Origin of the sequence: Providencia sp. 2023EL-00965 (assembly GCF_033550225.1) — a bacterium.
GTDB lineage: Bacteria > Pseudomonadota > Gammaproteobacteria > Enterobacterales > Enterobacteriaceae > Providencia > Providencia manganoxydans.
Window position 1 is genome coordinate 288,358 of record NZ_JAWUEH010000004.1, and the last position, 52,253, is coordinate 340,610.

Here is a 52,253-nt window from a genome sequence, read left to right on the forward strand (position 1 = left end):
ATGATTGCCGGCAGCATTGGCGAGAAGAGCACATTCCAACAGCCCAGTTCTTCAATCAAGACGAAGTCGCTGACACAAGTATTGATTTACCGCATATGCTGCCTGATGCAGACACCTTTAACCATGCTGTCAGCAATATGGGCATTGGCAACGATAGCCAAGTCATCATCTATGCTCAAAACAATTTATTTTCTGCACCGCGAGCATGGTGGACATTTACCACTATGGGTCATAAAAATGTGAAAATTCTTGCAGGTGGTATTGAGGCATGGAAGGCTGCTGGTTTTGCCACTGAATCAGGGGAAGTTACACCTCCACCAGCACAAAATTATACAGCTAACCGCCACGATGCAAATGTATTGAATCAAACCCAAGTACTTGAGTTAATTAAACAAGGACAAGTGCAAATTATTGATGCACGCGCTGCCGCACGTTTCTTGGCACAAGCACCTGAACCACGTCCAGGCTTACGAATGGGACATATCCCAAACAGTAAAAACATGCCTTGGGATCTCTTAGTTGAAAATGGCGAATTTAAATCCCCTGAGCAACTGAAAGCCCTATTTACTGAACAAGGTATTGATATTCATGCCCCTTCAGTCACAACATGTGGTTCTGGAATGACAGCGGCGGTCGTTCTTATGGCATTAACATTACTTGGTAATACACATGTTAGGTTATATGACGGTTCATGGGCTGAATGGGGTCAAGATAACGGGTTGCCTATCGAAGCGTAAGCAAAATAATTAATCATCCCTTTATATATTCAGGATGCAGCTAAGCGACAAGCGAGGCTAGACGAGGAGCATAGATAAACTCTGTAGTTCGCTAAGCGTAGTCAATAACCCTGCATCTTCAAATATAACGTGTATAACAGGTTCAACAAAAGGGATGATATTAATAGAGCAAGTTATTTCAGATTCAGTTTCGATTTGAAATAAAAACTAATGATATCGCTATTTAATTTGCATAAGCACTGCGGCAATGTTTTTTAATATTATTAAAACCGACTTAATAGATAGAGATACAAAAGATACCGTCATTAATACAACATCATTCACTTTGAACAATATTACAGCCTTGTATATAAGAACATATTAAATTCTCCTAAAAATAAACCACAGCATAACTGTGGTTTATAAGAGAATTTATTTTGTCTGACAATGACAACTCTATTATTTAGCAAAAATACCAGCTAAAAATAACACTACAATGGCACCGATTACTGCAACAACAAAACTACCAAAGTTGAAGCCATCTACCCTACCTTTACCAAAGAATGTACTGATGTAACCACCTACAACAGCACCGACAATCCCAAGGACAGTTGTCATCACAAAACCGATCTGGTAGGTTCCGGGCATGATCCATTTAGCCAATATACCTGCAATAAGACCAAATATAATCCAAGAAATAACCCCCATCATAGACCTCCATACGTAATTGAATCAGGTAAAATAGAGCTTAACTCAATTAAATTGCCATACGATGACATTCGACTTAAACCCAATTTTAATCACTTAAAAGTAAATTAACAGTTTAAGTAAAGATCTAATACGCTATTTTGGCAACTAAAAATCCATTGTTTGCCTAAAAAACAATCATCTTACTTAATTATTTACTTCTTTTTCGATGATCTCAGCTATCTCACTGGCACGCTTTAAAGCGCGAATATGCGAAAATAGCTCATCAGCCTGTCTATATTCTTTACGTAAATAACCTAACCACTGCTTAATACGTGCAGCATGGTAGTGCCCTGTATCACCTAGTTTTTCAAGCTCTGTATATTTTAAAAGCAACTGACCAACTTGCTCCCAAGCCATTTTAGGCTGATTTTCTTTTACGACATAGCTAAGGTTTGGTGTATTGAGAGCGCCACGTCCGATCATAATTGCATCACAGCCAGTGATATCTAGACAACGTTGTGCACTTTCGTGATCCCAAATTTCACCATTAGCGATCACAGGGATTGAAAGGCGGCGACGAATATCACCAATCGCCTGCCAGTTAATTCTTTCTGCTCGATAACCATCTTCTTTAGTTCGCCCATGTACCGTCAACTCGCTAGCGCCTGCTTGCTGTACGGCATCGGCAATCTCATGGCAAAATTGGCTATCATCCCAACCTAACCTAATTTTCACCGAAACCGGTAACTCTTTTGGGACAGCTTCTCGCATAGCTTTTGCTGCTCGATAGATAAGGTCGGGCTGCTTTAAGAGGGTCGCACCACCACCATGGCCATTCACTGTTTTAGAAGGGCACCCACAATTGAGATCAACGCCCCAAGAGCCTAACTCAACCGCACGGTTGGCATTTTCAGCCAACCATTGCGGATGCTGCCCTAGCAGCTGTACCCGTACTAAAGTACCTGATGGCGTCCTGCTACCATGGCGCAATTCAGGGCAAAGTCGATAGAACGTTTTAGTTGGTAGTAACGTATCAACAACCCGTACAAACTCCGTAATACAGAGGTCATAGTTATTGACCTCACTGAGTAGAGTTCGAACTAATGAATCAAGAACCCCTTCCATGGGGGCAAGCAAAACACGCATTAACCTTCACCGTGACTCTGACGCACTTTCTTTTGTGCGCTTTTCCATGGAGACGCCGCGGCTGGTTTGCCTTTTGCTGCATTAGCTCGTTCACGGCGTGGCTTTCCTGTACCTTTTTCTTGATTTGAGCGGGAACTACGTTTCTCCCCACTACCACGTCGATCATTATTTCGTTGAGGCCCTTTTTGAATTGGCTCAGGCTTAATTGATGGGTCAGGTTCATAACCATCAATTGCCATAACGGAAATTGATTTCTTCAATAACTTTTCAATATCTTTTAACAGCTTAAGTTCATCCACACAAACCAGAGAAATCGCTTTACCTGTCGCCTCTGCTCGCCCGGTACGGCCGATACGATGAACATAATCTTCTGCCACATTGGGTAGCTCAAAATTGACGACATAAGGTAATTGTTCAATATCCAGACCGCGAGCGGCAATATCCGTTGCAACTAACACACGAATATCACCTGATTTGAAATCAGCTAATGCACGAGTTCGCGCACCTTGGCTTTTATTACCATGAATAGCTGCTGCTTTGACGCCATCTTTATTTAAGTGTTCTGCAAGGCGATTCGCGCCATGTTTGGTTCTGGTAAAGACGAGCACTTGCTGCCAGTTTTCACGACCAATCATATGCGACAATAATTCAGCTTTACGTTTTTTATCAACATGATGTACATATTGAGTCACTTGCTCAGAGGCTGAATTACGTGGAGCAACTTCAATCGTTACTGGGTTATTCAATAATTTGTTAGCCAACTGTTTAATATCATCTGAAAAAGTGGCAGAAAACAGTAAATTTTGACGTTTTTTTGGTAATTTATTAATCACTCGACGAATATCATGAATAAAACCCATATCCAACATACGGTCTGCTTCATCAAGGACAAACACTTCAACTTGCGATAAATTCACCGCATTTTGATGTTCTAAATCGAGTAAACGGCCCGGTGTTGCGATCAAGATATCTACGCCACCGCGTAGTTTCATCATTTGCGGGTTAATACTCACACCACCAAATACCACAAATGAACGTACTCTTAAGTGGCGGCTATATTCTTTAACATTTTCAGCAACCTGTGCAGCAAGTTCACGGGTTGGTGTTAAAATTAATGCGCGAATGGGTTTTCTGTCTTTCCCTACTCGTGGAGTAGAAATTAATTTTTGTAAAATAGGTAAAGTAAAACCCGCTGTTTTACCCGTTCCTGTTTGTGCACTCGCTAAAAGGTCATTACCTGCAAGCACGGCAGGGATTGCCTGCTGCTGAATTGGCGTAGGGGCTTCATAACCTAGCTCGTTTATTGCAAGCAGGATTTCCTCGTTTAACGCGAGGTCAGAAAAAGTAGTCAAATTAAATTGCTCCAGACTTCACCCCTCTGAATAATCAGAGGCAGTTCGAGGGGAAGGATCATATCAGAGAAGAAAAAGTGCAAACTGCCGTGCTATTGCTAAAAATTCTAACATTATTTAAGCCTAATAAGTATATTAATTTAGTTTAGAAAATAAATTAATATAAAATCACCTCAATATAGTATATATAACTATTAGACGCTAGAAGCTATCGTTTTCTGTCACCGATTTACGTTAAAAGCCGTGTAGAGCTAGTTAAGGTGACATTTAATTTTGACTGTTAAGGAACCTGCATGATCATAAACACACCATCAACAAATCGAGGAGAACACGCCAGAGAGCAGTTGTTATACGCAGCTGCTGATGTCTATGGTGAATTAGGTTTAGACGGAGCAACCACCAGAAAAATTGCTCAAGTATCGGGTCAAAACATCGCTGCCATTTCCTATTACTTTGGGTCAAAAGAAGGGCTGTATTTAGCGGTAGCCCAATTAATTGCTGACACGGTAAAAGAGAATTTTTGCCAAACATTAACGGAGATTGATGCCTATCTTGAACTGACCTCCCCTGATCCCGATGAAGCAATCAAGCTGCTACAAAAAACCCTAGTCGGATATAACTATTTTCAACTGGAGAAAAAAAATCTGAGTTTCACACGGATCCTTTCAAGGGAACAACTCAATCCTACTGAAGCTTATACCATTATTCATGAACAAGCCCTTGGCCCTATTTATACAAAACTCAATAGGCTTATCGCTATTTATATAGGGTCTGATCCTAATAACTTAACCACATTAATACAAACTCATGCTATTTTGGGGGAAACCCTATCTTTTCGCATTGCGAGAGAAACCCTTCTACGACAAACTGGTTGGAAACACATTAATGAGGATGAATACAAAATCATTAATCAAGTACTTATCGAGCACACCAATATTTTATTAGAAGGATTGCGTCATCGCAAAGAAGCTGAAAAGTGATATGATTAATCTATAAAAAATGATTATAGATTATGGTCGCAGTATTGATAGCAGACAAATGTCACTATCAATATTGCGACTGAAGTAGGTATCACTGACTCGTATAAGGCTAATTATGAACAATAAACGTCGTTCTATTTTTATCATTTTTATTGTCATAGTCATCGGTCTCATTATAGGTGGTTATTATTGGTATCAATCACAACAAGATAAAACATTAACCTTATATGGCAATGTTGATGTTCGAACAGTAAACCTTGGCTTTCGAGTTGGAGGGAAACTTACGGCTTTAGCCGTTGATGAAGGTGCTAAAATTAGCCAAGGGCAATCATTAGGGCAACTTGATGATACACCATATATTAATGCCTTAAATAAAGCCAAAGGAGTTAGAGATAGCGCTAAAGCCCAACTAACGATGAAAGAAAAAGGCTATCGAACTCAAGAAGTTGCTCAAGTAGAATCCGAAGTTGCACAAAAACAAGCTGCATGGCAATACGCAGAAAGCTTTTATAAACGTCAACAAGGGTTAGCGGCTTCACGCGTGATTTCAGCAAATGAATTAGATAATGCCAAAACAAATCGTAACCAAGCGCTTGCTGCCTTAAAAGCAGCACAAGACAAACTCAATCAGTATCAAAGCGGGTTTCGCCAAGAAGAAATAGCGGCAGCACGAGGCGAATGGCTGCAAGCGGAAGCCGCTGTTGCACAAGCTGAATTAGATTTAGCTGATACACAGTTAATCGCCCCTTCTGATGGCACAATCCTCACACGAGCAATCGAACCAGGTACCATTATTGGCGCAGGGAATACCGTATTCAGTGTCACATTAACGGATCCAGTCTGGGTGCGGGCTTATGTCAATGAACCTAATTTAGGCTTAGCGGTACCCGGTAAAGAGGTTTTACTGTATACCGATAGCCGCCCAAATACGCCTTATCACGGGACAATTGGTTTTGTCTCACCAACCGCTGAATTTACGCCTAAAAGTGTCCAAACACCTGAACTCCGTACCGATTTAGTTTATCGATTACGCATTATCGTTAACGACCCAGATGATGCATTGCGTCAAGGTATGCCAGTCACTGTCCGCTTTACTCATACTGAGTAATAGAGTTCATCATGGATGCATTTGATTATCGTATTCACCTACAAGGTGTTGAAAAAACATTTAGCGGCTTAGACACCCCTGCCGTCGAAAGCTTAACCACAGAGATCTGCGGTGGCTCTGTGACAGGCCTAGTTGGACCCGATGGCGCCGGTAAAACCACGTTAATGCGTATGTTGGCAGGTCTATTAAAACCCAATTCGGGCACAATCAGTTTAATGGGGTTAGACCCGATCAAAGACAGTGTTCAGGTGCATGCTAATTTAGGCTATATGCCGCAAAAATTTGGTTTATATGAAGATTTGACCGTTCAAGAAAACCTCGACCTGTATGCTGATTTGCGCGGCGTTGTGGGTGAAGACAGAAAAAAAACCTACCAACAACTGCTCACATTTACCGATCTAACACATTTCACACAACGGTTGGCGGGTAAATTATCAGGTGGTATGAAACAAAAATTAGGGTTGGCCTGTACCCTGCTTGGAAAACCCAAAGTCTTACTTTTAGATGAACCCGGAGTGGGTGTTGACCCTATTGCGCGTCGTGAATTGTGGCAAATGGTGCATACTTTGGCTGATGAAGGCATGCTGATCCTTTGGAGTACTTCTTATCTGGATGAAGCTCAGCAATGCAAAGAGGTATTATTACTCAATCAAGGAAAACTGCTCTACTCAGGACAGCCACAAGATCTCACAAAAAAAATGGTAGGACGCTCATTTTTATTGGAAGTTCCTGCTGCCCATAAACGCACTACACTACAAAATGCCTTGGTACTACCTGAAACAACAGACGGTGTCATACAGGGCCGCTATGTACGGCTTATTTTAAAGCCTAATGCATCCCAAGATTCACTATTACGTGGCTTAAATATGCCAGATGGAAAACTGATAGAGGCAGAGCCTCGTTTTGAAGATGCTTTCATCGACCTACTCGGTGGAGGGCCTTCGCATCGCTCTGAGCTCGCGGCCATTATGCCGCAGATCCCTGCCAATCCCAGCGAAACAGTTATTGAAGCACGTAACCTAACCAAAAAATTTGGGGATTTTGCAGCAACTGATACCGTCAATTTCCAAGTAAAACGCGGTGAAATTTTTGGTTTACTTGGGCCAAATGGCGCGGGTAAATCCACCACCTTTAAAATGATGTGTGGTTTAATGAAACCTACAGAAGGACAAGCCTTAGTACTAGGAATGGATTTAAAAACTAGCTCAGACAAGGCTCGACAACACCTTGGTTATATGGCGCAAAAGTTTTCGCTATATAGTAATTTGAAAGTTGGGCAAAATCTCAAGTTCTTCTCCGGCGTCTATGGTCTTCACGGTAAACATCAAAACCAAAAAATTGCTGAAATGGTAGAAGCCTTTAATTTTACGCCAATCATTCATCAAGAAACAGAATCGCTGCCACTGGGTTTCAAACAGCGTCTTGCTCTCGCCTGCTCATTGATGCACGAACCTGATATTTTATTTCTAGATGAACCCACATCCGGCGTTGATCCCTTAACTCGTCGTGAGTTTTGGTTGCATATAAATGGAATGGTGGATAGAGGGGTAACCGTTATGGTCACCACCCATTTTATGGATGAAGCCGAGTATTGCGATAGGATCGGGCTGGTGTATCACGGTAAGATCATTGCTGCTGGCACACCGGATGATCTCAAACAGCAAATCGCGACTGAACATAACCCTAACCCATCAATGGAAGATGCTTTCATCGAGTTGATCCTTAACTACGATAAGCAGCAGGAGGAACAATGAGCACCTCTACCGCATCTCACTTTTCTTGGCGTAGGTTGAAAGCCCTGTGTATTAAAGAGAGTAAACAAATTGTACGTGATCCAAGTAGTGCCCTCATTGCGGTAGTGATCCCATTAATGCTGTTATTTATTTTTGGTTACGGGATCAATCTAGACTCCAGTCAATTGCGCGTTGGCATACTTATGGATCAACAAAGCCATGAGGCCAGAGAACTAGTCGATACTTTTACAGGCTCTCCATTTATTGATGCAACCGTTAGTGATAACCGTCAAGAATTGATTGATAAAATGCAGGCTGGTGAGCTGCGAGGTATTGTCGTCATCCCTGTTAATTTTTCAGAACAACTGTTGCGCCCCGAAGGTCATGCAGCTATACAAGTGATCACTGATGGCAGCGAACCAAATACCGCTAATTTCGTACAGGCCTATACCAAAGGTGTTTGGCATACTTGGCTGATACAACAAGGGGAAAATAAAGGTTATCCAACCGCTCCTTTAATTGAATTGAACATGCGCTATTGGTTCAATGAGGCTGCAATTAGTCAGCATTTTATTATTCCAGGTGCAATAAGTATCATTATGACGGTTGTTGGTGCCATTTTGACATCGCTGGTGGTTGCCCGCGAATGGGAGCGTGGCACAATGGAAGCGCTACTCTCTACACAAATTACCAGAACTGAATTATTACTATCTAAACTACTGCCCTATCAAATACTGGGGACTTTTGTGATGATCTTATGTATGGCGGTTACCACTGGTGTGCTAGGTGTGCCTTACAGAGGTTCACTATTAGTACTTTTTTTGATCACCAGCCTCTATTTAGCAACCGCTCTTGGAATGGGATTATTAATTTCAACTATTACACGTAACCAATTTAATGCGGCGATGGTGGCACTGAATGCGGCATTCTTACCTGCTATCATGCTTTCAGGATTTATTTTTGAAATATCTAGCATGCCCATTTTTATTCAAATAGTGACTTATTTTATTCCAGCACGCTATTTTGTTAGCAGCTTGCAAACGCTCTTTCTAGCTGGTGATATCTATGTTGTTCTACTGACCGACCTATTGTTACTCATTGCATCAGCCATACTGTTTATTGGTTTAACGGCATGGAAAACCCGTCGTCGGCTCGATTGATAAGGACTCGATATGTTTTATCGCTTATACACCTTGATCATGAAAGAGTTGCAGTCCTTACTGCAAGAGAAGCAAACGCGGATCATTTTAATCATGCCTGTTATTTTCCAAATGATCTTATTTCCTCTAGCTGCAACACTTGAAGTGACAAATACCACTATCGCGATTTTTGATCAAGATGGCGGGCAGCACTCGATTGAATTAACGCAACGACTTGCTAAAGCAGAAGCCTTCTCTACCGTCTTATTGCTTAACAATGAACATGAAATTCGTGAGACGCTGGATAACCGAAAAAGCTTACTGGTGGTAAGATTTGGACAAAATTTTAGCGCCAATATTGATAGTCAGCACACCGCTAACATGATGTTGCTATTGGATGGACGTAATTCTAATAGTGCGCAAATTGCAGCTAATTATATTGAGCAGATCGTTTTACAATATCAAAGCGAGCTTACCGCAGGTAAACCATTGGCAAATAATAGCGAATTGGTGGTACGCAATTGGTACAACCCAAACCTCGATTATAAATGGTTTATCGTGCCATCACTGGTCGCGTTGATTACTACTATTGGTGTGTTGATTGTAACCTCTCTTTCCATTGCTCGTGAGGCTGAGCAAGGCACTTTAGACCAATTACTGGTATCACCATTAACCACTTGGCAAATTTTTATTGGTAAAGCGGTTCCTGCTTTGATCATTGCAACGGCTCAAGCAACCTTAGTGCTTGTGATAGGCATCTTCTGTTATCAAATTCCTTTTGCGGGCTCCTTGTTACTATTTTATGCCACTATGCTTTTTTATGGCTTATCACTGGTTGGATTTGGTTTATTAATTTCAGCCTTGTGCTCTACTCAGCAACAAGCTTTTATTGGTGTATTTGTCTTTATGATGCCAGCCGTTTTATTATCTGGTTATATTTCACCCGTTGAAAATATGCCAGTTTGGTTGCAAGACATAACATGGATAAACCCTATCCGCCACTTTACTGAAATAACTAAACAGATTTACTTGAAAGATGCTCATTTTGATGTTGTGTGGCATAGTTTATGGCCACTGTTAGTCATCGCCATCATAACGAGTTCATTTGCTTATTATCTATTTCGCAAAAAAACCGCATAAAAAAACCCTTGCTAATCACTAGCAAGGGTCTGTATTCGTTTTACTGATATTGACTATTTATTAGCGACGATCGCCAAAAATACGCAGCAACATCAGGAACAGGTTGATAAAGTCCAGATATAAGGTTAATGCGCCTAAAATAGACGTTTTACGCATAGTTTCTTTATCATTTTCATCAACATTAGCACCTATTTCTTTTAGTTTCTGAGTGTCGTATGCAGTTAGACCTGCAAAAATCAGAACGCCTGCATAAGTGATCACCCAATATAGTGCGGAGCTTTTCATGAAAATATTGACAATAGAGGCGATAATTAAGCCAATAAGTGCCATAAACAAGAAGTTACCCATACCACTTAAGCTACGTTTTGTGGTGTAACCGTAAACACTTAGAGCACCAAACATTGCCGCGGTAATAAAAAATGTACTTGCTACCGACACCATTGTATAAGCTGCTAAAACCACAGAAATGGTTAGCCCAGTCAGTACTGAATAGAGCATAAACATTCCTGTTGCCATCATGCCACTCATTTTTGGCAGCAAAAATGACAACCCCATAACCAGTCCAAGCTCAACAATAATTAAGCCAAAGAATAAAATGTTATTAGTTGCTATGGTATAAAATAAGCTACTTTCCAGCGAATACCACGCAACAAAAGCAGTCAGCAACAGACCAACGGTCATCCAACCATAAACCTGCGACATAAATGTCTGAATGCCGGCACTGCTGCGCTGAACAAGAGAATCATTACGTTGATCGAATCGATCCATGATGGTTACCCTTCATACATTAATAGGAAACGACCACAGCAATGTAAATGTGCCGTAGCCAGACAATATCCTATAAAGTTTATCACAATTTATTGACATTAACATGCAACAAAATCAAAACTAAATGGAGAATTCAGAGGATTACCAACGCTCTGCGGAAGCCTCATCACTGTCTTTTGCTTCAACCCAACGTTCATTATCAGGTAGCGTTTCTTTCTTCCAAAAAGGAGCTTTAGTCTTTAAATAATCCATTATGAATTCAGCTGCTTGAAACGCAGCGCCGCGGTGAGCACTGGTTACCCCAACAAAAACAATTTCTTCGCCGGGTTGCAAGGTACCGATTCTATGGATCACACTGACTCGCTGTAATGCCCAGCGTTGACGCGCTTCTGTCACAATATTAGATAACGCTTTTTCAGTCATTCCTGGATAATGTTCAAGAGTTAATGCGGCAACATTATCCCCCAAATTGTGATTTCTCACTTTACCTGTAAATGTCACTACCGCGCCGTCACTATCACATTGTGCTAACCAATGGTATTGCTCACCTACACTAAAATTTTCTGTTTGAACCGCAATATGGGTATTTTCCATCACTAGCCTCCTGTAACAGGAGGGAAAAAAGCCACTTCATCACCATCAGATAATGGATGATCTGTAGCGACGAAAGATTGGTTCACTGCGGCTAATAACTTGCCATCCTCTAAGGCCAGTGCCCAACGTTCCCCTTTAGCAGCCAGAGCTTGACGTAATGTTTCCACTGTTGGATAGTGCTCTGAGACGTCTAAACGCTCGGTCCCCACCAACTCACGCACTTGCGCAAAAAACAGAACTGTGATCATGCATCCACCTTAAAATGACCTGATTTACCGCCCGTCTTTTCAAGTAAACGAACCGGTCCAATCACCATATCTTTTTGAACAGCTTTACACATATCATAAATTGTCAGTGCGGCCACGGATGCGGCAGTCAACGCTTCCATTTCCACACCTGTTTTACCGGTTAAACGGCAGCAAGATTCAATACGTACCTGATTTTGTTCTGGCAGTGCTTGTAAGGTTACTTCGACCTTTGTCAGCAATAATGGATGGCAAAGCGGGATCAGCTCCCATGTTTTTTTCGCCGCTTGGATCCCCGCGATACGGGCAGTTGCAAACACATCACCTTTATGATGGCTCCCTTCAACGATCATCGCTAAGGTTTCTTGGTTCATGGTGATAAAGGCTTCAGCTCTTGCTTCGCGGACGGTTTCTGCTTTTGAAGACACATCCACCATATGCGCTTCACCCGACGCATTGATGTGAGTCAGCTGTGACATAGTTTCTCCTGAAAAATCAAAATCAGTTAGCCGCCGATAACGGATAAATTCGGGGTAATACCGCTGTCACCCATGTGTAAGAAATGGGTTTCACGTTTAAATTTCAATCCACCTTGAATACGCGCTTTTAAGGCTTCGTTTTGGTTATCGTCACCAAGTAAATCGCGTAACGGGATGCCATTTTCACCAAATAGGCATAAATGAAGATTTCCAAGGGAGGAAACACGTAGGCGGTTGCAGCTTTGGCAAAAATCTTTCTCATAAGGCATGATCAAGCCAATTTCCCCTTGATAGTCAGGGTGACTAAACACTTGTGCGGGGCCATCACTGCGAGCGCGAGGCACACTGTACCAGCCTTCTTGAACAAGGCGCTCACGGATGGTTTCACCCGATACATGGTAGCGGTTAAAGAGCTCGCTTCCTTCCCCTGTTTCCATTAACTCGATAAAACGTAATTGAATAGGACGATGTTTAATCCAATTTAAAAAAGATTTAAGCGCAATATCATTAACATTTTTCATCAGCACGGCATTGACTTTAACTTTATCAAATCCTGCTTCAAAGGCGGCATCGATCCCTTTCATGACTTGATAGAACTTGTCTTGACCTGTGATTGCGGCGAATTGACGTGGATCTAAACTATCAACACTCACATTAATCGCACCAAGTCCCGCATCTTTCCATTGCTGTACATCACGTGCCATACGGTAACCATTAGTGGTAACGGCAATTTTATTGATTGATTGGTTTTCGTTTATTGCAGCAATGATATCGGTAAAATCTTTACGCATGGTGGGTTCACCACCGGTAATGCGCACTTTTTCGGTACCTAATTCGGCAAAAGCACGGCTAACACGCTGAATTTCACTCAGCGATAAAAATTCGTGGCGGCCACTCGGTTTATAGCCATTAGGGAGACAATATGTGCAACGAAAGTTGCATACGTCAGTGATAGATAGACGGAGATAGTAAAATTTCCGAGCAAATTGATCGACAAGCTGCTGCATAATGACACCTTTCCAAATACGGGAGATGCGGACATTTCTATCTTGCACCCTGGTGGCTCAAAGGCCACGGCCAGAGGATCATATTCGCCATAACGAACTTAGACACAAAGGCTAGGAGTTATACTTATTTTATGTAGGGATTTTAGCGTAAAAAAAAGGAAAAAGCGAATTTGAATATCGATATATAATATATTATACAACGACTTACCAACAAGTTACCCCTTTGTTAATCCAACATAAATTCAATGTATTCGATATTATACATGTGCCATATATATTAGCTTTGCGATGAATCAATAGAATGAAAATAGTATAGTAAGTTTCGCCAAATAAAATGATGTAACTAATTAAGAATAATCTTAGCGGATATTTACATTAATTTTTGATCGCCTTTAAATAGTCAAAAAAAGAAAGCACAGATAATTAATTTATTCTAAGTAATAATTTTCAATTTTATCGCTAATTATGACGATGAATACTCCAAATAATGTGAGTTGTAAGTGGGTAACAAGTGAAGATAGATAAGGGGTATGGCGTGGTCAACACCTCGGCAGCTTGAAGTATGACGAGTATATACGTTTAATGAAATATTTTATGATAGATTAGCGCGACTTTATCGTTAACGTGGTTAATAGCACGAATTTTCGCTTAGATTAGACCGAATAATGTAATAACACGGTATAATGACCGTGGCTTTGGAAAAATAACGAATATAGGAACACTATGCCAAATAGCAGTCTGACGGATTTTAGGCATGTTGTCGCTCTTGGGGGCGGACATGGGCTTGGTCGTGTAATGTCTTCTCTCTCCTCTTTAGGTTCTCGATTAACAGGTATTGTAACCACTACAGATAATGGCGGCTCAACGGGTCGTATCCGCCGAGCAGAGGGGGGAATTGCGTGGGGAGATATGCGCAATTGTCTAAATCAATTGATAACGGAACCGTCTATCGCCTCAGCAATGTTTGAATACCGTTTTAGTGGTAATGGTGAGCTCTCAGGCCACAACTTAGGTAACCTAATGTTAAAATCATTAGATCACCTAAGTGTACGACCTCTTGAAGCCATTAATTTGATCCGCAATATGCTAAAAGTGGAAGCAAAACTGATCCCAATGTCAGAATCCCCTGTTGATTTAATGGCTATTGATGATATGGGTAATGAAGTCTATGGCGAAGTGAATGTCGATGCTCTCGTTGAATTACCTCAAGAACTGCGTTTATACCCTAGAGTCAAAGCCACCGCAGAAGCGATTGAGGCAATCCATCAATCTGATTTAATTTTAATTGGTCCTGGAAGCTTCTTTACTAGTCTGATGCCATTACTGTTACTTGATGAGATCACCAATGCATTACGTGAATGTAAAGCCCCAATGATTTATATCGGCAACCTTGGTAAAGAACTCAGTACATCAGCCGCCAGCCTAACCTTAAAAGAAAAATTGGTAATGATGGAACAACATATTGGCTGCAAAAAAATTAATGCGGTGATCGTGGGTCCAAGAACGAATATTGAACCTATTCGCCATGATCGATTAGTAACTCAACGAGTACTTGAAGCCGATGATATTCCTTATCGCCATGATCGTAAATTACTTTTGCAGGCTATAGAAGAAACTGTACGCTTGTTTTAACTCATTAGTAAAAAGGCTAATTGCTACAAGCCGCCCAATTAGCCTCTAACATCGTTATAACTTTACGGCAAAACAGGTTGATCATGAATTTGCAATAAAGCGTTCTCTTAGTTCCTGCAACTGATCCCTAACATTCGCTGCGGCCTCAAACTCCAAATCTTGTGCATGTTTATACATTTGTGCTTCAAGTTGTGAAATGCGTTGCTCCAGCTCTTTGGTGGATAGTAATTGAATATCATCACGTTTATCTGTTTTGACACTTTCTTTACCACGGCCTTTGGATTTGCCACCTACTTTATGGCCAATCTGTAAGATATCCCCAATTTTCTTATTCAAACCTTGTGGAACAATGCCATGTTCCTCATTAAAGGCCATTTGCTTTGCACGGCGACGCTCAGTTTCTTTAATCGCTTTATCCATTGAATTCGTGATTTTGTCTCCATACAAAATCGCTTTACCATTCAAGTTACGTGCAGCACGACCGATTGTCTGGATGAGTGAACGTTCTGAGCGCAAGAAACCTTCTTTATCAGCGTCCAAAATCGCTACTAGTGATACTTCTGGCATATCAAGCCCTTCTCTGAGTAGGTTGATACCCACCAGCACATCAAACTCTCCCAAGCGCAAATCACGAATGATTTCGACCCTCTCAACCGTATCAATATCAGAATGGAGATAACGCACACGCTCACCATGCTCTTCAAGGTATTCTGTTAAATCTTCTGCCATGCGTTTTGTCAGTGTTGTGACCAATACCCGTTCATTTTTTTGCGCTCGAATACGGATTTCTGACAGCAAGTCATCAACTTGAGTCGTAACAGGGCGAACCTCAATAACCGGATCTAATAGACCTGTCGGCCTTACCACTTGCTCTATAACTTCAGAACCTGATTTCTCAATTTCATAGTTACCCGGCGTTGCCGATACATAAATCGTTTGTGGCGCAAGGGCTTCAAACTCTTCAAAACGCATTGGGCGGTTATCCAGAGCAGAAGGCAGGCGGAACCCATACTCAACTAGAGTTTCTTTACGTGAGCGGTCGCCTTTATACATAGCACCAATTTGTGGGATGGTAACGTGAGATTCATCCACAACCAATAAACCATCAGCAGGTAGGTAATCAAATAATGTTGGTGGCGGCTCGCCCGGCGCACGGCCAGATAGATAACGTGAATAGTTTTCAATACCAGAGCAATAACCTAACTCATTCATCATTTCCAGATCGAACTGAGTCCGTTGCGTTATCCGCTGTTCTTCAAGTAGCTTATGATTCTCTAGCAACACTTTGCGCCTATCAGCCAGCTCAACTTTGATCTGCTCCATCGCCTCAAGGATCCGCTCTCTTGGTGTCACATAGTGTGTTTTCGGGTAAACCGTAAAGCGTGGTACACGATGCTGAATTTGCCCTGTTAGCGGATCAAACAGCGACAGGCGCTCCACTTCTTCATCAAATAACTCGACACGAAGTGCATATTCATCAGACTCTGCGGGGAAAATATCAATCACTTCACCACGGACACGAAAAGTACCACGCGTGAACGCTTGGTCATTACGCGTGTATTGTAAATCAGCTAAACGGCGTAAAATGGAGCGCTGATCGATAATCATCCCATCAGTTAAGTGCAGCATCATTTTTAAATAGCTGTCAGGATCACCAAGACCATAAATAGCAGAAACTGAAGCGACCACAATCACGTCACGGCGTTCCAGTAAGGCTTTTGTTGCTGACAAACGCATCTGCTCGATATGTTCGTTGACAGACGCATCTTTTTCGATAAAGGTATCAGAACTAGGCACGTATGCTTCAGGCTGATAATAATCATAGTAGGAAACAAAATACTCCACTGCATTATCAGGGAAAAAAGCTTTCATTTCACTATACAGCTGCGCAGCCAACGTTTTGTTATGTGCCATTAACATCGTTGGTCGATTTTCTTTAGCAATTACATTAGCAATAGTAAAGGTTTTACCTGAACCCGTTACACCAAGTAAGGTTTGATGTGCGAGGCCATCTTCCAACCCTTCAGAAAGCCGACGAATAGCTTCGGGTTGATCCCCTCCGGGTTGGAAATCAGAATACAACTTGAATTCTTTACTCATCAATAATGCCTCTTAGCCGATTACCCTTCCTATAATACTGGATAAAAAACCAGCTTCAAGCCCCTATTTTAAATATTCTCTCCTAATATATTTATCTCACGACAAAGTGAGGTTATCCCCAAAATTTTACTTGACCTGAATTGATTTATATATTTTATGCTGAGGCCATTTTTGATCCTATCTCAAATCTCGATTTCTGTATTGCTTTTATATAACTAATTGTATTTGATGATTATTATTTATAAGCCTGAAATCACAGCAAATAAAGGCGAAGCCGCTTGTCACCTTGGATACGGTTACTTTTTTAGATCTAATTCACAAGGTTATCCACAGAAATAGTGGATAACTCTGCAATCCCTTTAGCCTAGAGCGTTCCCGCTCCATTACAAAAGTGACAATTAGCGACTATATGACATAAAAATGATGTTTTAATGAAAATATTTTTACGTAGCATTTATGCCAAAAACAATATTTACTCTGTTTTAATCGATCCGAGTTGACAAGAATGACGGGATAACGATCCAAAATTGCCTTTTACACAGAATAAACATGAACATAACAAATTAACCAATAAGATCCACTAGATAGCTACACTTATCCTACTTCAATAGCAAAACCTAACATTAAAGCATTTTTGAGTGGGCGCTCATCCTAGTCAGTCTATCTGTAATGACACTTTTGCTTGTTACCTAGCGACTTCTTAAGCGCTGCTATATCTGAATACAAACTTAATTGTTTTTTAGACTTAAAACGTTAATTATTTAATTAAATAATTAACCAATAAATAAAATTGAACATAAAAACAGAAGAGTTACAATCATTTATTATTAACAAAAAGGCCAATTAAAAGCATAAAAGAAGTTTCAAATAGAATTAGAAATTTTATTATCACCCTCTAAATCATTCATATTCAAAATAGTTTAAGAAGCATAAATAAATTCGATAACTCTGCAAGCAGAGTGCTATCAGCAAGCCTGCAACTTAGGTATAACGAGTATATAAACAGGATTAATTCCCCCGATAATTAGTCAATTAATTATTGGGGAGTACTTCAATTCTCAATATATAAAGAAACTACAACATTATCATAATAAATTATTATTTTAATAATAAAGTTTAGCATTTAAATAAAGCCCACTCATTGAATAATTGTATAACTATCTTGATATTTACTTAGTGAGATTTACATCGATAACCTGATAAAAAGCATTTGTAGTATCATATACATCCCATACAGCTAAAATAACATGATAGCCTGTACGATCAGCAGGTATAGTACATTGGAAATCAATCGGAGTTGCCAATGGAGGCGCCGCTCCATTGTCATCACGTTGACAGAATGGTGTTAAATCAAAAGATGCTCTAGTTAAAGGGCTTGACTGATCCCATCCTGTTTTAGTTATAAAGTATCTCCAGTTAGTCGTTTTATGTGCCGCGGTTAAAAACCATGTAAACTTATTTGATCCTGTTTTTAACTCAGTTTTCTTCCAACGATCAGGGGTTTGCTCGTCAAGAGGGGCGAATATCATATTACCTACACTGGCAATATTTCCATCAACAGGGCCTGATTCAGGGAAGTTTTTCAACGCTTCCAGACCTTGTGGATAGTAAGTAGGCCCATCTCCACAATTCAAATTGTCTGGTGTTTTCTGATTTACATTGTAATCACGAACAAAGCACATATATGAACGACTTGGTGGAGTAATAACATAACCATGAGCACTTGATCGGAATGATATGGAGCAAAGTACAGTGCTTAATAAACTAAACAATATTAACGGCAATATTAATTTACTCATAACAACCTCCTGAAAAATAAATATAAGCTATATTTTATATATCTGAAAGCAGCTGAGCACTATTCATTAATGATATTCAATTGCTTCATTAATACTGTTTTATCATTTAAATAGAAGTCGTAAATTGAAAATTTCAGTATCTTTCGCTAGATTTATTTCATTATAAAATATGTATATTTGATAAATAGAAATGACTCATCATAATACTCCTTGGTGAGTATAATTTGTCATTGATAAAATACATATTCTAATATGAAAGAGGTGATAATATTAATCAAACCTATTTAGTCCCCTAAAATAACCATATTATTGTTAAAAATAATGATAATAGTTATCACAACACTACATTAGATTGTAAAATACCTGATAAAGTAAAAATGAAGTTCGCCCTGAAATGTAAAAATACAGTAAGGCCTATGCAAAAAAAAATCAATAAAAATCAATACCATCACAAACTTTTGGCAGTCGATTCTTATATCCTATTTTTTATTTGGCCTTCACTTTAATTTCATCACTAGACTGTTAGCAAACACCTCACATCAATATACGACCCAACATTTGCTAACAATTCGATATTTTTATGAGGAATAATACCAAGACAAGGTGCATTGAGTGAACGGTGTAATGTCGCTAAATATTCGGCCTGATAGGCTCCTGCTGGCTCGACTTCATTCGCCACCCACCCCACCAATTTTAGCCCTGATTGTTTAATTGCTTGTGCGGTTAATAATGCATGATTAATACAACCCAGTTTGATGCCAACCACCATAATTACTGGTAATTGTTGCTCAACCACCCAATCTGCATAACTTTCTTGCGCAGATAATGGCGTGTACCAACCACCAGCTCCCTCAACCAACACCCACTGAGCCTTTGACTGCAAATGTATTAATCCATCGGTCATAACCGAAAAATCAATCGGCTGGCCAACTTTTTCGCTAATAATATGTGGCGATGTCGGAGCTTCAAATACAATCGGGTTCACTTCTTGGTAAGTTAATGGCAATGTGCTGTTCGCTTGTAAAAATAGTGCGTCACTATTGCGTAGTCCCTGCCCTGTTTGTTCACTGCCTGATGCAACAGGTTTATAACCCGCAGTTCGATAACCCAATTGTTTAGCCGCTTGCAATAATGCACAACTAACCACGGTTTTACCGACCTCAGTATCAGTGCCGGTCACAAAATAAGTTTTAGTCACGATAAATTATTCCAAATACAGTTTGATAAGTAAGCTCAAGACCCTTTTCAGACATGGGATAAGCGCTCTCAAGTCGATGTAATCGCTGCCTTGTCATCAATCCACCACGCCGCCCTGCGGTGAGATGGGTCGCGCCAATACCTTTCAATGAATTCAATAATCGAGCTAAATCCGGAAAATGCAGTTTATCGGTCTGAAGCAACAATTGATGCTGCCATGGTTGGCAACTCGCGGTGATCTGTTCAAAACTTAAAAACGCATTTACATGCGAATAGCCATCTAACCTAGCCCAAGCTTGCGATAGCTCCGATAGAGAGCCTTCAGCAAGCGTGGTAAACACAATCACACCACCACTTTTAGTCACTCGATGCAATTCAGTCAGCGCCAGTGATAAGTCAGAGCACCATTGGATCGCTAAATTAGAAAAAACCACATTAAAAGTTTGGTCGGCAAAAGGCAGTGCTTCCATATCCGCACAGATATACTGCTTCGCCGCATTTTTTTGACGTGCAACATCCAACATGCCGGACGATAAATCTAATGCGGTCACTTCAGCCCCTTGTGCTTTGATTATTTGGCTGAAAAAACCAGTACCACAGCCAACATCAATCACTTTTTTAGCCGCTAAATTCACCTGTGCTGAGGCTAATAAATCCAGCAGTTGATGACCGCTATTTTGTTGATAATACGCTATTGAATCATAGCGTTTTGCTGCTTTACCAAAGGCCGAAGCGATTTTTTGTTTTTCATCACTTACTGGTAAAACCATTTAACGCCTCCAACAGTTGATCAATATCTTGTTGGTAATGAGCGGCACTCAAGGTGATGCGTAGTCGTGCACTTCCGGGTGGAACAGTCGGTGGCCGTATCGCTTGTACCCATAGCTCTTTTTTTCTTAGATAATCAGAAAGTTGTAAACTGATCTCATTATCTCCCACGATGACAGGCTGAATTGCCATCTGTGAGTCCGCTAATTGCATACCACGAAATTGACTATTTTTTCTAAAATACTCGATATATTGCTTGAGCTGTTCCCTCGACTCATCCGCTGTGCGAATTTGTTGTAATGCCGCAGACAACGCAACTGCCTGAGCTGGTGGCATTGAAGTGCTATAAATAAGGTGACGAGCGGCTTGAATAAAATAATCAGCGGTTGCTTCATCACACAAAACAGCTGCGCCACTCAAACCAAATGCTTTACCAAAGGTCACAATCAATAATTCAGGTTTGATACCATGTACATCACAGCTACCACGCCCTTCTCGCCCTCGTACACCAATGCCGTGAGCATCATCAACCATCAACCATGCATTATGTTGTCCAGCAAGTTGCTGTAATTCAGTCAGTGGAGCGCAATCGCCATCCATACTAAAAACGCCTTCAGTAATAATCAGCGTTTTTCCTTCTATTGGATGAGCTAGCAACTTTTCTAATGATGATGGGCTATTGTGGGTGAAGCGTCGCAAGTTAGCATTCGATAACATTGATGCTTCGAGGATCGAAGCATGACTGAGCTTGTCGGCTAAAATACGATCCCCTTGACTCATCAAGGCAGTGATCACCGCTTGATTTGCCGCAAAACCCGAAATAAACAGTAGCGCTCTAGGGTAACCTAACCACTCCGACAGGGTATTTTCTAGCTGTTGATGAGCAAGCGAAAAACCGGTTACATGCCCAGATCCCCCACTACCTGTACCATATTGTGCTGCACCTTGCTGCCAAGCTTCAATCACCTTTGGATGACGACTTAACCCTAGATAATCATTGCCTGAAAAGTTTAGATAATGTTGCCCATCAACCTGTAATTTACGTCCTGAGTTATGTTCAACACAGATCCGCTGGCGCCAAACAGAATTTTGTCGCCGCTGTGCTAGTTGCGCCTGAATAAAAGATTGCCAGCTCATTAGATAGCCGCGTTATAGAACTGTTGATTATCGGCAGTCAGTATTTTTTCAGCTAAATGGGCTGCTTGCTGGTTATCACCATCACTCACCTCAATACGTTCAGGATTTATATTGAGTTTTTTGAATAATGCCAGATCTTTGTTTTCATCTGGGTTTGGTGTTGTCAGCAGTTTACAGCCATAAAATACAGAGTTAGCACCCGCCATAAAACACAGCGCTTGGGTTTGCTCATTCATATATTCGCGCCCCGCCGATAAACGTACATAAGAGGTTGGCATCATGATCCGTGCAACCGCGATAGTACGAATAAAATCAAATGCATCAACGTCTTCATTATCTGCCATTGGCGTTCCCTCAACCTTCATCAACATGTTGATTGGCACACTTTCAGGTGGCTTGGGTAAATTAGCGAGTTGGACCAATAATGCAGCACGATCACTCACTTTTTCGCCTAAACCTAAAATGCCTCCTGAACACACTTTGATCCCCGCGTTACGCACATTATCTAACGTATCGAGACGGTCTTGATAAGTTCGAGTAGTAATAATATTGCCGTAGTACTCAGGTGAGGTATCAAGATTATGGTTGTAGTAATCAAGCCCTGCCTCTGCAAGACGCTGCGCCTGATTATCATCGATCATACCCAGTGTCATACAGGTTTCCATGCCAAGGGATTTGACTTCTTTCACCATCATTTCAAGGTAAGGCATATCCCGCTCACGTGGATTACGCCACGCAGCTCCCATGCAGAAACGCGTTGAGCCTGCCTGCTTTGCCTTTTTCGCAGATTCTAATACTTGCTGAACTTCCATGAGTCGTTCAGTTTCTAACCCTGTTTTGTAACGAGCGCTCTGCGCACAGTATTTACAGTCTTCAGGGCAAGCCCCTGTTTTGATCGATAACAAAGTACTGACTTGTACTTGCTGTGGGTCAAAATGCTGTCGGTGAATTTGCTGAGCTTGGAATAGCAGTTCAAAGAAAGGCATTGAAAACAATTCATTAGCCTGTTTAGTTGTCCACTTTTTTAATTCGCTCACGGCAGGTCTCCATCGTAAAAAGTCGTTGCCAGTTTAAATATTGTGGTTATCATGTCAACCAAATTTAATAAAATAAGTTGACGGTAAAACAAATGGACAGTTCAGATATTGCTTTCGATGCTAAACATATTTGGCATCCCTACACTTCGATGAGCCACCCGATACCTGCGTATCCCATCGTCGCGGCAGAAGGCACAGAGCTGATAATGGCGAATGGTGAGCGACTCATTGACGGTATGTCTTCATGGTGGGCTGCAATTCATGGCTATAATCACCCAGTGCTCAACCAAGCAGCGATTGAGCAACTACAAAAAATGTCACATGTGATGTTTGGCGGGATCACTCATCCCTCTGCGGTGAATTTATGCCGTCAACTTATTGAAATTACCCCCAAGCCTCTTGAATGTGTTTTTCTCGCTGATTCAGGCTCGGTTGCCGTTGAAGTGTCTTTGAAAATGGCATTGCAATATTGGCAAGCAAAAGGCGAAAAACGCCAACGTATTTTGACGCTACGCCATGGTTATCATGGTGATACTTTCGGTGCAATGGCTGTGTGTGATCCTGATAATTCAATGCATGGGCTGTACAAAGGCTATCTCCCCCCACATATTTTTGTTGATGCTCCTCAATATGGTTTTTATGACGAGTGGGATCCTCTCGATTTACAGCCGATCACACAACAACTTGAAGCTAATCATCAAGAAATTGCGGCGATCATCCTTGAACCTATCGTTCAAGGAGCAGGTGGAATGCGCATCTATCACCCTCAATACTTAAAAGGGGTGCGTGAGCTTTGTGATCGTTATGGCATATTATTGATTGCCGATGAGATAGCGACAGGTTTTGGGCGAACAGGAAAATTGTTTGCCTGTGATCATGCCAATATTTCTCCTGATATTATGTGCTTAGGAAAAGCCCTGACTGGGGGATATATGACGCTTTCAGCGACGTTAACCACCCGACATGTTGCAGAAACTATTAGCAATGGTGAAGCTGGCTGTTTTATGCATGGTCCAACCTTTATGGGTAATCCACTAGCTTGTGCTGTTGCCAATGCAAGCCTGCAATTATTGCGCGAAAGCCCATGGCAGCAAACCGTCGCTCATATCGAGCAACAACTGATCCGAGAACTCACTCCTCTTGAGGATCATGCAAATGTGCAGCAAGTCCGTGTACTGGGTGCTATTGGTGTCGTTGAGATGAAAGAGCCCGTAAACACAGCGCAATTACAGAAAAAATTTGTCGCCAAAGGTGTATGGGTCAGGCCTTTTGGACGATTAATTTATGTGATGCCGCCTTATATCATTTTACCTGAGCAGCTCAGTAAAGTGACGAATGCGATTAGAGAAGTGATCGAGCAATAAATTCCCTTTAAATAACAAAGGGAGCTAAATAATTTAAAGCGCAGCTACATAGCCGTAAATACAGTCGAGTCACCTAGGTAAACTCAGTGACTCGACTAGCAGGGTTCGATCGCCATATCTTAACAAACATGACAAGCGCAACGTAATTAGCGCGCCAACACCGTTACCCACATAGGCCCTTTACCGACTGGGTAACGACCAATTTGCGATAATTTACCGGTAATTGGATCGATTTCTGAAACTGAAATGCTATTTGATTTTTGCCCACTTGAAATCAAGAAACGCCCTGTTGCATCAATATTGAAACCACGCGGTTGTTCCTCGGTCGGATAAGTGCCCGCAAACGTGAGTTCACGCCCCTCATCGGAAACGAGGAAATGGCTAATATAGCTGTCTGAGCGCTCACTGGCATATAAGTGACGACCATCAGGAGTGATGTGGATATCTGCCGCCCAACGTTGGCTCTCGCTGCCTTCTGGATAAACATTAACATGCTGTATTTGGCGATAACGGGTGAATTTATGGTAAACATTAATAGTGGAATCTAATTCATTTACACAGTAAATCACTTTATGCTGCGGGTGGAATGCCAGATGACGTGGACCAGCACCTTGAGCTGAACTAATTTGATCAGCAGATGCTTCAGTTAAATAACCATTATCATGCAAATCAAATAGGCGGATATGATCTTCACCTAAACAAGGTACCCATAGCTGTTGATTATCGACGTCAACATGGGATGAATGAGGATTACGAAGCCCTTCTATTACTTGGATAGCGCTTTGTGGCACACCTTCTTCGTCAATCGGTAAGACCGCCAAATTATGTTGATGGTATGAAGGAACAAACAAATACTTTCCGGTGTTATCTAATGATAAATGTACCGGCGTACTTGGAATGACCGTCTCAGCTTTTAAGCTAAGTGTTCCCTTATCTTCAATTTGATAAGTGATCACTCGAAAATTGGGCCGGACACCAATATAAAGGTGTTTTTTATCATGGCTTAATACCATTGGCTGCACTTGGCCTGGTGTTGTCACCGTTTGTAGTAACGTGAGCTCACCAGCTTCGTTCATAGACCAAACGTGGATTTGATGGCTTTCGGGGCTAGCAATATAGACAACCTGATTCATCCTGTCTCCTTATGATTCATGATAAAATAGCTTTTTTCATTATACTCTAAATAATTCGAGATGCAGGTAGGCGACAAGCGAAGATAGACGGGGAGCATAGATAAACTATGTGACTCGGCTAGCTGAGTGTAGTCAACACCCCTGCAATTTGAAGTATAACGAGTATATGACGGTTAATTTCAGGATACACTAGCGAGTAACAAGCAATCCCCTCTTTTTCAACACATCTTCCACTAAATTATCTCAAAATGATCAAAACAGCAGATTACCAATAACTTGACTCGATTCATTCTGCGCCACTTTAGTTAATCGGCAATATCCGCTAAGATGATAAAATTATTTTAGTATTGGATTATTTTCAGGCTAACAGATCCCTTTCTGTTTAGCCAACAACGACAAAAACTATCATATAGCCACTCATTAAGGCATATGCAACCTCAAATCACGTGGAGCCGTTTATGTCATACCGCGTTATTGCGCTCGATCTTGATGGAACATTGCTTGATCCTCAAAAGAAAATTTTACCCGAATCCCTAGCAGCCTTAAATGAAGCCCGCAGACAAGGTGTTAAAGTTCTCATCGTAACTGGCCGCCACCATGTTGCTATCCATCCTTTCTATCAAGAACTGGATCTTGATACACCAGCAATATGCTGTAACGGAACTTACCTTTATGATTATTTAGGTAAAAAGGTACTCGCATCCGATCCAATGACCACCGAATCAGCCATCCAAATGATTGATAGATTACAAGGAACGGATATTCAGCATTTAATGTATGTTGATAATGCGATGCTGTATAACGCGCCAACAGAAGGGATCAAACGTACACTGAGCTGGGCTCAAACCCTGCCAGAAGCACAGCGCCCAAATATTCAGTTTGTTGAAAACTATGCCGACGTTATGCACGACTATCAATCTATTTGGAAATTTGCTGTCAGTTCCGAAGATGTTGATCAGCTGAAAGAAGTTGTGCGTGGTATTGAAAACGATTTCGGCTTGGAATGTGAATGGTCATGGGCCGATCAAGTCGACGTAGGTCGTAAAGGTAACAGCAAAGGCCAGCGCCTAAAACAATGGGTTGAATCACAGGGGATGACCATGAATGATGTGGTTGCTTTTGGTGATAACTTTAACGATTTAAGCATGCTAACCACCGCTGGACTCGGTGTTGCTATGGGCCAAGCGGTCGATGAAATCAAACAACAAGCAAAACTGGTCACTAAAGATAATACCCAGCCGGGAATTGCGGAAGTGATCCGCAAATACGTTTTGTAACCGCGTATTTATACGCTCAATGATTTAAGTTGTCGTTAGGCTCACAAGTGAACAAATCGCTAAGTGTATAAGATCACGCTGATAAGTGTGAGAGCGACAACTTGAAGCATGGTGATCATAGAGGGCTAACCATTAGCCCTCTAATTACATAGATAACTATGATGAAAAGTTTCGGCTAAGGGATACACTCTTCACTTGCGCATACACACGACGCCCTTTACGGATCGACAGCTCATCGCGCGCCCAGCGAGTAATACGTGCCCATAAATAGTGCTGTTCGCCTAAATCCAATTTAACATCCACTTGCTCGCCATCTTCCATCCACTCCACGACTTCAGCGGATAAAATATTGCGAATGCTGCTCACCTGTGGCTTCTCTAATACTAATGACACATCGGATGCATCAATACGTAAACGTAATTCAGCTCCTTTTTCAGTATCAACACGCGGGATCCACAGCTTTTGATTGCCGACAGTCACTGCTGTCATATTATAGTCAGGGTGATTACTATGGCATGTCACATTTAGTACACTACTCAGTGTATCTTGCTGTAACCAAGGACGTAACGCACTACTGGCCCATACCTCTTCTAATGCACCGAACGCTTTTACTTTCCCTTGAGCCATGACGATCACTTTATCAGCCAAACGTAAAATCTCATCAAGACTATGGCTAACATATAAAATAGGAATTTTAACGTCTTGAGAAAGCTTTTCGAGATAAGGTAATAATTCACGTTTACGCGGTAAGTCCAATGAAGCTAATGGCTCATCCATCAGCAATATTTCAGGTGCCGTCAGTAAAGCGCGGCCAATTGCTACACGTTGCTTTTCCCCCCCTGAGAGCGTAATCGGAAAGCGATTCAGTAATTTTTCAATTCCTAATAACTCAACGATTTCATCAAAGCGCTCTTTCATTTCAGGCGCCATACCGTAGCGTAAATTACTTTTCACTCGATAATGTGGAAAAAGGCGTGCATCTTGAAATACATACCCAATATGACGTTTTTCTGGCGGTAAACAAATACGTTTTTCGACGTCAACCAAGGTACGCCCATTCAGTACAATACGACCTCGATTTGGTTTGGTTAACCCGCCAATCACATTGATCAATGAGGTTTTCCCAGCGCCAGAAAGGCCAAATACCGCGGTAATACTTTCAGTAGGAAGCGCTGTTTTGACCTCAAGTTGCAAGTCACCCAACTGTTGTGAAAAATCCAGCTCTAACATATTAGGCTACCCCCAGTCGTTTTTTACCCCAGCGGGTCAGCCATTCTGAAATTAACAACGAAATGAGCGCCAATACAATGGCGATAATACACAGACGAGCGGCATCCACTTCAGCCCCTGGCGTTTCAATCAACGTATACATTGCCAATGGGATCGTTTGTGTTTCACCGGGTATATTAGAGACAAAGGTAATTGTGGCACCAAACTCACCTAATGAGCGAGCAAAGGCCAGCACAGTGCCAACGATAATACCGGGAAGTGACAATGGGATGGTGATCGTAAAAAATACCCGTAATGGTGTTGCACCTAATGTTCTAGCCGCTTGTTCCAATTTACGATCAACCGCTTCGAGCGCTAATCGAATCGCTCGTACCATTAAAGGGAAAGCCACCACAGCAGAGGCTAAAGCCGCACCTCGCCAACTAAAAGTGAAACTGAAACCAAACCAATTATATAACCATTCACCAATAAAACCGCGACGTCCCATACTAATCAATAATAAATAGCCAACTACCACAGGCGGCAAAACCAGTGGTAGATGAATAATACTATCAAGCAGTGTTTTACCGGGGAAATTACAGCGAACCAGAACCCAAGCCATTAATATCCCTAATGGTAGGCTAAACATTACTGCCACACTCGATACCTTTAAACTTAGGTAGATGGCTTCCCATTCATAAGCACTTAACATCGGCAATACTATAATCCCTTAACGTGGGGTGAAACCGTAACGTTTGAATACCTCAGAAGCCGCTGGGGTTTTCAGATACTCATAAAAGTCACGAGTGGCTTTATTGTCTTGATCTTTGACGATAGCCATTGGATATTCAACGGGTTTATGCGAATCAGCAGGGAAAACACCCACTACTTTTACTTTTTTGCTGGCAACAGCATCAGAGCCATACACAATGCCTAACGGTGCTTCATCACGCTCAACCAAAGCCATGCCGCTACGAACGTTATTCGTACGCGCTAACAATGGGTTCACCGTATCCCATGCACCTAAATTGCCTAACGCTTCTTTTGCATAAATACCAACCGGCACATGATCCGGATCACCAACCGCTAAACGACCACCATCAAGCAACTTTTTCCAATCAGTTTGTTGGTTGATTTCCACTTTTTCAATTTTAGAATCTTTTGGTGCGATCAAGACTAATTCATTACCTAACAAGGTATAACGTGTGTTATCCACCATCAAGTGTTTATCAATGGCATAATCCATCCACTGTTGGTCAGCAGAAATAAACAGATTCGCAGGTGCACCTTGTTCGATTTGGCGCGCTAACGTTGAAGAAGATGCATAAGAAGAAACAACATCCACTTTATGCTCTTTCTGATACTGCTCAGAAATTTCATTCATTGCGTTAGTCAGTGATGCCGCAGCAAAAACAGTTATTTTCTCTGCCGCACTACTATAACTTGCCATAGATAAAGTTATCGTCGCGCCAGCTAAAAACTTGATCAAACTTTTTTTCATTTCATTCCCCATCCTAATATTAATAGTTACGCTATATATACCAAGATATAACGTTAACTTAAAGGCATAGGCTACATAAAAGTGTGCTAGCGCAACAATTTGACCAATATTTTAAGGATTGTCACCAGTAATAAATTTGCCCATCATTCTTTTTTAAAGTTCAGGAAGATGCGAGTCAGGTGTGTTACTAAAAGCCTACTTATAATTATGGTGCAAGATAGCTCAGTTAAATGGGGAGTAAAACACCAAAATACGCCTGAAATAATTTGAGTTAATTTACTTAAAGATCAAGGTGAAAAGATGGTAAAATTTGCAGCTATCTACTAAAAAACAAAAATAACGATACTGGCCAAGCTTATGACGGACAAAATCTCGCTCTCCAATAAAAAGCTTGTGTATCTCCATATTTACTGAAATTCCCTAAGAGATTGCTATGAACGTACTGATTCTCGGTGCACGTGCACCTGCCTGCTTAGAATGGGCGCGAGCCTTTGAAGAGGCAGGATGGGCTGTCAGCGTCGGCGATTCGTTGAGCCAGCCACTAAGCCGTTTCAGTCGCTCAGTGCAGCACTATATCCGCTTACCTGAACCACGAAAGGATCCAGCAGCTTGGATCGAAGCACTGGCAGCGGCGATCAAAACTCAACGTATTGACCTGCTATTGCCAACGTGTGAGGAAGTGTTTTATTTGGCTCATGGCCTCGAACGTCTATTACCATTGTGTCGGGTGTTAACCAGTGACTTTTCGTTGTTGCACCGTTTACATCATAAAGGGCATTTTGCGGCCATGGTGGATGGTTGGTCCGTGACTGCGCCCGAAACACATCTACTGACAGACCGCCAATCATTACTCACATTCGCTGATGAAGCAACGAGATGGGTGTTCAAACCCGCGTATTCACGCTTTGCCTCACAAACTTTGATCCGCCCGTCAGCCCAACAGTTAAACAACGTGCAGCCTACTCAGGCCGAGCCATGGATAGCACAGCGATTTATCGAAGGACAGGAGTTTTGCAGTTTTAGTATTTTGATTGATGGTGAACTACGAGCCCATAGCTGTTATCACCCACGCTATCGAGTTGGTCGTGGCTCAGGGATCTATTTCCAGCCGAGCACACCGGAACCAGTACGCCAGTTCCTTGAACATTTTGGTCAAGAAACCGCTTACAACGGGCAAGTGGGATTCGATTTTATTAAGGATAGAAACGGTCGTTTTCATGTACTGGAGTGCAATCCAAGGGCAACCAGTGGTGTGCACTTATTCGATAATCAGCGACAATTATTAGTAAATAGCTTGAGTCATTCATGCGAGCAGATACTTGAACCGACATTAGAACCTCGAATGATCGCATTGGCTATGCTGCTATTTGCAGCCCCACGACGGCTTTTTAGCCCTCAGTACTGGCGTGATTACACCACAGCTCGCGATGTCATTGTTCAAAAAGGTGACTGGTGGCCGCTGATAGCACAAACATGTAGCCTCACAGAAATCATTACTCGAGCTGTATCTCGACGCTGTGGGCTATTAGCTGCGTCTACGGCTGATATCGAATGGAACGGCCAGCCGTTAAGCGAACACACTCCATGAAATTATTGTTTAAAAAACAATTTCTCAGCGAGAACACTAGCCCTAATGATAGCCTTGCTTTACGCTATGTGCGCGCATGTGCCAATGACCGTTTAATCGGTAATGTTAGCGCTAGAATGGTGCTACTCGATACGGGAACACAGCAATTGCCTGTCAGTATCACGGAAGGTAACGAACCTGATGACAACTGCTATGTGGTATCCCCACAAACAGCCTACAGCGGTTATGCGCTTGAAGAGCTCAAACGCCTCGACAGACCATACCTAACTTGGCCCTTGAAACTGCTGATTCAAGCTGTCGCTTGTCTACTACGTGCGGGAAAAATCAACAAATTAGTGCAAGTGAATAACTGGTTGCTATCGACAAATCTTTATCCCACAGATTGGAATATCTCTGAGCTACCAGCAGTTACGGCGCTGCTACAAAGAGAATTCCCTGAGCACGCACTCGGCTTTCGTTCAATCAATAATTTCAGCAATCATGCATTGCGCCAGAAACTGAAAACCCTCGGTTATCTGAGTGTCCCTAGCCGTCAAGTCTATTTGTTTGACGGACGGGCTGGGGAGCAAGCGCCGTTTCTCAAGCATCATAACACCCAATTGGATGCCACCTTATTACGACGTAGCCCGTATACCGTAGTACTTGGTAATGATTTAAATGATGTCGATTTCAAGAGAATCGAACATCTTTATAATCAGCTTTACTTAGATAAATACAGTACTCTGAACCCCCACTACAATGCACGATGGATGCAGCAAGGACAACGCGAAGGATGGCTAGAATTTCGCGCCTTACGTAACGCTGAAGGGCGTATTGACGGCGCGTTGGGCTGGTTCTCTTCTTCTACCCTACTTAGCGCCCCAATCGTCGGTTACGACACCACGTTGCCCCAAAAGATTGGATTATATCGACAATTAACCCGCCTGTGCCTACAAGAAGCCGTTGAGCGTCGTCAAGTGCTAAACTTTAGCTCTGGCGCAGCCAAGTTCAAACGCCTGCGGGGAGGACAGCCGCAAATCGAATATAGCCTGATCTACACCGCCCATCTGTCTTGGGGGCGACGCCTTGTATGGACGGTGCTTAGCTATTTATTGCATCGTATTGGCGTACCTATAATGAAGAGGTTCAAACTGTGAATTCGATTTTTCACCAATGGTGGCCTGTCGCTCTCAGCGCCCAATTGCGAAACAAACCTGTGGCGAGCCAATTACATGACACGCCGCTGGTGCTATTTCGTACCCGTGAGGGGCGTGCCGCCGCGCTACCAGATCGTTGTCCGCACCGTTTTGCACCATTGAGCGCTGGCAAAGTCTGTGATGGGCAGATTGAATGTCCTTATCATGGTTGGCGGTTTTCCGCCGACGGACGTTGCACTCGAATTCCCGGTAGTGATCAAGCCTCGGGAAGCAAGCCTCTGCTCGATAGTTTGGCTTGTTGTGAAGCTTATGGGCTGGTGTGGGTAAGCTTGAGTACGGAACCCCCATTAACTCCACCTGTTGCTCCTGCTCATCAGCATCAAATATTAGATACGTTCTGGATCACTGATCGAGTGCAATGTTCATTGCAGGATGCGGCAGAGAACTTTCTCGATGGATTTCATACTCATTTCGTTCACTCAGGTTGGATCCGTCATGATAAACAACGACAAAAAATCAGTGCTCAAGTTCACCCACTCGCAGATGGCGTCGAAGCCGTGTACAGCGAAGAGGGTAAACAGTCAGGGATTATTTCTCGGCTGTTTGAACGCGAGCGCGGCGTCAGTATGGGGCGTTTCCGTATGCCATGTCTGGCAGAAATAGAGTACCGCGATGGCAATGATGCACTTAATCTACTGGTCAGTGTTTGGTTGGTACCATGTGGAAACGGTCAGCTACAACTGTTTGCTCGAATAGCCACCAAGCGTGGCTGGCTTCCTACAATCATCAAACGTTACATATTAAGCAAGCTATTTCGCGTGATCCTGCGCCAAGATCGCCTGATGCTAGAGAAGGTTACTCACAATAAATTGCGTTTTCCAGCCCCCTTGCTTACTCCTCTGGATGGAGAGCAGGACTTACTTGGCCCGAGTATACGTAAATTACTCGAAGATGGACAACCACTTATATTTGAGGAACGCCAGTTCTCTTTTTGGCTCTAAATAGGAGGTTTGTTGTAACTAATAAGATACTTATAAGATTTTACTGAGGTATATACTCTAAATAATTCGAGATGCAGGTAGGCGACTAGCTAAGTGTAGTCAACAACCCTGCAACTTGAAGGACGACGGGTATACTCGATAAATCCCTACCGTTTCATTAGGTCTTACAACCTTCAATATAGCGATTTGTTCGAAGTGAATTGTTGAGTTTACAAACTCTTTTTACACTTATTCGGGAAAGCACAAGTCAACCAAATATAAAAGAGCATCAATAAAAGAAAAGAGCAGCCTGTTCTCTAACAAAAACAGGCGAGCTTAAATGGAGGAAGAACTATTTATTGTTCTCGGTATGATGATGCGGAACGTGCGCTTTAGATAACAGGTTAAAGAAAGCGCCGAGGCCATAAATCAAACCCATGATCAAAAACATCACGACTGGAACCATCAACAGGGCGAAGCCCATGCTTTTTAAAATATCAAACATTAATAGCCTCTTAAGTTATTACTAGCCTACTAGCCGAACTATCTCAGCTAGGGAAAATAACGTCATGGTTAAATAATAACGTATATAATAGACAAATTACATTTCAAACGACACACTAAACGTGCTTTTTTGTCACATCTCGTTGATGATAACGTCGTTCTCAACATGAAATAGGAAAGGTTATATTTATGCAGGCAGAAATCTTACTAACATTAAAACTACAAGGAAATTTATTTGCTGATCCTCGCCGAATTTCATTACTAAAGCAAATCCAAGCGACTGGTTCGATTAGCCAAGGAGCAAAACTTGCTGGGATCAGCTATAAAAGTGCATGGGATGCTATCAACGAAATGAATCAACTTGCTGACGATATTTTAGTAGATAGAGCGACCGGAGGTAAAGGTGGTGGTGGTACAACACTCACCCACTATGGTGAAAGGCTACTGCAACTTTATGACCTACTTGCCCAAATTCAACAAAAAGCGTTTGATGTGCTGAAAGACGACAGTTTACCTCTCGATAGCCTATTGGCTGCAATTTCACGTTTTTCATTACAAACGAGTGCCCGTAACCAATTTTTTGGTCGTTTAATTGCGCGTGATCATAACCAAGTCCAGCAGCATGTCAGCGTGTTATTGGCGGATAATAAAACCGTAATCAACGCCGCGTTAACCGAGCAAAGTGCCAACCGTTTAGGGTTGACTGAAGGTAAGGAAGTACTCGCTTTAATTAAAGCCCCTTGGGTGAAACTGAGCAAACAGCCGACTCTCGCTAATGAATTCGATAATGCCTTAAACGGTAAAATAACGACTCTTGAACGTGGTAAAGAAAATAGTGAGGTACTTATTACGCTCTCAGGAGGAGAAACACTGTGCTCAACGCTCAACAACCAAGAAGTCGATAACCAACAACTTAAGCTTAATGATAGCGTGACAGCTCTATTTAATGCCGATCAAGTGATCATCGCCACGCTGTGTTAATCCTTTCACACTTACTTATTTACTTTAAATAGGTAAGTGCTTGCTTCTTTTTTGTGCCTTTCCTCCCTTGAGTTATTGACTTTATCGGCAATCCTGATTATTTGTGGAGAAGACAGATAGGTAAATAACGAATGATAAAAAGAGAATAAAGGAAGTAATATGGCATCAATCACCCTGCATCATAGTAGCTTTAGGCTAAGTGACTCACAAACTCTCGACATTCCAGATTTGCTCATTAATCAACATGAAAGTTGGGCTTTTATTGGTGCCAATGGCAGTGGAAAATCTTCACTGGCGAAAGCATTAACGGGTGAACTCAATCCCTTATCTGGTATTGTGGAAAACAGTTTTCTATCGCCTATACGCCTATCTTTCGAGCAACTGCAAAAAATTATTAATGATGAGTGGCAACGTAATAACACCGATTTGTTCAGTGAAAACGAAGAAGATACCGGATATACCGCAGCTGAAATTATTCAACTAAACCATAAAGACAATGAATATTGTTTAGAGCTCGCCAGTAAATTTGGCATCAGCGACCTGCTTTCACGACGCTTTAAATACCTATCCACAGGAGAAACGCGTAAAGTTTTACTGTGCCAGACACTAATGGGGCAACCTGATTTATTGATCCTTGATGAGCCTTTTGATGGCCTTGATGTTTTTTCCAGAAATAACCTCAGTGAGCTATTGTCCAGTTTGTCTGAAAAAGGGCTCACGATTGTACTTATACTCAATCGATTCGATGAGTTACCTGACTTTATTGAAAATATGGGTGTGGTAGCTGACTGTAAACTTACATTATCTGGAGCCCGTGAGTCAGTACTTGCTAACACACTAATTAGCCAGCTACAGCATAGTGAAAACCTTAAACATTTAACTATTCCAGAAGTGGAAGATCCCACCGCGCAAGTTACTTTATCTGATGATATTCCCCGCGTGATCTTAAATAATGGTGTAGTCAGTTATAATGATAAGCCCATCTTGCATGGCTTGAACTGGCAAGTTAACCCTCATGAGCACTGGCAAATTATTGGTGAAAATGGAGCAGGAAAATCAACGCTACTCAGTTTAATTACAGGGGACCATCCTCAAGGTTACAGCAATGATTTGACGTTATTTGGCCGTCGCCGAGGAACCGGAGAAACCATTTGGGATATCAAACGCCACATTGGCTATGTCAGCAACAGTATTCATCAAGAGTACCGTGTCGCAACCAGTGTATTAAATGTGATTATTTCAGGATTCCATGATTCTATTGGCTTATATCAAACCCCGTCAGATAGACAAGTACAATTAGCTTATCAATGGCTCGCTCTGCTCGGTTTTAGCAAACAAACGGCTCAACTGCCTTTTCATAGCTTATCATGGGGACAACAGCGATTAGTATTGATTGCGCGTGCACTGGTTAAACACCCTGCTGTGCTGATTTTAGATGAACCACTACAAGGGCTTGATGGTTTAAATCGCCTGTTGGTATTACGCTTTATTGATATCATGCTCAGTCAAGGCACTACGCAACTATTATTCGTCACCCATCACCAAGAAGATGCGCCAGCTTGCATTACTCATCGTTTAAAATTTGTTCCTGATAACGGTCAATATCGTTACGAAATAGAAGAAACCCGATGACCCCACCAGCTATGGCCGCAGACAGTTCGGCCATAGTTAATCTATTGATTATCTATCGATACAATATATAACTGTATAATATTATTATCTTATTTTTATATAATAACTATTTTCTCTATTTTTATCTCGGAAAATGTAACTAAATCATTAGAATGTGCCACCTTCAATAATTCAAATAGATTTTAAAATTTTTTGAGGTTCACTATGACCTGCTGGTTTGTTTTAGCAGCTTCGCTTGCTACACTCGCAACTCATCGATTAACAGCAATATTTTTACTGTTATTGGCTACTGGTATTGCACTGTATACCCATGTTTTAGGTTGGCAAGCCATGTGGCTATTAGTCGCCATTAGTGCAGTTGGCCTGATACGTTGGCGCTTTCAACATCATTTAGCCATCAAAATTGTCAGTGAAATTATCCTTATCGCTTGCGCAATTGGCCTGTTTATTCATGCTTTTTCTGGTTTCAATAATTTAAAATACCTTGATAGGGTCACCGTAGGTGAGCAAAGCTTACCATTTACCATGTATTTTAATTTTGATAAGGCATTGGTGCCGTTTATTCTGTTACTTTGCCTACCAAGTCTTTTCACCACAAAAGCCGTCAAAACAGCACAACCATGGCAATGGTGGTTATTAATCGCAGCAGTGCCTGTGTTACTCGTTATTGCCACCCTTGCTGGTGGGCTAGGTTTTGAAAGACATTTTCCTAATTGGCTCCCCATTTTTATCATCTGTAACCTGTTATTTGTGTCACTTGCTGAAGAAGCGCTTTTCCGTGGTTATTTACAGCAAAGACTCACCCAATGGCTCAACTCCCCTTACCTTGCACTTATGATTAGTGCCTTGTTATTTGGTGGCGCACATTTTGCCGGTGGTCCTTTACTGATGCTGTTTGCTACCCTAGCAGGTATCATTTATGGGTTGGCATGGATGTGGAGTGGAAAATTATGGCTTGCTGTATCGTTTCACTTCGGGTTAAATCTAGTACATCTGTTATTTTTCACTTACCCAGTAAAAATGTTTACTGGATAAAAAACAAGCAAATTAGATGGTGATTTTCCACTTCATAAGCGAAATTTTTATCCAGTTAGCTCACTTATCATCACTTTTTTGATTTGGTTTGGGTAAAACATCAGTTGTGACTAGCGTTCGGATTCACTATCCCTATAATGTAAGTCAGCAATGATTCATTTTAATTTGAATGTACTGATAGGAGTTTAAGCTATGGCTGTAACTAAACTGGTTTTGGTAAGACACGGTGAAAGTGAGTGGAACAAAGAGAACCGTTTCACTGGCTGGACTGATGTTGAGCTGTCAGACAAAGGCCGCGAAGAAGCAAAAATTGCAGGTCAGCTGCTGAAAGATGAAGGCTTTGTCTTTGATTTCGCATATACCTCAGTGCTAAAGCGTGCGATCCATACCTTATGGAACATCCTTGATCAGGTCGATCAGCAATGGCTGCCTGTTGAAAAAAGCTGGAAACTGAATGAACGTCACTACGGTGCACTACAGGGCCTAGACAAATCAGAAACAGCAGCAAAATATGGTGATGAGCAAGTTAAACTGTGGCGTCGTGGTTTTGCTATCACCCCACCAGAGCTGACTAAAGATGATGAACGCTTCCCAGGCCATGATCCACGCTATGCAAAACTGTCTAGCGAAGAACTGCCAGTGACTGAAAGCTTAGCAACCACTATCGAGCGTGTTGTTCCTTATTGGGAACAAGAAATCAAGCCACGTGTTGAAGCTGGCGAGAAAATCATTATCGCAGCTCACGGTAACTCACTGCGTGCTTTGGTTAAATATTTGGATAACATGGGCGAAGAAGAAATTCTTAACCTGAATATCCCAACCGCAGTGCCATTGGTTTATGAGTTCGACGAAAACATGAAACCAATCAAACACTACTATTTGGGTAACCAAGACGAAATCGCAGCAAAACAAGCGGCGGTAGCGAACCAAGGTAAAGCTAAATAATTTTAGCCCAGACTGCTGGCAAACGTATTCTGTTTGGCGGCAGTCGTTAAGGTTTTTGAAATAAACAGTCAATCAGCCTCTTTTAAAGAGAGGGTTACAGACTGATAGCAAAAAGCCTGACACAGATACGTATCAGGCTGAATAACAAAGTGTTCTTAAATTCATTTATCTGAAAAATAATTAACTGCATTATTAAAGCAGATATCTTGCACAAGCTGACCTAACATCCCTTCATCATTAGGCACTTCACCATTTACTGCCCATGTACCTAACATATTGCATAAAATACGACGGAAATATTCATGGCGAGTATAAGACAGGAAGCTGCGTGAGTCAGTCAACATACCAATAAATTGACTTAATAAACCCAGCTGTGAAAGCTGTTCAAGCTGACCTAACATGCCATCTTTTTGATCGTTGAACCACCAGCCCGACCCAAACTGGATCTTGCCTGCGATACCGCCACCTTGGAAATTACCGATCATCGTGGCTAATACCGCGTTATCACGTGGATTTAAACAATATAGGATCGTTCTTGGTAACTCATTACTTTTATCCATTTCATCGAGTAAACGAGAGAGCGGGTAAGCAATAGGGTTATCACCAATTGAGTCAAAGCCACTGTCTGCGCCTAATAATGCAAACATGCGACTATTATTATTTCGTAGTGCACCAATATGTAATTGCATTGCCCAATTTCTTTTTGCGTATTGTTTACCTAACCAAACAAGTACAGCGGTGGAAAATTGAGCAATAGATAACTCATCAAGAGGTTTTCCATTAAGCCTATTTTGTAGAATTGTGTCTAAGACCTTTTCCTCTGGAATTGGTGCATAACGTAGCACTTCTATGCCGTGATCAGAGGCGATACAACCATGCTTATCAAAGTGGTTTAGGCGTGCACCTAAAGCTGCTAATAAATCACTAAAACGACTAATTTCAATATCTGCTGTTTGTCCTAATTTATTGATATAATCCACAAAACCATCAAGCTCAATTTTAAACGCTCTATCTGGGCGCCAACTTGGTCGAACTTTAATATTGAAAGTATCATCTTGCGCAATTTGTTGATGATATTCTAATGAATCGATTGGATCATCGGTTGTACCTACCATATGAACATTCATTTGCTGCATAATTCCACGAGCCGACCATTGGGGTTGAGCCAATTTTTCGTTCGCCATATGCCAAATAGCTTCCGAGGTATCAGGGGAAAAAAGCGTGCCAGTAATGCCAAACGGGCGGCGCAGCTCCAAATGCGTCCAATGGTATAACGGATTGCCTAACGTCATAGGAACCGTTTTTGCCCAAGCTTGATATTTTTCGTAATCGCTTGTTTCACGACCGGTAATGAGAGACTCAGGGATCCCTGCTGAACGCATGCCACGCCATTTATAATGATCGCCTTCTAACCAAATCTGCCCGAGATTCTCAAACTGGCGGTTTTCTGCAATCTCACGAGGGTTCAAGTGGCAGTGATAATCATAAATTGGCATTGCCGCAGCATAATCATGATAGAGACGACGGGCAACTTCATTATTGAGCAAAAAATCTTCACAAAGAAATGTTTTCATATCAGTATCCAATTTAAAGCTGCGCAACGGCTTGGCGCACGCCAAGATCGAGTATTTGTTGATAGGCTAATTTAATCGTCGCCACAAAATGTGGATTTTGAGGAAGCTCAGTACCGAAAATGGCATCGATAGCAAGCAAATCATCGACAACAGAAACTGCTAAACCATGCTTTGCATAAATTGTGGCAAACATATCAACAAGAGGGTCACGTACATCAATTTTTTTCCCCTGCTCATCTACACCCGCGACATAACGCATCCAACCTGCAATACCCAATGCTAAATGGCGATAACTCGATTGGTTTTCGATATGCCACGCTATGGGATCTAATAAACGCTGTGGAAGTTTTTGACTACCGTCCATCGCAATTTGCCATGTTTGATGTTTCAACGACGGATTCGTAAAGCGATCAATTAAACTATTAGCATAAGCTTTTAAGTTAACCTCTTCAGGCATAATGAGGGTCGGTGCTTGCTCATCCAACATTAATGCCTGAGCAGCGCGGCGATAATCGGGGTTAGCCATAGTATCAGCAATATGTGCATATCCACCTAAGTAACCAAGGTAGGCTAAGAAAGAGTGACTACCATTTAGCATTCTTAATTTCATCAATTCGAATGGAACAACATCTTCAACAAATTGCGCACCTGCACAATTCCATTCAGGCCGACCATTCACAAAGTTATCTTCAATCACCCATTGACGAAAAGGTTCGCACGCAATAGCGCAATCATCCTTAACGCCTAAAAGCTCCGCGATTTCAGCCAAAGTTTCTGCTGTTGCAGCAGGAGCGATGCGGTCAACCATTGTGCAGGGAAATGTCACATTAGCTTCTATCCACTCAGCCAATTCAGCATGTTGTAATTTCGCTAACCCTAAAACCGCTTCCCGCGCTACATGGCCGTTTTCACGAACGTTATCACAAGAAAGAACGGTAAATGGCGGCAACTTGCGTTCCGCTCTTCGTTTTAATGCCGCAGTAATATACCCAATTGCCGATGTAGGCTGATTTGGTGTTGCTAAATCTTGTTGAATGAGTGGATTATTTTTATCTAATTTTCCTGTTGCAGGATCGACACAATAACCTTTTTCAGTGATAGTCAGAGAAACAATGCTAACAGAAGGCGAAGCCATTTTTTCAATAATGGCATCAACACCATCAATAAGTGAGTGCATGGCTTCTTTCATCGAGCCAATAATTTTTAATTCTGTATGCGTTTCAGCCTTTTCCGCTACCGTATACAACATGGATTGTTGTTTTAGCTTTTTTATCAAATCAGCACCATGTTTAGACATTAAATTGACTTCACAGTAGCCCCAATCACTGTCTGTTTTTTCTAATACGTGATGAGTATAGAGAGCTTGGTGAGCACGATGAAAAGCGCCACAACCAATATGTACGATGCGGGTGGTGAGACGATCTGTTGTCCAGTTTGGGCGGCGTGCATTAATTGTTGCAGTAACGATATTTTTGTCCATGATGATCCCCTGTTGACAGGCAGTTAATAGTCTTTGACCGCCTGTCAAAGCCAACGGTAAGAGATTATTTTTTTGGATAGAATGCGCGATGAATCCCTAATTCTAATCCTCTTAGTTCTGCAAGTCCTTTTAAACGACCGATCGCAGAGTAACCCGGATTTGTTTTTTTCTTTAAATCATCAAGAATTTGGTGCCCATGATCTGGACGCATCGGAATTAATTCGCCTGAATCGTTTTGCAAGCGGCGATGTTCTTCTTCTGCAACTGCACAAATGACGTTATACATATCAACATCGCCGGCTAAATGCGCGGCTTCATGAAATGTATTTGGATTTTCTTCTCGTAATGTTGAACGCAAATGCAGAAAATAAATACGCGAGCCAAATGCACGGATCATATTCACTAAATCGTTATCAGCTCTTACCCCATATGAACCTGTACACATTGTGTAGCCGTTCGCATCACTGTCCACAGTGTCTGCTATCCACTGCATATCTTCAATCGTTGAAACGATACGAGGTAAACCTAAAATTGGACGAGGTGGATCATCAGGGTGAACGGCCATTTTCATGCCTATCTCTTCTGCAACTGGAATGATTTTCTTTAAGAAATAAGCAAAATGTTCACGTAATTTATTTCTATCAATATTTGCGTAACGTTTTAAGTGCTGACGAAATTGTTCAAGGGTATATTTTTCTTCTGCACCGGGTAAACCAGCGATAATATTATTAACGAGCTTTTGCTTCTCTTCATTGCTCATTAATTCAAAACGTTGTTTTGCCTGAATTTGTTCTTCAGCAGAATAATCTTGTTGTGCGTTTTCTCGCTGTAATAAATAAATATCAAATACAGCAAAAGCAATTTGATCAAAACGCAACGCTTTTGAACCATCTGGAAGCTCATATTCTAAATCAGTACGAGTCCAATCAAGTATTGGCATAAAATTATAACAAACAGTACGGATCCCACAGCTAGCAAGGTTACGCATCGATTGTTGGTAATTTGCTATCAATCTATCATAGTCGCCTGTTTGTGTTTTGATATCTTCATGAATAGGGATACTTTCCACAACTGCCCACTCTAATTGATTAGCTTCAATTAAATCTTTGCGTTTTTGTATTTCGTCAACACTCCAGACTTCTCCGTTTGGAATATGATGAAGCGCCGTGACAACCCCTGTTGCACCAGCCTGACGAATATCAGATAGAGAAACCGAATCATCTGGTCCGTACCAACGCCAAGTTTGTTTCATACTTAACCTCGTTTATATGTCACTAATGCTGCCTAATCGACTAATAAGTTCTTTTTACCGATTTGCTATGCCGTATTTTAGAACTGGTCGTCATTTAACTTATTTAATAAAAATTGTGTCACGATGTTGGCTCAAGGTCTATAAAGGTTAGTTATTTTGGTTAACCAAATCACAAATACATACTAATTTTGGTCGCCCAATACAAAAGTAAGAGACAACTCACAAAATAAAGCCTTTATTTTATGCAGAATCCAGAACAGCAAAATAGAAGATTTACCGATTTTAAACTATTTTCCTCATTGGTTGACCAATATTGTTTTTAACAGGATTAACCATTTATTCATTCAGGATTACTAGAAAAATATAAAACGTAAAAGGCTGATTATGAAAAAGTTAAAACATTATCGATGGTACATCATTCTTTTGGTTTGCTTTATTACCATAATTAACTACTTAGATAGAACAGCACTTGGTGTTGCCGCTCCTACTATCATGGAAACAACAGGGATCACAAAAGAACAATACTCATGGATTGTGAGTGCATTCCAGTTCGCCTACACAATTGGTCAACCGATTATGGGTTTCTTTATTGATACTATCGGTTTGAAATTAGGGTTCTTTATTTGTGCATTAATTTGGGGCTTAGCCACCATGGGACACGCATTGACAGGTTCATGGCAAGGTTTAGCTTTTATGCGCGGGATCATGGGATTCAGTGAAGCGTCCGTCATTCCTGCTGGTGTAAAAACAGCATCGACTTGGTTTCCAGCTAAAGAACGAGGCATTGCTACGGGTGTCTTTAATATGGGAACGTCGTTTGGTGCGATGTTAGCACCACCATTAATTGCTTGGGCTATCTTATTTCATAGCTGGGAATTTGCATTCATCATCGCGGGCATATTAGCAATTATTGCCGCATTTTTTTGGTTTTTCTTATATAAAGATCCGAAAGACGCCAAAAGATTATCAGATGAAGAACGCGCTTATATCGAAGATGGACAAGAAAAACACCTTCAATCATCTAAAAAAGAATCTACTTCTATCAAAAATATTTTGAAACAACGTAATTTCTGGGGAATTGGTATCTCTCGTTTTCTTGCTGATCCAGCTTGGGGAACAATCAACTTCTGGGTACCTATTTTCTTTGTGGAAACCCTAAATTTTAGCCTTAAAGAAATCGCTATGTTTGTTTGGTTACCGTTCTTAATGGCAGATTTAGGTTGCTTAGCAAGCGGCTTTGTTGCCAAGTTCTTAAATGATCGTGGTATTTCATTAATCAATTCACGTCGTATTACTTTCACCATTGGCGCTATTTTAATGACGACAATTGGCTTAGTCAGTATTGTTGAAAACCCTTATATCGCCGTTTTACTGATTAGTATTGGTGGATTCTCCCACCAGTTATTATCAACAGTTGCAGCCACATTAAGCGCTGATTTATTTAAAAAGAATGAAGTTGCAACAGCCGTTGGTATGGCAGGCGCATGTGCTTGGACGGGTCAGTTAATCTTTAATTTATTTATCGGTGCTTTTGTCGGCATCATCGGTTTTGGTCCCTTCTTTGTCGCTTTAGCGGTCTTTGATTTGATTGGCGCAGCGATTTTGTGGATCCTCATCAAAGAGAACAAAGAACCCGAAGAGACTAAGCATGATGAAGATAGTTTATTAGCAACATCATAATTAGCTCAAATTATTTGAAAAGACGCCAAATTTCGCTTCTCGCGTCTTTTCATTTATTTTTTTTTACTATTATTTGATATGAGCTATTTTTGGTCGACCAATATCTGTTAAACTAAAAGCAATAAAAGTTAAGTATTAATTGATGATTAATCTAATGACACAGTTTACTGAATATAAACGCCCCTATCAGCAAGTCGGCCATGCTTTACGCCAAATGATCGCCAATATGAGCTACGCAATTGGTGACAAACTTCCACCAGAACGAGAAATTGCTGAAATGCTAGATGTTTCTCGAGCTGTTGTACGCGAAGCATTAATTATGTTGGAAATTGAAAATCTTATTGAGGTACGAAAAGGCTCAGGGGTTTATGTCATCGCACTGCCTCAATGCAAGGGAACAGCTGATGAGGAGGATAGAGCCGATGATTCTGCATTGAACGCCGCAGGACCTTTTGAATTACTTCAAGCGAGACAGCTATTAGAAAGTAATATTGCAGAGTTTGCAGCAACACAGGTTACACCCATAGATATTGCGAATATGAGAAAAGCACTGCAAAGAGAAAAAAATGAGCTAAAAACGGGAGAAGATGAAACGGGTGATCGTGAGTTTCACCTCGCTATAGCACAAGCAACACACAACAGTATGTTAGTCGAACTTCTGAAGCAATCATGGGAATGGCGCGAAAACAACCCTATGTGGCTTAAATTGCATTCGCGGATCATCGATAAAGACTACAGAAAAGAGTGGATGTCGGATCATGAAGTCATTCTAGCGGCAATGATTAAAAAGGATCCCGTTGCTGCAAAATCAGCAATGTGGCAACACCTTGAAAATGTGAAACAGAGATTGTTAGAACTTTCTGATGTCGACGATCCTAATTTTGATGGATATCTATTTAACTCTTATCCTGTTGACTTTATTCGTAACTAAATGGAAAAATCGCGATCTGATTAATCTATTTCAAATAGATATAAGGGGTAAACCATTTGGCTTCCCCTTTTTTACGACATAACCAATGAATCAGACTAAAACTTAAAACAAATATCTCACCCCGAGCACTAGCTCTTGTGATTTAAGATGTGCTTTCATTTGCTCATCTTGCAACCCTCTCGCATTACCAAATCGATTCATACCACTCTCAATCTTACCTAAATCGACATAGCGGTAACCTAAATCAAAATTCAGTTTATCAATAGGCTCATAACTGACACCTGCACCAAGAGAGTACGCCAAATTAGTATCCGTATTGCTTGCATATTGGCGAGAGCGATTTCCTTGCCATCCTGATGATTTCACTTTTGCAATACCAATACCTACAGTACCATAAACGGAAATACCTTGGTAAATTTCATAATCGCGATAAGCATTTAACATCAGGCGCTGTGCTTCCGTTTTGTGATGATTAAAGCTGGTTGGAAAAGCTGTTGAACCACTAGTATATTCTGCTTTCTTATTAAAAGTATATTCAGCCTCAGTTCGCCATCCGTTACCATACTGATAACCAGCCGCAAGGGATGCATTATAGAAATCATCCTTATCATCACCTGAGACAAATTGGCCAATACCTGGGCGGCTACTGGTATCCATGCTATCTGCTTTTTGCCAAACTTTAGCAACGCGAGCAGAGCCATAATATCCTTCATTACTCGTTGATGCAGAAGCAGTTCCTAATGTAGCCAATAAGGCCAGTGACAGAGATGCAAGTTGTAATTTCTTCATCATATAATCCCATTTAGTTATAGTAACGAAACGCAATTATTTGACTTAAAGCAAATTAAAGAAAGCACTTATTTTTGAATGATTCGTTCATTTTTATTGAATAAGTAGAACTAAAACTCTAGGTAAAAAGGGCAAACAAACCAAAAATTCGAGTAAATGCAGAATATAAACAACTAAGATAAATCTGAATTTATTTTATGTTCAATAAACAACCCAAATCGAATAGCATTCCCCCACTTTTATATTTTGTTAACTAGAAACATTTTAATTTGTCATGATAGCACTCGACAGCCTATATTTTTGTGGCACAATTCGTTGTAATAACGGACTAATCGAGAAATATATGAGTAAATTCAATCTTTATGTTTGGGTGGGCTTAGTACTTAATACCGCCCTACTCGGAACATTATTGTATATGATACAAACGGGCGAATTAATTATTGATGGCTCTAATGGCGCACAAAATGCGCAACTGATGAAGGTGCTAATGATCATCGCCTGCGTGAGTTTCCCTATTCAGTTGATCAGCATGATGATCATGAGCTATAAACCAAGGGTCGCGATCGCTGTCGCGTTAATGAGTAGCTTGGCATTAATGCCTATCACGATCGTCTTTTTATGCGGAATGATTTTTTCTGCAATTCGCTGGCGTTTCCATCAACTTGAAACCTTTGATCCCACTATCAATGTCGATTTCGAAACCAAACTAACCTTTAATAATCGCCATAACAGTATCAGAGCGATTGCTCTTGGCTTAATCAGCGTGATATTTATCGTGTTGAGTCAAAGCTTGGGAATGTTTTTATTAGTGTTGGCGATCATTTTATTTGTTTTAGGAAAACGCATTAATGGTACTCCTTATTTAGCCATCAAAGGAGAACATGTTTATATCAGGCCAAGTCTGTTTGCTTTTTGCTATCGCATCCCATTAAAAGATGTGACGTATTTAAGAAATGAAAAAAATAATGTGCTATTCCAAGCAAGAATTGAAAACGTGCCAGTAAATCAGCAGCTGATCCCCCTCTCAATATCACTACAGAATTTAGCTGAAGAGGATAAAACTAAACTAGCCGCTGTACTAGAAAGAGTCCCTCATTAAGATAAAAAGCCAGTATGGCCTATCATACTGGCTTCATTCAAATACCCGTTATTTTTGACGACGAGCAATCACGGCATCAGATAACTGACGCAATACTTTTTCGGTGTCGTCCCAACCAATGCATGCATCAGTCACACTCTTTCCGTACACCAAAGGCTCACCAGATTCTAAACTTTGATTGCCCTCAACAAGATGACTTTCAATCATCACGCCTGTGATAGAACGATCACCTTGGCGTAACTGCTCACTCACATCATCTGCAACGATCATTTGCTTTTCAAACTTTTTGCTGCTGTTTGCGTGGCTGAAGTCGATCATAATACTTGGAGTCAGCCCTGCATTTACTAAGCCTTCACGCACCGCTTTAACATGTTCGGCACTGTAGTTTGGTTCCTTACCACCACGTAAAATAATGTGACAATCAGGGTTACCGCCAGTATTCACTATTGCGGAATGCCCCCATTTAGTCACCGATAAAAAACAGTGTGGCGAACGAGCTGAATTAATTGCATCGATTGCAATCTTGATGGTGCCATCCGTACCATTTTTGAAGCCAACAGGGCAAGATAAACCTGATGCAAGCTCACGGTGAACCTGAGATTCTGTGGTACGCGCCCCTATCGCTCCCCAACTCATTAAATCGGCAACATATTGAGGGCTGATCATATCAAGGAATTCACCTGCTGTTGGCAAACCTTGATCATTGATGGTCACGAGTAGCTCGCGAGCAATACGTAAACCATCATTGATATTGAAACTATTATCCATATGCGGATCGTTAATTAACCCTTTCCAACCGACTGTGGTACGTGGTTTTTCAAAATAAACACGCATCACAATTTCAAGTGAACCTTTTAGCTCTTCACGCAGTTTATTTAGGCGCTGAGCATATTCTAATGCCGCTTTAGTATCATGGATAGAACAGGGGCCAATTACCACCACTAGGCGATCATCTTCACCTGACAAGATATTGTGGATGGCAAGACGTGCTTCATGAACGGTAAACGCCGCTTTGTCTGTCGCAGGAAATTTTTCTAATAATGCGATAGGTGGCAATAATTCTTTTATTTGTTTAATTCTGACGTCATCGTTCTGATAGTTCATACTCTTTTAATCCAGTGGTTATTTTGTTTTCTATATTGATGATTTACATACCTTATAAACAGCCGATGGTAAGCACTTACATTGAAGTGAAGAGCGAGTTGAAATGATCTTCTTACCACTGACAATACTGCGATTTGAAAGACAGCAGGTATCGAAATTTTAATCTAACCGTTCAGCTCTCTTCTGTAAACAGCTAAACGAGCTAGTAAATTATCACTTTTAGGCGCTAGAATTATAAAATGAGGCTAAAGGCGATTAAGCTGCGCAATAGCCCCATATTAGAGAGAAATTTCAGAGTAAAAATAAACAAAAATGGCAAAACTACGACAATGTTACTTTCACCATTTTATGATTAATTTTTGTCACAACGCACTCGATAGTGGTGAAGAGCCGTTTTGTTTGGCTGATTTGATCCATAATCTTGAGCCATTTAATGCAATACCCAGCAAAATTAAATATTCTAACGACATTGCATAGACCCCCTGCTTATAGAACACCACAATGCTAATGACATTAATCACGACCCATAGCAGCCAATTTTCAACGTATTTTCTTGTCATTAAAATCATCGCCACAACTGACAACACCGTCATAGTGGAATCCCAGAAAGGAAATGCATCTGGTTCCAACACTGGCATTTGTAAATTGGCGCCAAACAGATTTAACACTTCAACTGCCCATGCCGCTAACACACCAAATACCATATCAATATTGAAAGTTAAGTAAGTAATGACTAACACAGAAATAACTAACGTGATTGCCGCTTTTGGAAAACTTAACCAGCGGATCTTCAATTCAGTCTGTTGACTGCTATCAACGCGACTCCATGCATACCAACCATAAATGTTGGCAATAAAGAAGAACACTTGCAAAAGTAAGTTAGCATATAACTGAATTTGGAAAAAAATCACCCCAAATAAAGTGACGTTGATTAAACCAAACAAATAGTTAATCGTTTTTTCAAAACTCGCGAGTAAAATACACAGTAAACCAGCTACCGTGCCAACGGCTTCTATGTATGACAGCTCATAAATACTATTCCACAAAGGAATATTCACTAAAATATTACTTGTGCTAAAGAAATCCATCCCAAGATCCTTATTTAATCATGTGTGATACATCGTATATTGATACTGATCTACAACCAACCTTCTTCTATTTTAGACTCTCTGCAAAATCTAGCATTCTATTTAATGGTTGCATTGCTTTTTCACGTAACGTTTCACTCACATGAATTTGGTGCTGTTCACCATGGCTTTCTAGCGCCTGTGCGATAGCTTGTAGGCCATTCATTGCCATCCAAGGGCAGTGAGCACATGTACGGCAAGTTGCACCTTCACCCGCAGTAGGTGCGATATATAATGATTTATCAGGACATGCCTGCTGCATTTTATAAAAGATACCTTTATCAGTCGCAACGATCATCGATGGGTTAGGTAACGTCTGCGCGGCTTTAATTAATTGACTGGTTGAACCAACTGCATCAGCAAGGTCAACAATAGCTTGAGGAGATTCAGGATGAACAAGAATAGCCGCTTCCGGATATAATGCCTTCATTTTCATCAAAGATTGCGTTTTAAACTCATCATGAACAATACAGGCTCCCTGCCAACATAAAATATCGGCACCTGTTTTTTGCTGTACATAACGGCCTAGATGGCGATCTGGCGCCCAAATAATTTTCTCACCTAAACTGTCTAAATGGTCAATCAGCTCAACAGCAATACTTGAGGTCACTACCCAATCAGCACGTGCTTTAACTGCCGCAGAGGTGTTTGCATACACCACAACAGTACGGTCGGGGTGTTGATCACAAAAGCGAATAAAATCCTCTTCTGGACAACCTAAATCAAGTGAACACTCTGCTGCTAAAGTTGGCATTAATACATTTTTTTCTGGGCTGAGAATTTTAGCTGTTTCTCCCATAAAACGTACTCCCGCAACCAATAGCGTCGAAGCGGGATGTCGAGCGCCAAAACGCGCCATTTCCAATGAATCTGCGACACACCCCCCAGTTTCTTCTGCCAATGCTTGTATTTCAGGATCAGTGTAATAATGTGCCACGATCACTGCATTTTTTTCGGCCAATAATGATTTGATGCGCTCACGGTAAAACGTTTTTTCATCAGAGCTTAATAACGCAGGTTTAGGGGGGAATGGATAAACTGACTGGTTAAAATCAATAAACTCACTCATAATTAGCCTCTGTTTAGCATAATGCAATTTTACCGCAAAAATTACGTGTAAAATGACTCAATAACCGGTTTTTTGTTTTATATACTAAACAAGATACGCTAAATTTCTAAGGATGTCTTCTCGATTTTTGTTTAATTGTCTACTTTGCGACTTAAATACTAAGAATAATAATTATTGTGTTTCTTCGCATTTTTCTCACTTTACAGGTATCTTAGCCATACTCATATATCTGATAGGTTAGTTATGGAATCCCCCGCAGCTTTAATAAATAAAATAATTTCAATTTCTTTACTCGACCCTCGAATTGAGGCCGTAATATTAACCGGCTCAAGAGGAAGAGAACGGCATATCGATCATTATTCTGATATTGATATTGAATTAATCGGTTTAGGTGTAACAGATCTTTTTCACGATCAGCAATGGATCAATCAATTCGGTCATCCCCTTGTTGCCTTACATCTTATTAATGGCGGTATTGGTGAGCCTGAATCGCCAACCTGTTTGGTCATTTATGAGCAAGGAAGAAAAGTCGATTTCACCTTTGCGGAACCTTGTCGACTACAGAAAATGCAACAATATGGGCTTGATGATACCTATGCACGGGGATACACCATTTTACTTGATAAAACAGGTATTACTGAAAAACTACCAAACGGTTTTATACTGCCCTCTTTAAAACAACTCAGCGAACAGCAATTCACTTTTATTGCAAAAGAATTTTGGTATGAAGCACATCAAGTTGCAATTGCGTTATTACGTAATGAAATGTGGAGTGCTTGGTCAAGAGACGCAGATATGAAAAAAGCACTGCTGACCATGACAGAATGTTTAGTTTCAACTAAACAAGGCAAGCAGCAAGATGTCTGGTATAACGGAAAAAACTATCAAACATGGGTGCCGGAAACCATAACACAATCCATGGAAACCTTATTTGATTATCGTAACGCACAAACCGCAGCGGCAGCCTTACATTCACTTATGACATGTTTTGATAAAGTAACCTCAGAACTAGCCCGACAGCTTAATTACCCTATCGATCCCTTAATGAGTATTCGCATGCAAGAATTAGTGATTGGTTTGTTGCAAGATAGGGAACTATTGCCAGAAGGAATTTGATAGACCTTCCATAATAGCGAATTAACATAATATTAACAATAAAAATCACCCCGTTAAAATTAATTTGGCAGGGCGATTTTTTTATAACGGCTATTTTTTCAGTTTCGCAAATTCGTCTTTAGCTTTTTGTAACTGCTTTTGGAATTCAGGGTTCGAGTGCAAGGTAGCTACCGCTGAAGAGGCGACAATACGCGCCGCATCAACGTCACTTTGCCAATGGTAACCACAAATTACCCTACTTTGACCTAATTCATAACCACGTTTCAATATATTATCTTGATTTTCAGGGTTAATTTCTGCTAGTACTAATGCAGACGCCCAACCAATTGAAGTATGACCCGATGGGTATGAACCATTTTTAGACAGTTTTTCCTGATCTTTAGTATTACATGTTGCCACACCATAAAAAGCAAATGGGCGGATACGCATGTATTTTTCTTTTGCGGAACGAGTCGCTAAATCACCTGCATCCTCAATCATATTCGTCAGCAGTTTATGAATTTCGGGAGCGTCTTTTTCAGTAATTGGATAACCAAATGCTTCAGAGAATGCATTAGCTACCCCTCCAGCAGCAAGATCAGCATCCGCAGCAGCTTGTTTACCTCTTTCTGTATTTCTGAGCATACGACCTTTTTCATACATCGCTTGGTCATTTAAAAATAAAATACTACCCACTTCTGGCGGTGGTGGTAGCAACGCCAAGCTGTCTATTGCTTGTGAGTTCTTTAAATAGTACAAGTCAGGTTTAGTTGTGACATCGTTTCCAGCGGGGATCGCTGCAAATGTACTAGTCGAAATAAATGCCCCTGCACATAGAACCGCAAGTAATTTTTTCATCCGTTAATCCTTTGTTTGTCAACGATCAACGAAAACTGATCCACTTTTAACTCAAATTCGATCAATCAAAAGTGATCCACTGTTTCATTTAGGTATGGCACCTGAGCGTCGTTTATCTTTCAATCGATAGCTTTCACCACTCA

The 52,253-nt window shown here is 41.1% G+C and carries 47 protein-coding genes and 1 riboswitch (1 of these 48 running past the window's edge); of the genes, 20 read left to right on the forward strand and 27 right to left on the reverse strand.

Annotated features, from left to right (window positions below; all coding sequences use genetic code 11):
- A protein-coding gene (gene sseA, locus SC428_RS07955) for a 3-mercaptopyruvate sulfurtransferase (RefSeq protein ID WP_318706902.1) crosses the window boundary here: on the forward strand, nt 1-737 show its 3' portion. It extends 103 nt beyond the left edge of the window; the window shows 737 of its 840 coding nt (coding positions 104-840); the start codon falls outside the window, past its left edge; it ends in the stop codon at nt 735-737.
- Between the two features lie 438 nt (nt 738-1,175).
- On the opposite strand, the gene SC428_RS07960 is transcribed toward sseA, so the two are convergent.
- The 3 genes from SC428_RS07960 to rhlE form a co-directional block, all read right to left on the reverse strand.
- A complete protein-coding gene (locus tag SC428_RS07960; protein WP_070924984.1) occupies nt 1,176-1,424 on the reverse strand; it encodes a GlsB/YeaQ/YmgE family stress response membrane protein in 249 nt (82 codons plus the stop codon).
- A 186-nt stretch (nt 1,425-1,610) separates the two neighbouring features.
- Nucleotides 1,611-2,552, reverse strand: a complete 942-nt coding sequence (gene dusC / locus SC428_RS07965) for a tRNA dihydrouridine(16) synthase DusC (protein WP_318706904.1) — start codon at nt 2,550-2,552, stop codon at nt 1,611-1,613.
- Nucleotides 2,552-3,904 carry an ATP-dependent RNA helicase RhlE gene (gene rhlE / locus SC428_RS07970; RefSeq protein WP_318706906.1) on the reverse strand — a complete coding sequence of 451 codons (1,353 nt, stop codon included), beginning with the start codon at nt 3,902-3,904 and terminating at the stop codon, nt 2,552-2,554. Before rhlE ends, dusC begins: the two co-directional genes overlap by 1 nt.
- 293 nt (nt 3,905-4,197) lie before the next feature.
- Here rhlE and cecR point away from each other — a divergent pair, with 293 nt between their 5' ends.
- From cecR to SC428_RS07995, 5 genes are all read left to right on the forward strand, one after another.
- Entirely contained in the window at nt 4,198-4,884 is a 687-nt protein-coding gene (gene cecR, locus SC428_RS07975) for a transcriptional regulator CecR (RefSeq protein WP_140180628.1), read from the forward strand.
- 115 nt (nt 4,885-4,999) lie between these two features.
- Complete coding sequence (gene hlyD, locus SC428_RS07980) at nt 5,000-5,992, forward strand: secretion protein HlyD (RefSeq protein WP_318706909.1); 993 nt, start codon at nt 5,000-5,002, stop codon at nt 5,990-5,992.
- Nucleotides 5,993-6,003: 11 nt separating this feature from the next.
- Nucleotides 6,004-7,746 carry an ATP-binding cassette domain-containing protein gene (locus SC428_RS07985; RefSeq protein ID WP_318706911.1) on the forward strand — a complete coding sequence of 581 codons (1,743 nt, stop codon included), beginning with the start codon at nt 6,004-6,006 and terminating at the stop codon, nt 7,744-7,746.
- Nucleotides 7,743-8,885, forward strand: a complete 1,143-nt coding sequence (locus tag SC428_RS07990) for an ABC transporter permease (RefSeq protein WP_070924988.1) — start codon at nt 7,743-7,745, stop codon at nt 8,883-8,885. The genes SC428_RS07985 and SC428_RS07990 overlap by 4 nt, the downstream gene beginning before the upstream one ends.
- A gap of 12 nt (nt 8,886-8,897) precedes the next feature.
- The gene (locus SC428_RS07995; RefSeq protein WP_070924989.1) at nt 8,898-10,004 is read left to right on the forward strand and encodes an ABC transporter permease; all 1,107 of its coding nucleotides are present in this window, start codon (nt 8,898-8,900) and stop codon (nt 10,002-10,004) included.
- Between the two features lie 60 nt (nt 10,005-10,064).
- On the opposite strand, the gene SC428_RS08000 is transcribed toward SC428_RS07995, so the two are convergent.
- The 5 genes from SC428_RS08000 to moaA all read right to left on the reverse strand — a co-directional run bounded on the left by SC428_RS08000 (nt 10,065) and on the right by moaA (nt 13,097).
- Nucleotides 10,065-10,772, reverse strand: a complete 708-nt coding sequence (locus SC428_RS08000; RefSeq protein ID WP_070924990.1) for a Bax inhibitor-1/YccA family protein — start codon at nt 10,770-10,772, stop codon at nt 10,065-10,067.
- Nucleotides 10,773-10,913: 141 nt separating this feature from the next.
- On the reverse strand, nt 10,914-11,366 hold the full coding sequence (gene moaE, locus SC428_RS08005; protein WP_070924991.1) for a molybdopterin synthase catalytic subunit MoaE: 453 nt from the start codon (nt 11,364-11,366) through the stop codon (nt 10,914-10,916).
- 2 nt (nt 11,367-11,368) lie between these two features.
- Nucleotides 11,369-11,614: a molybdopterin synthase sulfur carrier subunit gene (gene moaD / locus SC428_RS08010; RefSeq protein WP_283125404.1), complete on the reverse strand. Its 246-nt coding sequence runs from the start codon at nt 11,612-11,614 to the stop codon at nt 11,369-11,371.
- On the reverse strand, nt 11,611-12,090 hold the full coding sequence (gene moaC, locus SC428_RS08015; protein ID WP_318706916.1) for a cyclic pyranopterin monophosphate synthase MoaC: 480 nt from the start codon (nt 12,088-12,090) through the stop codon (nt 11,611-11,613). The genes moaD and moaC overlap by 4 nt, the downstream gene beginning before the upstream one ends.
- A gap of 26 nt (nt 12,091-12,116) precedes the next feature.
- The gene (moaA, locus tag SC428_RS08020; protein ID WP_140180637.1) at nt 12,117-13,097 is read right to left on the reverse strand and encodes a GTP 3',8-cyclase MoaA; all 981 of its coding nucleotides are present in this window, start codon (nt 13,095-13,097) and stop codon (nt 12,117-12,119) included.
- Nucleotides 13,087-13,227: riboswitch (molybdenum cofactor riboswitch) on the reverse strand. It overlaps the preceding gene by 11 nt.
- A 593-nt stretch (nt 13,228-13,820) precedes the next feature.
- Between moaA and yvcK the strand changes: the two genes are divergently transcribed.
- On the forward strand, nt 13,821-14,729 hold the full coding sequence (gene yvcK / locus SC428_RS08025; RefSeq protein ID WP_070924995.1) for a uridine diphosphate-N-acetylglucosamine-binding protein YvcK: 909 nt from the start codon (nt 13,821-13,823) through the stop codon (nt 14,727-14,729).
- 81 nt (nt 14,730-14,810) lie between these two features.
- On the opposite strand, the gene uvrB is transcribed toward yvcK, so the two are convergent.
- The 6 genes from uvrB to bioB all read right to left on the reverse strand — a co-directional run bounded on the left by uvrB (nt 14,811) and on the right by bioB (nt 22,767).
- Nucleotides 14,811-16,829 carry an excinuclease ABC subunit UvrB gene (uvrB, locus tag SC428_RS08030; RefSeq protein WP_318706919.1) on the reverse strand — a complete coding sequence of 673 codons (2,019 nt, stop codon included), beginning with the start codon at nt 16,827-16,829 and terminating at the stop codon, nt 14,811-14,813.
- Between the two features lie 1,169 nt (nt 16,830-17,998).
- Nucleotides 17,999-18,628, reverse strand: a complete 630-nt coding sequence (locus SC428_RS08035; protein ID WP_070924997.1) for a lytic polysaccharide monooxygenase — start codon at nt 18,626-18,628, stop codon at nt 17,999-18,001.
- Nucleotides 18,629-19,142: 514 nt separating this feature from the next.
- Nucleotides 19,143-19,826: a dethiobiotin synthase gene (gene bioD, locus SC428_RS08040; RefSeq protein WP_318706922.1), complete on the reverse strand. Its 684-nt coding sequence runs from the start codon at nt 19,824-19,826 to the stop codon at nt 19,143-19,145.
- Complete coding sequence (gene bioC / locus SC428_RS08045; RefSeq protein ID WP_081335824.1) at nt 19,819-20,595, reverse strand: malonyl-ACP O-methyltransferase BioC; 777 nt, start codon at nt 20,593-20,595, stop codon at nt 19,819-19,821. The genes bioD and bioC overlap by 8 nt, the downstream gene beginning before the upstream one ends.
- Nucleotides 20,576-21,730 carry an 8-amino-7-oxononanoate synthase gene (bioF, locus tag SC428_RS08050; protein WP_318706925.1) on the reverse strand — a complete coding sequence of 385 codons (1,155 nt, stop codon included), beginning with the start codon at nt 21,728-21,730 and terminating at the stop codon, nt 20,576-20,578. Before bioF ends, bioC begins: the two co-directional genes overlap by 20 nt.
- A complete protein-coding gene (bioB, locus tag SC428_RS08055; protein ID WP_140180645.1) occupies nt 21,730-22,767 on the reverse strand; it encodes a biotin synthase BioB in 1,038 nt (345 codons plus the stop codon). The genes bioF and bioB overlap by 1 nt, the downstream gene beginning before the upstream one ends.
- Nucleotides 22,768-22,859: 92 nt before the next feature.
- Here bioB and bioA point away from each other — a divergent pair, with 92 nt between their 5' ends.
- The gene (gene bioA / locus SC428_RS08060) at nt 22,860-24,131 is read left to right on the forward strand and encodes an adenosylmethionine--8-amino-7-oxononanoate transaminase (RefSeq protein ID WP_070925001.1); all 1,272 of its coding nucleotides are present in this window, start codon (nt 22,860-22,862) and stop codon (nt 24,129-24,131) included.
- Between the two features lie 146 nt (nt 24,132-24,277).
- On the opposite strand, the gene pgl is transcribed toward bioA, so the two are convergent.
- Entirely contained in the window at nt 24,278-25,264 is a 987-nt protein-coding gene (gene pgl, locus SC428_RS08065; RefSeq protein ID WP_070925002.1) for a 6-phosphogluconolactonase, read from the reverse strand.
- Nucleotides 25,265-25,722: 458 nt separating this feature from the next.
- Between pgl and SC428_RS08070 the strand changes: the two genes are divergently transcribed.
- Entirely contained in the window at nt 25,723-26,541 is an 819-nt protein-coding gene (locus SC428_RS08070; protein ID WP_070925003.1) for a pyridoxal phosphatase, read from the forward strand.
- A 156-nt stretch (nt 26,542-26,697) separates the two neighbouring features.
- On the opposite strand, the gene modC is transcribed toward SC428_RS08070, so the two are convergent.
- The 3 genes from modC to modA are packed head-to-tail and all read right to left on the reverse strand — an operon-like array spanning nt 26,698 to nt 29,251.
- Nucleotides 26,698-27,771 carry a molybdenum ABC transporter ATP-binding protein ModC gene (gene modC, locus SC428_RS08075; protein ID WP_140180651.1) on the reverse strand — a complete coding sequence of 358 codons (1,074 nt, stop codon included), beginning with the start codon at nt 27,769-27,771 and terminating at the stop codon, nt 26,698-26,700.
- Nucleotide 27,772: 1 nt separating this feature from the next.
- Nucleotides 27,773-28,462, reverse strand: a complete 690-nt coding sequence (gene modB / locus SC428_RS08080) for a molybdate ABC transporter permease subunit (protein WP_070925004.1) — start codon at nt 28,460-28,462, stop codon at nt 27,773-27,775.
- A gap of 18 nt (nt 28,463-28,480) precedes the next feature.
- On the reverse strand, nt 28,481-29,251 hold the full coding sequence (gene modA, locus SC428_RS08085) for a molybdate ABC transporter substrate-binding protein (protein ID WP_070925005.1): 771 nt from the start codon (nt 29,249-29,251) through the stop codon (nt 28,481-28,483).
- Nucleotides 29,252-29,684: 433 nt separating this feature from the next.
- Here modA and SC428_RS08090 point away from each other — a divergent pair, with 433 nt between their 5' ends.
- The 3 genes from SC428_RS08090 to SC428_RS08100 are packed head-to-tail and all read left to right on the forward strand — an operon-like array spanning nt 29,685 to nt 32,976.
- Nucleotides 29,685-30,839, forward strand: coding sequence for an ATP-grasp domain-containing protein (locus SC428_RS08090; protein WP_140186335.1), 1,155 nt, complete (start codon nt 29,685-29,687; stop codon nt 30,837-30,839).
- Nucleotides 30,836-31,975, forward strand: coding sequence for a hypothetical protein (locus tag SC428_RS08095; protein ID WP_070925007.1), 1,140 nt, complete (start codon nt 30,836-30,838; stop codon nt 31,973-31,975). The genes SC428_RS08090 and SC428_RS08095 overlap by 4 nt, the downstream gene beginning before the upstream one ends.
- Nucleotides 31,972-32,976, forward strand: a complete 1,005-nt coding sequence (locus SC428_RS08100; protein ID WP_318706934.1) for an aromatic ring-hydroxylating dioxygenase subunit alpha — start codon at nt 31,972-31,974, stop codon at nt 32,974-32,976. The genes SC428_RS08095 and SC428_RS08100 overlap by 4 nt, the downstream gene beginning before the upstream one ends.
- 331 nt (nt 32,977-33,307) lie before the next feature.
- Here the strand turns inward: SC428_RS08100 and SC428_RS08105 are convergent, their stop codons facing one another.
- Nucleotides 33,308-33,460, reverse strand: a complete 153-nt coding sequence (locus SC428_RS08105) for an AcrZ family multidrug efflux pump-associated protein (protein WP_081335825.1) — start codon at nt 33,458-33,460, stop codon at nt 33,308-33,310.
- Nucleotides 33,461-33,648: 188 nt separating this feature from the next.
- Here SC428_RS08105 and modE point away from each other — a divergent pair, with 188 nt between their 5' ends.
- The 4 genes from modE to gpmA all read left to right on the forward strand — a co-directional run bounded on the left by modE (nt 33,649) and on the right by gpmA (nt 38,052).
- Complete coding sequence (modE, locus tag SC428_RS08110) at nt 33,649-34,440, forward strand: molybdenum-dependent transcriptional regulator (protein ID WP_070925009.1); 792 nt, start codon at nt 33,649-33,651, stop codon at nt 34,438-34,440.
- Between the two features lie 159 nt (nt 34,441-34,599).
- Nucleotides 34,600-36,072 (forward strand): molybdate ABC transporter ATP-binding protein ModF, encoded by a 1,473-nt coding sequence (modF, locus tag SC428_RS08115; RefSeq protein WP_318706937.1) that lies wholly within the window; start codon nt 34,600-34,602, stop codon nt 36,070-36,072.
- 204 nt (nt 36,073-36,276) lie between these two features.
- A complete protein-coding gene (locus tag SC428_RS08120) occupies nt 36,277-37,107 on the forward strand; it encodes a CPBP family intramembrane glutamic endopeptidase (protein WP_140180659.1) in 831 nt (276 codons plus the stop codon).
- 192 nt (nt 37,108-37,299) lie between these two features.
- On the forward strand, nt 37,300-38,052 hold the full coding sequence (gene gpmA, locus SC428_RS08125; protein ID WP_070925012.1) for a 2,3-diphosphoglycerate-dependent phosphoglycerate mutase: 753 nt from the start codon (nt 37,300-37,302) through the stop codon (nt 38,050-38,052).
- Nucleotides 38,053-38,213: 161 nt separating this feature from the next.
- Here gpmA and uxaC read toward each other — a convergent pair whose 3' ends face one another.
- The 3 genes from uxaC to uxuA all read right to left on the reverse strand — a co-directional run bounded on the left by uxaC (nt 38,214) and on the right by uxuA (nt 42,358).
- Entirely contained in the window at nt 38,214-39,626 is a 1,413-nt protein-coding gene (gene uxaC, locus SC428_RS08130; RefSeq protein WP_140186331.1) for a glucuronate isomerase, read from the reverse strand.
- Between the two features lie 13 nt (nt 39,627-39,639).
- On the reverse strand, nt 39,640-41,106 hold the full coding sequence (locus SC428_RS08135) for a fructuronate reductase (protein ID WP_318706941.1): 1,467 nt from the start codon (nt 41,104-41,106) through the stop codon (nt 39,640-39,642).
- Between the two features lie 64 nt (nt 41,107-41,170).
- Nucleotides 41,171-42,358: a mannonate dehydratase gene (gene uxuA / locus SC428_RS08140; RefSeq protein WP_318706943.1), complete on the reverse strand. Its 1,188-nt coding sequence runs from the start codon at nt 42,356-42,358 to the stop codon at nt 41,171-41,173.
- 384 nt (nt 42,359-42,742) lie between these two features.
- Here uxuA and SC428_RS08145 point away from each other — a divergent pair, with 384 nt between their 5' ends.
- Both SC428_RS08145 and SC428_RS08150 read left to right on the forward strand, forming a co-directional pair.
- Entirely contained in the window at nt 42,743-44,038 is a 1,296-nt protein-coding gene (locus tag SC428_RS08145; protein ID WP_140186325.1) for an MFS transporter, read from the forward strand.
- Between the two features lie 154 nt (nt 44,039-44,192).
- Nucleotides 44,193-44,969: an FCD domain-containing protein gene (locus SC428_RS08150; RefSeq protein ID WP_412544592.1), complete on the forward strand. Its 777-nt coding sequence runs from the start codon at nt 44,193-44,195 to the stop codon at nt 44,967-44,969.
- A gap of 102 nt (nt 44,970-45,071) precedes the next feature.
- Here SC428_RS08150 and SC428_RS08155 read toward each other — a convergent pair whose 3' ends face one another.
- Complete coding sequence (locus tag SC428_RS08155; RefSeq protein ID WP_070925105.1) at nt 45,072-45,758, reverse strand: outer membrane protein; 687 nt, start codon at nt 45,756-45,758, stop codon at nt 45,072-45,074.
- 343 nt (nt 45,759-46,101) lie between these two features.
- Between SC428_RS08155 and SC428_RS08160 the strand changes: the two genes are divergently transcribed.
- Entirely contained in the window at nt 46,102-46,857 is a 756-nt protein-coding gene (locus SC428_RS08160; RefSeq protein WP_318706948.1) for a hypothetical protein, read from the forward strand.
- 48 nt (nt 46,858-46,905) lie between these two features.
- On the opposite strand, the gene aroG is transcribed toward SC428_RS08160, so the two are convergent.
- The 3 genes from aroG to nadA form a co-directional block, all read right to left on the reverse strand.
- Nucleotides 46,906-47,961, reverse strand: coding sequence for a 3-deoxy-7-phosphoheptulonate synthase AroG (aroG, locus tag SC428_RS08165; protein ID WP_140180671.1), 1,056 nt, complete (start codon nt 47,959-47,961; stop codon nt 46,906-46,908).
- 362 nt (nt 47,962-48,323) lie between these two features.
- The gene (gene pnuC / locus SC428_RS08170; RefSeq protein ID WP_070925018.1) at nt 48,324-49,049 is read right to left on the reverse strand and encodes a nicotinamide riboside transporter PnuC; all 726 of its coding nucleotides are present in this window, start codon (nt 49,047-49,049) and stop codon (nt 48,324-48,326) included.
- Nucleotides 49,050-49,116: 67 nt separating this feature from the next.
- Entirely contained in the window at nt 49,117-50,157 is a 1,041-nt protein-coding gene (nadA, locus tag SC428_RS08175) for a quinolinate synthase NadA (RefSeq protein WP_070925019.1), read from the reverse strand.
- Between the two features lie 243 nt (nt 50,158-50,400).
- On the opposite strand from nadA, the gene SC428_RS08180 reads away from it, so the two are divergent.
- Nucleotides 50,401-51,273, forward strand: coding sequence for an aminoglycoside 6-adenylyltransferase (locus SC428_RS08180; RefSeq protein WP_318706951.1), 873 nt, complete (start codon nt 50,401-50,403; stop codon nt 51,271-51,273).
- 90 nt (nt 51,274-51,363) lie between these two features.
- On the opposite strand, the gene phoC is transcribed toward SC428_RS08180, so the two are convergent.
- Nucleotides 51,364-52,110, reverse strand: a complete 747-nt coding sequence (phoC, locus tag SC428_RS08185; RefSeq protein WP_070925021.1) for an acid phosphatase PhoC — start codon at nt 52,108-52,110, stop codon at nt 51,364-51,366.
- Nucleotides 52,111-52,253 lie beyond the last annotated feature (143 nt).

Coding starts and splice junctions, on each gene's coding strand:
- SC428_RS08180 (WP_318706951.1), top strand. CDS start 50,401: ATGGAATCCCCCGCAGCTTTAATAAATAAAATAATTTCAATTTCTTTA.
- modA (WP_070925005.1), bottom strand. CDS start 29,251: ATGAAAAAAAGTTTGATCAAGTTTTTAGCTGGCGCGACGATAACTTTA.
- moaD (WP_283125404.1), bottom strand. CDS start 11,614: ATGATCACAGTTCTGTTTTTTGCGCAAGTGCGTGAGTTGGTGGGGACC.
- SC428_RS08105 (WP_081335825.1), bottom strand. CDS start 33,460: ATGTTTGATATTTTAAAAAGCATGGGCTTCGCCCTGTTGATGGTTCCA.
- SC428_RS08155 (WP_070925105.1), bottom strand. CDS start 45,758: ATGAAGAAATTACAACTTGCATCTCTGTCACTGGCCTTATTGGCTACA.
- phoC (WP_070925021.1), bottom strand. CDS start 52,110: ATGAAAAAATTACTTGCGGTTCTATGTGCAGGGGCATTTATTTCGACT.
- bioC (WP_081335824.1), bottom strand. CDS start 20,595: ATGGTTTTACCAGTAAGTGATGAAAAACAAAAAATCGCTTCGGCCTTT.
- pnuC (WP_070925018.1), bottom strand. CDS start 49,049: ATGGATTTCTTTAGCACAAGTAATATTTTAGTGAATATTCCTTTGTGG.
- SC428_RS07990 (WP_070924988.1), top strand. CDS start 7,743: ATGAGCACCTCTACCGCATCTCACTTTTCTTGGCGTAGGTTGAAAGCC.
- SC428_RS08120 (WP_140180659.1), top strand. CDS start 36,277: ATGACCTGCTGGTTTGTTTTAGCAGCTTCGCTTGCTACACTCGCAACT.
- bioA (WP_070925001.1), top strand. CDS start 22,860: ATGGACAGTTCAGATATTGCTTTCGATGCTAAACATATTTGGCATCCC.
- yvcK (WP_070924995.1), top strand. CDS start 13,821: ATGCCAAATAGCAGTCTGACGGATTTTAGGCATGTTGTCGCTCTTGGG.
- uxuA (WP_318706943.1), bottom strand. CDS start 42,358: ATGAAACAAACTTGGCGTTGGTACGGACCAGATGATTCGGTTTCTCTA.
- gpmA (WP_070925012.1), top strand. CDS start 37,300: ATGGCTGTAACTAAACTGGTTTTGGTAAGACACGGTGAAAGTGAGTGG.
- modF (WP_318706937.1), top strand. CDS start 34,600: ATGGCATCAATCACCCTGCATCATAGTAGCTTTAGGCTAAGTGACTCA.
- SC428_RS07960 (WP_070924984.1), bottom strand. CDS start 1,424: ATGGGGGTTATTTCTTGGATTATATTTGGTCTTATTGCAGGTATATTG.
- SC428_RS08070 (WP_070925003.1), top strand. CDS start 25,723: ATGTCATACCGCGTTATTGCGCTCGATCTTGATGGAACATTGCTTGAT.
- SC428_RS08160 (WP_318706948.1), top strand. CDS start 46,102: ATGAGTAAATTCAATCTTTATGTTTGGGTGGGCTTAGTACTTAATACC.
- SC428_RS08150 (WP_412544592.1), top strand. CDS start 44,193: ATGACACAGTTTACTGAATATAAACGCCCCTATCAGCAAGTCGGCCAT.
- pgl (WP_070925002.1), bottom strand. CDS start 25,264: ATGAATCAGGTTGTCTATATTGCTAGCCCCGAAAGCCATCAAATCCAC.
- moaE (WP_070924991.1), bottom strand. CDS start 11,366: ATGGAAAATACCCATATTGCGGTTCAAACAGAAAATTTTAGTGTAGGT.
- uvrB (WP_318706919.1), bottom strand. CDS start 16,829: ATGAGTAAAGAATTCAAGTTGTATTCTGATTTCCAACCCGGAGGGGAT.
- SC428_RS08090 (WP_140186335.1), top strand. CDS start 29,685: ATGAACGTACTGATTCTCGGTGCACGTGCACCTGCCTGCTTAGAATGG.
- dusC (WP_318706904.1), bottom strand. CDS start 2,552: ATGCGTGTTTTGCTTGCCCCCATGGAAGGGGTTCTTGATTCATTAGTT.
- SC428_RS07985 (WP_318706911.1), top strand. CDS start 6,004: ATGGATGCATTTGATTATCGTATTCACCTACAAGGTGTTGAAAAAACA.
- modC (WP_140180651.1), bottom strand. CDS start 27,771: ATGTTAGAGCTGGATTTTTCACAACAGTTGGGTGACTTGCAACTTGAG.
- SC428_RS08145 (WP_140186325.1), top strand. CDS start 42,743: ATGAAAAAGTTAAAACATTATCGATGGTACATCATTCTTTTGGTTTGC.
- bioF (WP_318706925.1), bottom strand. CDS start 21,730: ATGAGCTGGCAATCTTTTATTCAGGCGCAACTAGCACAGCGGCGACAA.
- moaC (WP_318706916.1), bottom strand. CDS start 12,090: ATGTCACAGCTGACTCACATCAATGCGTCGGGTGAAGCGCATATGGTG.
- SC428_RS07995 (WP_070924989.1), top strand. CDS start 8,898: ATGTTTTATCGCTTATACACCTTGATCATGAAAGAGTTGCAGTCCTTA.
- cecR (WP_140180628.1), top strand. CDS start 4,198: ATGATCATAAACACACCATCAACAAATCGAGGAGAACACGCCAGAGAG.
- aroG (WP_140180671.1), bottom strand. CDS start 47,961: ATGAACTATCAGAACGATGACGTCAGAATTAAACAAATAAAAGAATTA.
- nadA (WP_070925019.1), bottom strand. CDS start 50,157: ATGAGTGAGTTTATTGATTTTAACCAGTCAGTTTATCCATTCCCCCCT.
- SC428_RS08000 (WP_070924990.1), bottom strand. CDS start 10,772: ATGGATCGATTCGATCAACGTAATGATTCTCTTGTTCAGCGCAGCAGT.
- hlyD (WP_318706909.1), top strand. CDS start 5,000: ATGAACAATAAACGTCGTTCTATTTTTATCATTTTTATTGTCATAGTC.
- SC428_RS08035 (WP_070924997.1), bottom strand. CDS start 18,628: ATGAGTAAATTAATATTGCCGTTAATATTGTTTAGTTTATTAAGCACT.
- modE (WP_070925009.1), top strand. CDS start 33,649: ATGCAGGCAGAAATCTTACTAACATTAAAACTACAAGGAAATTTATTT.
- modB (WP_070925004.1), bottom strand. CDS start 28,462: ATGTTAAGTGCTTATGAATGGGAAGCCATCTACCTAAGTTTAAAGGTA.
- SC428_RS08135 (WP_318706941.1), bottom strand. CDS start 41,106: ATGGACAAAAATATCGTTACTGCAACAATTAATGCACGCCGCCCAAAC.
- SC428_RS08095 (WP_070925007.1), top strand. CDS start 30,836: ATGAAATTATTGTTTAAAAAACAATTTCTCAGCGAGAACACTAGCCCT.
- uxaC (WP_140186331.1), bottom strand. CDS start 39,626: ATGAAAACATTTCTTTGTGAAGATTTTTTGCTCAATAATGAAGTTGCC.
- moaA (WP_140180637.1), bottom strand. CDS start 13,097: ATGCAGCAGCTTGTCGATCAATTTGCTCGGAAATTTTACTATCTCCGT.